46 protein-coding genes (2 of these 46 cut by a window edge) are annotated in these 57671 nt (G+C 62.7%); 21 read left to right on the top strand and 25 right to left on the bottom strand.

Going from position 1 to position 57671, the window contains the following annotated elements:
• Together AC0IYU_RS05740 and AC0IYU_RS05745 are read left to right on the top strand one after the other, a co-directional pair.
• A protein-coding gene (locus tag AC0IYU_RS05740) for a heavy metal translocating P-type ATPase (protein ID WP_253819864.1) crosses the window boundary here: on the top strand, positions 1–2089 show its 3' portion. It extends 494 nt beyond the left edge of the window; the window shows 2089 of its 2583 coding nt (coding positions 495–2583); its start codon lies off the left edge, out of view; its stop codon occupies positions 2087–2089.
• A gap of 172 nt (positions 2090–2261) precedes the next feature.
• The gene (locus AC0IYU_RS05745; protein ID WP_081268193.1) at positions 2262–4907 is read left to right on the top strand and encodes a heavy metal translocating P-type ATPase; all 2646 of its coding nucleotides are present in this window, start codon (positions 2262–2264) and stop codon (positions 4905–4907) included.
• Between the two features lie 160 nt (positions 4908–5067).
• On the opposite strand, the gene AC0IYU_RS05750 is transcribed toward AC0IYU_RS05745, so the two are convergent.
• From AC0IYU_RS05750 to AC0IYU_RS05795, 10 genes are all read right to left on the bottom strand, one after another.
• The gene (locus AC0IYU_RS05750; protein ID WP_081268192.1) at positions 5068–5307 is read right to left on the bottom strand and encodes a hypothetical protein; all 240 of its coding nucleotides are present in this window, start codon (positions 5305–5307) and stop codon (positions 5068–5070) included.
• Between the two features lie 45 nt (positions 5308–5352).
• Positions 5353–6264 (bottom strand): cation diffusion facilitator family transporter, encoded by a 912-nt coding sequence (locus tag AC0IYU_RS05755; RefSeq protein ID WP_081268191.1) that lies wholly within the window; start codon positions 6262–6264, stop codon positions 5353–5355.
• An 8-nt stretch (positions 6265–6272) separates the two neighbouring features.
• The gene (locus AC0IYU_RS05760; protein WP_155742511.1) at positions 6273–6674 is read right to left on the bottom strand and encodes a hypothetical protein; all 402 of its coding nucleotides are present in this window, start codon (positions 6672–6674) and stop codon (positions 6273–6275) included.
• A gap of 94 nt (positions 6675–6768) precedes the next feature.
• Complete coding sequence (locus AC0IYU_RS05765; RefSeq protein ID WP_081268189.1) at positions 6769–7107, bottom strand: P-II family nitrogen regulator; 339 nt, start codon at positions 7105–7107, stop codon at positions 6769–6771.
• A complete protein-coding gene (locus tag AC0IYU_RS05770; protein ID WP_081268188.1) occupies positions 7104–10229 on the bottom strand; it encodes an efflux RND transporter permease subunit in 3126 nt (1041 codons plus the stop codon). The genes AC0IYU_RS05765 and AC0IYU_RS05770 overlap by 4 nt, the downstream gene beginning before the upstream one ends.
• Before the next feature lie 17 nt (positions 10230–10246).
• A complete protein-coding gene (locus AC0IYU_RS05775; protein ID WP_081268187.1) occupies positions 10247–11464 on the bottom strand; it encodes an efflux RND transporter periplasmic adaptor subunit in 1218 nt (405 codons plus the stop codon).
• Positions 11461–12780 carry a TolC family protein gene (locus AC0IYU_RS05780; protein WP_081268186.1) on the bottom strand — a complete coding sequence of 440 codons (1320 nt, stop codon included), beginning with the start codon at positions 12778–12780 and terminating at the stop codon, positions 11461–11463. The genes AC0IYU_RS05775 and AC0IYU_RS05780 overlap by 4 nt, the downstream gene beginning before the upstream one ends.
• A gap of 89 nt (positions 12781–12869) precedes the next feature.
• Positions 12870–13223, bottom strand: a complete 354-nt coding sequence (locus AC0IYU_RS05785; RefSeq protein WP_155742510.1) for a cobalt-zinc-cadmium resistance protein — start codon at positions 13221–13223, stop codon at positions 12870–12872.
• A gap of 91 nt (positions 13224–13314) precedes the next feature.
• Positions 13315–13644, bottom strand: coding sequence for a double zinc ribbon domain-containing protein (locus AC0IYU_RS05790; RefSeq protein WP_472114084.1), 330 nt, complete (start codon positions 13642–13644; stop codon positions 13315–13317).
• Between the two features lie 33 nt (positions 13645–13677).
• Entirely contained in the window at positions 13678–15390 is a 1713-nt protein-coding gene (locus tag AC0IYU_RS05795) for a phosphoethanolamine transferase (protein ID WP_081268185.1), read from the bottom strand.
• A gap of 217 nt (positions 15391–15607) precedes the next feature.
• On the opposite strand from AC0IYU_RS05795, the gene AC0IYU_RS05800 reads away from it, so the two are divergent.
• On the top strand, positions 15608–16291 hold the full coding sequence (locus AC0IYU_RS05800; RefSeq protein WP_081268184.1) for a heavy metal response regulator transcription factor: 684 nt from the start codon (positions 15608–15610) through the stop codon (positions 16289–16291).
• Positions 16288–17616: a heavy metal sensor histidine kinase gene (locus AC0IYU_RS05805; RefSeq protein WP_081268183.1), complete on the top strand. Its 1329-nt coding sequence runs from the start codon at positions 16288–16290 to the stop codon at positions 17614–17616. The genes AC0IYU_RS05800 and AC0IYU_RS05805 overlap by 4 nt, the downstream gene beginning before the upstream one ends.
• Before the next feature lie 203 nt (positions 17617–17819).
• Here the strand turns inward: AC0IYU_RS05805 and AC0IYU_RS05810 are convergent, their stop codons facing one another.
• The 7 genes from AC0IYU_RS05810 to AC0IYU_RS05840 form a co-directional block, all read right to left on the bottom strand.
• Positions 17820–18185, bottom strand: a complete 366-nt coding sequence (locus AC0IYU_RS05810) for a DUF4148 domain-containing protein (RefSeq protein ID WP_216639218.1) — start codon at positions 18183–18185, stop codon at positions 17820–17822.
• Positions 18186–18461: 276 nt separating this feature from the next.
• Positions 18462–18887: a hypothetical protein gene (locus AC0IYU_RS05815; protein WP_155742509.1), complete on the bottom strand. Its 426-nt coding sequence runs from the start codon at positions 18885–18887 to the stop codon at positions 18462–18464.
• A gap of 117 nt (positions 18888–19004) precedes the next feature.
• Positions 19005–19424 (bottom strand): hypothetical protein, encoded by a 420-nt coding sequence (locus AC0IYU_RS05820; protein ID WP_081268181.1) that lies wholly within the window; start codon positions 19422–19424, stop codon positions 19005–19007.
• 66 nt (positions 19425–19490) lie between these two features.
• Entirely contained in the window at positions 19491–22739 is a 3249-nt protein-coding gene (locus AC0IYU_RS05825) for a CusA/CzcA family heavy metal efflux RND transporter (RefSeq protein WP_472114087.1), read from the bottom strand.
• A gap of 12 nt (positions 22740–22751) precedes the next feature.
• A complete protein-coding gene (locus tag AC0IYU_RS05830; protein WP_081268179.1) occupies positions 22752–24347 on the bottom strand; it encodes an efflux RND transporter periplasmic adaptor subunit in 1596 nt (531 codons plus the stop codon).
• Positions 24348–24356: 9 nt separating this feature from the next.
• Positions 24357–25661: a TolC family protein gene (locus AC0IYU_RS05835; RefSeq protein WP_081268178.1), complete on the bottom strand. Its 1305-nt coding sequence runs from the start codon at positions 25659–25661 to the stop codon at positions 24357–24359.
• Positions 25662–25756: 95 nt separating this feature from the next.
• Positions 25757–26122 (bottom strand): hypothetical protein, encoded by a 366-nt coding sequence (locus AC0IYU_RS05840; RefSeq protein ID WP_081268177.1) that lies wholly within the window; start codon positions 26120–26122, stop codon positions 25757–25759.
• Between the two features lie 1313 nt (positions 26123–27435).
• Here AC0IYU_RS05840 and AC0IYU_RS05845 point away from each other — a divergent pair.
• Positions 27436–27852: a disulfide bond formation protein B gene (locus tag AC0IYU_RS05845; RefSeq protein ID WP_216639217.1), complete on the top strand. Its 417-nt coding sequence runs from the start codon at positions 27436–27438 to the stop codon at positions 27850–27852.
• Positions 27849–28505 carry a DsbA family protein gene (locus AC0IYU_RS05850; RefSeq protein WP_081268174.1) on the top strand — a complete coding sequence of 219 codons (657 nt, stop codon included), beginning with the start codon at positions 27849–27851 and terminating at the stop codon, positions 28503–28505. Before AC0IYU_RS05845 ends, AC0IYU_RS05850 begins: the two co-directional genes overlap by 4 nt.
• A gap of 6 nt (positions 28506–28511) precedes the next feature.
• Here AC0IYU_RS05850 and AC0IYU_RS05855 read toward each other — a convergent pair whose 3' ends face one another.
• Complete coding sequence (locus tag AC0IYU_RS05855) at positions 28512–28961, bottom strand: helix-turn-helix domain-containing protein (RefSeq protein WP_081268173.1); 450 nt, start codon at positions 28959–28961, stop codon at positions 28512–28514.
• A gap of 296 nt (positions 28962–29257) precedes the next feature.
• On the opposite strand from AC0IYU_RS05855, the gene AC0IYU_RS05860 reads away from it, so the two are divergent.
• From AC0IYU_RS05860 to AC0IYU_RS05885, 6 genes are all read left to right on the top strand, one after another.
• The gene (locus tag AC0IYU_RS05860; RefSeq protein ID WP_081268172.1) at positions 29258–29671 is read left to right on the top strand and encodes a hypothetical protein; all 414 of its coding nucleotides are present in this window, start codon (positions 29258–29260) and stop codon (positions 29669–29671) included.
• A 77-nt stretch (positions 29672–29748) separates the two neighbouring features.
• On the top strand, positions 29749–30120 hold the full coding sequence (locus AC0IYU_RS05865) for a hypothetical protein (protein ID WP_472114090.1): 372 nt from the start codon (positions 29749–29751) through the stop codon (positions 30118–30120).
• A 76-nt stretch (positions 30121–30196) separates the two neighbouring features.
• Positions 30197–31429, top strand: a complete 1233-nt coding sequence (locus tag AC0IYU_RS05870) for a TolC family protein (RefSeq protein WP_081268171.1) — start codon at positions 30197–30199, stop codon at positions 31427–31429.
• Positions 31426–32940 carry an efflux RND transporter periplasmic adaptor subunit gene (locus AC0IYU_RS05875; RefSeq protein ID WP_081268170.1) on the top strand — a complete coding sequence of 505 codons (1515 nt, stop codon included), beginning with the start codon at positions 31426–31428 and terminating at the stop codon, positions 32938–32940. Before AC0IYU_RS05870 ends, AC0IYU_RS05875 begins: the two co-directional genes overlap by 4 nt.
• Positions 32937–36113, top strand: coding sequence for an efflux RND transporter permease subunit (locus tag AC0IYU_RS05880; protein ID WP_472114092.1), 3177 nt, complete (start codon positions 32937–32939; stop codon positions 36111–36113). The genes AC0IYU_RS05875 and AC0IYU_RS05880 overlap by 4 nt, the downstream gene beginning before the upstream one ends.
• Positions 36110–36454, top strand: coding sequence for a copper-binding protein (locus AC0IYU_RS05885; RefSeq protein WP_081268168.1), 345 nt, complete (start codon positions 36110–36112; stop codon positions 36452–36454). Before AC0IYU_RS05880 ends, AC0IYU_RS05885 begins: the two co-directional genes overlap by 4 nt.
• Before the next feature lie 68 nt (positions 36455–36522).
• On the opposite strand, the gene cadR is transcribed toward AC0IYU_RS05885, so the two are convergent.
• Positions 36523–36927 (bottom strand): Cd(II)/Pb(II)-responsive transcriptional regulator, encoded by a 405-nt coding sequence (gene cadR / locus AC0IYU_RS05890; protein ID WP_081268167.1) that lies wholly within the window; start codon positions 36925–36927, stop codon positions 36523–36525.
• 186 nt (positions 36928–37113) lie between these two features.
• On the opposite strand from cadR, the gene AC0IYU_RS05895 reads away from it, so the two are divergent.
• From AC0IYU_RS05895 to AC0IYU_RS05905, 3 genes are all read left to right on the top strand, one after another.
• Entirely contained in the window at positions 37114–40047 is a 2934-nt protein-coding gene (locus AC0IYU_RS05895; RefSeq protein ID WP_172839852.1) for a heavy metal translocating P-type ATPase, read from the top strand.
• Positions 40048–40180: 133 nt separating this feature from the next.
• Positions 40181–42130, top strand: a complete 1950-nt coding sequence (locus AC0IYU_RS05900; protein WP_081268165.1) for a cytochrome c/FTR1 family iron permease — start codon at positions 40181–40183, stop codon at positions 42128–42130.
• 211 nt (positions 42131–42341) lie between these two features.
• The gene (locus AC0IYU_RS05905) at positions 42342–43526 is read left to right on the top strand and encodes an MFS transporter (RefSeq protein ID WP_081268164.1); all 1185 of its coding nucleotides are present in this window, start codon (positions 42342–42344) and stop codon (positions 43524–43526) included.
• A 187-nt stretch (positions 43527–43713) separates the two neighbouring features.
• Here the strand turns inward: AC0IYU_RS05905 and AC0IYU_RS05910 are convergent, their stop codons facing one another.
• From AC0IYU_RS05910 to AC0IYU_RS05925, 4 genes are all read right to left on the bottom strand, one after another.
• A complete protein-coding gene (locus AC0IYU_RS05910; protein WP_155742518.1) occupies positions 43714–44727 on the bottom strand; it encodes an IS30 family transposase in 1014 nt (337 codons plus the stop codon).
• A gap of 20 nt (positions 44728–44747) precedes the next feature.
• Positions 44748–45161 carry a hypothetical protein gene (locus AC0IYU_RS05915; protein WP_081268162.1) on the bottom strand — a complete coding sequence of 138 codons (414 nt, stop codon included), beginning with the start codon at positions 45159–45161 and terminating at the stop codon, positions 44748–44750.
• Positions 45162–45567: 406 nt separating this feature from the next.
• Positions 45568–48237: an AAA family ATPase gene (locus AC0IYU_RS05920; RefSeq protein ID WP_081268161.1), complete on the bottom strand. Its 2670-nt coding sequence runs from the start codon at positions 48235–48237 to the stop codon at positions 45568–45570.
• Between the two features lie 51 nt (positions 48238–48288).
• A complete protein-coding gene (locus AC0IYU_RS05925; RefSeq protein ID WP_472114094.1) occupies positions 48289–49551 on the bottom strand; it encodes a type II restriction endonuclease in 1263 nt (420 codons plus the stop codon).
• A 210-nt stretch (positions 49552–49761) separates the two neighbouring features.
• On the opposite strand from AC0IYU_RS05925, the gene AC0IYU_RS05930 reads away from it, so the two are divergent.
• A complete protein-coding gene (locus AC0IYU_RS05930; protein WP_472114097.1) occupies positions 49762–51405 on the top strand; it encodes a Fic family protein in 1644 nt (547 codons plus the stop codon).
• 44 nt (positions 51406–51449) lie between these two features.
• Here the strand turns inward: AC0IYU_RS05930 and AC0IYU_RS05935 are convergent, their stop codons facing one another.
• The gene (locus AC0IYU_RS05935) at positions 51450–52859 is read right to left on the bottom strand and encodes a heavy metal sensor histidine kinase (RefSeq protein ID WP_081268158.1); all 1410 of its coding nucleotides are present in this window, start codon (positions 52857–52859) and stop codon (positions 51450–51452) included.
• Positions 52856–53539 (bottom strand): heavy metal response regulator transcription factor, encoded by a 684-nt coding sequence (locus AC0IYU_RS05940; RefSeq protein ID WP_081268157.1) that lies wholly within the window; start codon positions 53537–53539, stop codon positions 52856–52858. Before AC0IYU_RS05940 ends, AC0IYU_RS05935 begins: the two co-directional genes overlap by 4 nt.
• A gap of 191 nt (positions 53540–53730) precedes the next feature.
• On the opposite strand from AC0IYU_RS05940, the gene AC0IYU_RS05945 reads away from it, so the two are divergent.
• The 5 genes from AC0IYU_RS05945 to AC0IYU_RS05965 form a co-directional block, all read left to right on the top strand.
• Positions 53731–54126, top strand: a complete 396-nt coding sequence (locus AC0IYU_RS05945) for a hypothetical protein (protein WP_155742507.1) — start codon at positions 53731–53733, stop codon at positions 54124–54126.
• A 67-nt stretch (positions 54127–54193) separates the two neighbouring features.
• Positions 54194–54619 carry a hypothetical protein gene (locus AC0IYU_RS05950; protein WP_253819862.1) on the top strand — a complete coding sequence of 142 codons (426 nt, stop codon included), beginning with the start codon at positions 54194–54196 and terminating at the stop codon, positions 54617–54619.
• A 116-nt stretch (positions 54620–54735) separates the two neighbouring features.
• Entirely contained in the window at positions 54736–55107 is a 372-nt protein-coding gene (locus AC0IYU_RS05955) for a hypothetical protein (protein ID WP_155742506.1), read from the top strand.
• On the top strand, positions 55104–56528 hold the full coding sequence (locus tag AC0IYU_RS05960; RefSeq protein WP_081268154.1) for a TolC family protein: 1425 nt from the start codon (positions 55104–55106) through the stop codon (positions 56526–56528). The genes AC0IYU_RS05955 and AC0IYU_RS05960 overlap by 4 nt, the downstream gene beginning before the upstream one ends.
• A gap of 35 nt (positions 56529–56563) precedes the next feature.
• A protein-coding gene (locus AC0IYU_RS05965; protein ID WP_081268212.1) for a multicopper oxidase family protein crosses the window boundary here: on the top strand, positions 56564–57671 show its 5' portion. Its footprint extends 308 nt past the window's final position; only the first 1108 of its 1416 coding nucleotides appear in the window; the start codon lies at positions 56564–56566; the stop codon falls past the right edge of the window.

The raw sequence follows: 57671 nt of genomic DNA on the forward strand, positions 1-57671 counted from the left end.
GGCCATACCGGAAAGTGAACTCGTTGCCGCTGCCTCGCGCTCGGGCTTTGAAGTGACACTCGGTGTGAACCGCACGCCCGGGGCGAAATCGGGTGGCCTCGGCGCAATTGCCGTCCGAGCGGTTGGCGCACCGATGCCTATCACCCCGATCGCGCAGAACGTCGCGGAAGAGGCCGCCGCAGAACAGCCTGCAGCCAGTTCCGTGCTCAAGCAGAGCACGTCGGGACCTTCGGTCTGGCGACGCCATTGGAGGTTGATCGTCGGGGGTGTGCTGGCGCTGGCTGCGGAAGGGATGGCGTTCAGCCTGGGCGATCACTCGATCGGAGCCATCGTGCTCGCAGCGGCTGCGATCGCCTTGGCGGGGCTGGGTACTTACCGCAAAGGACTGATCGCGCTGCGCCGCTTCAATCTGAACATCAACGCGTTGATGTCGGTGGCGGTGACAGGCGCGGCAATCCTGGGACAGTGGCCCGAGGCTGCCATGGTGATGGTCCTCTTCGCGATCGCCGAGATGATCGAGGAACGATCTCTGGATCGCGCCAGGCGCGCGGTCGAAGGTCTCATGGCGATGACCCCGGAAACCGCGACTGTGCAGGTGAACTCGGTCTGGAGAGAGGTTCCGGCCTCTTCGGTGGCCTTGAGCGCGGTGGTCAGGGTTCGGCCCGGGGAGCGCATCGCTCTCGACGGCGTTGTGGTGTCGGGCACTTCCGCCGTCGATCAGGCGGCTATCACCGGCGAAAGCGTGCCGGTCGACAAAGAAATCGGCGACAGCGTGTTCGCGGGCACGATCAACCAGAACGGCGAGCTTCAGTACCGGGTGACAGCAGGCGCCAACGATTCGACCTTGGCTCGAATCATCCGCGCGGTCCAGGAGGCGCAAGCCACCCGAGCGCCCACGCAGCGCTTTGTCGACGCGTTCGCGAAGGTCTACACGCCCGCGGTGTTCGCCCTCGCCCTCGCCATCGCAGTGATCCCGCCGTTGGCCATGGGGGCCGAGTGGTTCACCTGGGTATACCGGGCATTGGTTCTACTGGTCATCGCTTGTCCCTGCGCACTGGTTCTCTCAACGCCAATCTCCGTGGTGTCGGGACTGACTGCAGCGGCACGACGCGGCATCCTTGTGAAGGGTGGCCTGTACATGGAACAAGGCCACCGCCTGACGGTGCTGGCCCTCGACAAGACGGGAACATTGACGCAGGGCAAGCCTGCAGTCACCGATGTCGTTGCATTGCAGGGAACCGAAGCGGAAGTCCTGTTGCTTGCCGTGGCGCTGTCGGCAAGAAGCGATCATCCCGTTTCCAAAGCGATTGCAAGGTACAGCGCTGCAGGCGAAGTATTGCCCGAAGTCATGATGTTCACGGCGCTGCAAGGCCGCGGGATCGAGGGTTTCATCGCCAATGTCCGTTACCGCCTTGGCAACCATCGACTCGTTGAAGAGTCCAACGCCAGCACGCCAGATCTCGAGACCACCCTCGACACCCTCGAACGTCAAGGCAAGACGGCTGTCGTGCTCATGCGAGAGCATATGGCCGTGGGCATTTTCGCCATCGCCGACAAGGTGCGTCCGGAAAGCGCCGAAGCTGTCCGTCAGCTGAAGCTACTTGGCATCCGACCGGTGATGCTTACCGGTGACAACCGGCATACGGCAGAGGCCATCGCCAAGCAAGTGGGCATCGAAGATGTTCGCAGCGAGCTCCTCCCCGGGGAAAAGCTCAAGGCCATCGAGGAGCTGCGGGCTCAAGGCATCGTGGTCGGCATGGTGGGCGACGGTATCAACGATGCGCCAGCGCTGGCGAAGTCCAACATCGGCTTCGCCATGGGCGCCGCCGGCACGGACACAGCGATAGAGACCGCGGACGTCGCGCTGATGGACGACGACCCGCGTAAGCTGGCCGAATTCGTACGTTTGTCCCGGGCCACAAAGGCGGTCCTCTGGCAAAACATCATCTTCGCGCTCGGCATCAAGGTCGTGTTCCTGTCCCTTGCCGTCACCGGAGACGCGACGCTCTGGATGGCCGTGTTCGCCGACATGGGTGGCAGCCTTGCCGTGGTCTTCAACGGATTGCGGCTCTTGCGCAAATCCCGGTAGCACCGGTTGAGCGCGAACTCGTACTTCCCCGACACGCATAACAACTTGAGGTGTTGTCGCACATCGATGGCTCAAAAGCGGATCGACAGTCCTTGCTGCGCGATGAGATGCTAAAGAGCTCATGCCAGCGCCGCAGCATTCGGTATTCACTTTTCACTAAAAGGCAACGTCCATGACTGACCCGAGCAAACTCCGTTTGGATCTACCCCTGATCCTTCCCGACGTGGACGACGTCGAGGATCACTGCGTACAACGGCTGACAGAAGCGCTCGAGGGACGCCCAGGCATCTCCGAGGCTCACATCGTTCGAAATGCCAATGGACAGCCCCAGCTGTGCCTGCACTACGACCAGTCCGTCGTCTCCATAACCCGCTTGCGCGAGCTGGTCGGCTCGGTCGGCGCGCAGTTGAGCGAGCGGTTCTCTCACCTGACGATCAGAGCCGATGGCCCGCTCCATGCACGCGCGGCGCGCAGCGTTGCCGCCGACCTGCGAAGTGTTCCAGGCGTCTTGGAAGCAGATGTGTCGGGCTCCGGCTCCGTCCGTATTGAATACGACCGGCAACTGGTGTCAGCAGAAACCTTGAGGGCAAAGGCCGCAGCGCTTGGGATCCGCACCGCGGGTGTCGTCGCACCGGCAAACGACGCCGCACCGGAGACCCCATCCCAGCCTTCTCGCTCCGGCGACGAACCCACCGAACATGCCAAGCACGACCACGCGGGCCACAAGCACAGCGGGCCTGACCACAGCGACCACGCGGATCATGCAGGCCATGATCACGACAAGAAAGGTGCTGGCGGTCATGCGGGTCATGACCACTCAGAGGGCGGCCTCCTGGGAGAGAAGAGCGAACTGATCTTTGCCGCCCTCGCCGGCGTACTGTTGACCGCAGGATGGCTGATCGAGCGCAGCGGCGCCGGACCCACCTGGCTGCCCACTGCCACCTACATTGCTGCATATTTCTTCGGCGGCTTTTATACAGTGAAGGAAGCCTTTGAGAACCTGAAGGCACGTCGTTTCGAGATCGATACGCTGATGCTGGTGGCGGCGCTTGGCGCCGCGGCGCTCGGCAAGTGGGCGGAAGGCGCCCTGCTGCTGTTCCTTTTCAGCCTGGGTCACTCGCTCGAGCACTATGCGATGGGACGCGCCCGAAAGGCCATCGAAGCACTTGCCAAGCTCGCACCCGAGACGGCTACTGTGCGACGTGACAGTGGTACCGAAGAGGTTGCAGTCGAACAACTGAAGATCGGTGACGTGGTCGTCGTGCGGCCCAACGAGCGGCTGCCGGCCGATGGTGTCGTTGTGGTTGGGACGTCCAGCGTGAACCAGGCGCCCGTCACTGGCGAGAGCGTACCGGTCGACAAGCGGCCAGTCGACGACATCAAAGCGGCGCTCGCAGCCTTTGATCGCGTTGCGCCGGAGCATCGCGTTTTCGCGGGCACGATCAACGGGTCGGGTGCCATCGAGGTGACCGTTGCTCGCCGTGCCGAACAATCCACGATGGCCCGCGTGGTCAAGATGGTGACCGAGGCGGAGGCGCAACGCTCGCCAACGCAGCAATTCACCGAGCACTTCGAGCGCATCTTCGTCCCTGCTGTCCTGGCCTTGGTTGTCCTGCTGCTGTTCGCAGGCGTCGTGATCGATGAACCGTTTTCCGACACCTTCTATCGGGCGATGGCCGTTCTGGTCGCAGCAAGTCCATGCGCATTGGCAATCTCCGTCCCCAGCGCCGTTCTCAGCGGCGTGGCACGCGCCGGCAGAGGCGGCGTCCTGGTCAAGGGAGGCGGCCCGCTGGAGAATCTCGGCACGCTGACTTCCATCGCTTTTGACAAGACTGGAACGCTGACCGAAGGCAAGCCCAAACTGACCGATGCACTTGCAATGCAGGGCGTCACAGATGATGAACTGTTGGTTGTGGCGCTGGCCGTTGAGGAGCACAGCGACCATCCCTTGGCGACCGCCATCGTGTCCGGCGCGCGCGAACGCCTCGGTGATCGCGCGAAGGCGGTTGCTGTCTCCGACGTCAAAAGCATCACCGGACGCGGCGTTCAGGCACAAGTCGACGGCGAGCTCGTGCATATCGGAAAGCCGATACTGTTTTCCGAACTGCCAGGCTCTTCACTGCCTCAGGACGTGAAGGAGGCAAATGACAAGCTGGTCGCATCTGGCAGAACAACCATGGTCGTGCGCAAAGGTGAGCGCTACCTCGGGGTGATTGCCGTCATGGATACCCCACGCCCCGTGGCGGCGCAGGTCATGGCCGAACTCCGAGCACTTGGCATCGAGCGGCTCATCATGATCTCCGGGGACAACCAGCAAGTCGCCGATGCGGTAGCCAAGAGTGTCGGCCTGACCGAGGCACGGGGCGATCTCATGCCGGAGCAGAAGGTGGATGCCATCAAGGCGCTTCGCAAGGAGCATGGCAAGGTTGCCATGGTCGGGGACGGTGTCAATGATGCGCCTGCGATGGCCAACTCGACAGTCGGCATAGCCATGGGTGCGGCGGGCTCCGACGTCGCGCTCGAAACCGCCGACGTCGCCCTGATGGCCGATGACCTGGCCCAGTTGCCATTCGCGGTAGGGTTGTCGCGCAGCACGAGTCGAATCATCAAGCAGAACCTCTACGTGAGCCTGGGCGTTGTCGCTGTGTTGATTCCCGCGACGATCTTCGGCCTGAACATCGGCACCGCCGTTCTGTTCCACGAAGGCTCGACCTTGCTGGTCGTTGTGAACGCTTTGCGTCTGCTGGCGTACAAAAAGGTAACACTGCCGACGCCACAGGCCGGGGCTGCCGTCCCGGCCGGCGCACCTAATACCTAGTCAACCAGCGAAGTCATTTCCTGCAGCCCGAAGACCGCACGCCCGCTTCTAAAGATAGCGCGCCGATATGTGAAGGACGTTCAAGATGGGGCGGCCAGCCCCTTACCCTTCACTGGTTCTTTCCCCGATCAGGAGTTCATCCATCGATGAACGCCAAGCGCTATCTCTTGTGGTTTTTGTGGGTCTTGCGAGCCGGCATGCTTTTCTTCTTGGCGTCACGGCCCGAAAGCCGATCGAGCAAACTTTTTGCGTAGGGGCGGCGATGCGCCGCTGGAAAGTCGCGGCGCTCTTTCCACCACCGCACGAGAAGAAAGATCACGGCTCCGATGGCGAGGATGCTGATGTACAGGCCCAGCATCATGAAAAAGTGCGAGCCATCGTCGGTTGTGGTGCGGAACACGGCCTTGCCTTTCCATTGAGTTCAGAATGGTTTGCGAGCGGGAGATCACTCAAACCGATGTGTTCCCGACGCTTGCCCGCATGGAACACGTTCGAGCTGGATCGTCGAGTGATGAATATCAAAGCGCTCCGCCAACATGCGCGCTGCCTCGGCCAAGAGTTTGTCGACGTCGCCGCTTGCGCTGACCATGTGAACGCTCAGACTTGCCTTGCCGCTGGTAATAGCCCAGACATGCAGTTCGTGAACGGAGTCGACCCCAGGCAGCGCGCGCAACGCTTTGTCGACCTCGCCGACATCGACATCGTCCGGCGCGCCCTCAAGAAGGATATTCATGCTGTCTCGCAGCAGAACCCATGTTCTTGGCAAGACCCAGAATCCGATCGCGACGGCGATGACCGAGTCGACCCAAGTCCATCCCGTCAACCAGATCACCACCGCTCCCGCGATCACTCCCACCGACCCGAGCATGTCGCTCCAGACCTCCAGGTAGGCGCCCTTCACATTGAGGCTTCGATCTTTGCCCGACGAAAGCAATCTCATGCTCACGAGGTTCACGACGAGACCCAGTGCTGCAATGATCAGCATCGGAATCGAATCGACCGTTTGCGGCTCACGCATGCGACGCCAAGCCTCATAGAGGATGTAAATGGCAACGCCAAAGAGCAGGAGCGCATTGAACGCCGCTGCCAGGATCTCGAAGCGGTAATAGCCGAAGGTCCGCTTGGTATCCACCACGCGCTTACCAATCTGAATCGCCGCGAGCGATATTGCCAGCGCCACCGTGTCGGTGAACATGTGCGCTGCGTCGGAAATCAGCGCCAGGCTTCCGGTGACAAGTCCTCCGATCACCTCCGCGACCATGAACGTCGTCGTAAGGGTGAGTGCAATCCACAGGGATCGCTCGTGACCAGGTCCTGATGCGGCTTGTACGTGCGAGTGAGAGTTTCCGGATGCCATGGTCGCCTTCAAAGTTTGGGGGTGGGCAGTTGGTCGGGTTCGCGCGAGCTCCCCGTCTTGATTAAGTCGGCCATCGGCCTCGATCGAACTTCCAAGGGGGTGCCGCAACGCATCACATTGGTGAAGACGACGTCGCCCGCGGTGACGCGAAGCCCGTCGGCCACGACCACCACGTGCGAGTGTTTGGACCCGCCAGAGCGGTAGGACAGGCGCGCGAAACGCGACGCCGCAAGTTGTTGCGAGCTCGCCGTCTGCCGGCAATCGGTCCGACCGCTTCCCCGCAGTTCACGTGCAGGAGCCACCTCCGTCACCACTGCGGTGCGCCAGCCCTCCTGGAACGCGCTGGCGTCTTCCAGAAGGGTCGAGCAGCCGCTCAAGCCTGCGGAACATCCCGCGCCAACTGCGGCCATCGCGATGAGTCGTCCGGCCTGTAAGGCGCGTGCGCGCCCATTGCCCCTTGCGGGGCAAAGGGCGCGCGGATCCGAGTCGCTCGCTACGGCACCATCAAACGATGGCTTGCGCATACCCGACATCCGTCACGTAGATCCATCCAGCACCGGCCTGGCCAGTACGGGCCGACGCTGCAATGATCTTCACGAACTCGTCGGCATCTTCATCGTTGCAATGAAGCTCGAGCTTGTACTCGTTCACCACTTCATCGCCCAGTTCGATGGAATAGCGACGCTCGGCCTCATGAAGCGGCGTCAACGAGCCCTTCACGACGTAAAGGGTCAGGTTGTGTTGGCGGCCGCGTGCGTCGTCACCCCAAGCGCTAGCCCCCTTCAATGCCGCAATGACGGCCGCGACTCTGTTGCTGTGGACGTAAGCTTTGATCTCTTTCACGGTGTGTCTCCTTCCAAGGTTTCTTGGGTCTTCGCCTTGCGCCTCTCGGCTCGCTGCTCCGCCCACTCGTACATCAGAGGCAGGATCAACAACGTCAGCGCGGTCGAGGTGAAGAGTCCGCCCACCACCACCGTCGCCAGCGGTCGTTGCGTCTCGGCACCGACGCCGGTCGAGAGCAGCATCGGGATGAGCCCAAGGATCGCGACGGACGCGGTCATCAACACAGGGCGCAGCCGCAGTGCAGCACCCTGTTGAACAGCCTCTCGGATCGGCAAGCCTTGCCGCCTCAGGTCGTTCAGGAACGTCACCATCACGATGCCGTTCAGCATGGCAACACCGAAGACAGCAATGAAGCCAATGGCCGACGGGACCGACAGGTATTGCCCGCTGACAAACAAGCCCACGATGCCGCCGATGATTGCAAACGGAACATTGGCGATGATGAGCGTCGCATGCCGCACAGAGTTGAAGGCGGTGTACAGGAGGATGAAGATCAGACCGATGGTCAACGGAACGATCACCCCAAGCCTTGCCATCGCGCGCTGCTGGTTTTCGAAGGAGCCACCCCATTCGATCCAGTAGCCGGTTGGCAACTCGACTTGCGCCTTCAGCTGCGTGTCCGCTTCCTTCACGAAGCTGTCGACATCGCGGCCTTTGACGTCCATCTGGAGCACTGAATAGCGCTGCAGCGATTCACGCCGGATAAAGGAGTACCCCTCGTCGAGCTCGATCGAGGCGACCTGCGAGAAGGGCACCAGCGCCCCCGCTGCCGTGCGGATCGGAATGCTGGCGATGGCCGCGGGGCTCACCCTGAACTCGTCGGAGAGGCGAACCGCGATTTCAAAGCGCTTGGTGCCATCGATCAATGTGGAGACCGCACTGCCACCGATACCGGACTGCACGACCTCGAGGATCTCATCCGCGTTGATGCCATAACGCGCCGCGGCGTCCCGGTTGACCTTGATGATGAGCTGCGGCTTGCCCTTGTTTGCTTCGGCCGACAGGTCCGCAACACCCGGGATCTTCCCGAGCACGCCTTGAATCTTGCCGGTGAGTCTGTCGAGCGTGGCCAGATCCTCGCCATACAACTTGAGCGCAAGGGTGGCCCGCACTCCCGAGATCAGCTCTTCAACGCGGGATTGGATCGGCTGCGTTGCGCCGAACACGACGGTCGGCACCACTTTTTCGAGAGCTTCCTGCATGTCGGAGGCCAGCTTCCCGTAGGAGATCTTCTCCGGCCATTCGCCAGGCGGCTTGGTGTCCAGGTTCAGCTCCATGTAGTTCACGTCGGTGGTCTCGCCGCCTTCGGCGCGGCCGATGGTCGCAAGCACGGAGCGAATCTGCGGGAATTGCTTATGCAGTGCCGCGCTCACCTCGTTGGACACCCGTATGGACTCGTCCAACGATGTGGAGGGAATACCTGTTACCCGGAACTGGATCGTTCCTTCCTGGAGTTGGGGCATGAACTCCTTGCCCAGGAATGGGAACAGCGCCAGCGAGGCGAGCAGCAAAACGATCGCTGAACCGACGACCAAGCGCTTGCGCTCAAGTGCCCAGTCCAACAGCGGAAGGTAGATCCGCTTGGCGCGACGAACGAGGAAGGTGTCCTTCTCCTCTTTGGGCTTCAGGATCATCGCGGCGAGCACAGGGACCAGCGTCAGCGAAAGCAAGAGCGACCCCGCCATGGCGAACGTGATGGTGTACGCCATCGGCTTGAAGAGCTTTCCCTCAAGACCGGTGAGTGAAAACAAGGGCAGGAAAACCACGATGATGATCAGGATGGCGAAGGCGATCGGGTTGACCACCTCGCGGGCCGCTTCCAGGATGAGGTGAGTCTTCTGAATCGGCTTGCCGGATTCCTTCGCATGCGCCAGAAGTCGGAATGCGTTCTCGACCATCACGACCGCGCCGTCCACCATCATCCCGGTGCCGATCGCCAAACCGGCGAGCGACATCAGGTTGGCCGAGACACCGAACTGCTGCATCAGGATGAATGCGATCAACATCGCCATTGGCAGCGTGATCACTACCACGATCGCCGAGCGAAACTCGCCCAGGAACAGGAAGAGGATCACGGCAACGAGGATCGCGCCTTCGACCAACGAGCTCTCCGCAGTGTTCAGGGCTTTCTTGACAAGCTCCGTGCGATCGTAGACGGGCTGCAGCGTCACGCCCTTCGGTAGCGCCGCTTGCGCCACCGCCAACTTGGCTTTGACAGCATCCACCACGTTCTTCGCGTTTTCATTGACGCGGGCCAATGCGATGCCCAAGACAGCTTCCTTGCCGTCTCGTGTCACTGCTCCGAATCTGGGTGCGGGAGCCTCCTTGACCTGTGCGACATTTCGCACATACACAGGCGCGCCATTGCGCTCGGCGATGACGATCTGCTCGATGTCCTTTGTCGTTCCCACCAACCCGAGACCACGCACAAGGAACTGCTCCGCGCCAAGGTTGATCGATTGGCCGCCGACCTGTTTGTTGTTGGCTGTGAGCCGCTCCATCACCTCCTTGAAGCTCACGCTGTACTGAATGAGCTTTCGCGGATCGATCTGAACCTGGAATTGCTTTTGCTCTCCGCCCCAAGAGACGATGTCGTCCACGCCGGGGGCCGTACGCAGGATCAGTCGCACGGTCCAGTCATGGAGCGTACGAAGGTCCATGGTGCTCATCTTCTTGTCTTCAGACTCGACCGTGTACCAGAACACCTGGCCGAGGCCCGAGCTGTTCGGCCCCAGTACCGGTTCGCCATACCCTTGTGGCAAGCGCCCCTTTGCTTCCTGCAGCTTCTCGCCTACCAGGCGGCGAGCGAAATAGATGTCGACATCGTCCTTGAAGTAGACGCCTACGTAGGACAGGCCGAAGAGCGAGACCGAGCGCACTTCTTCGACGCCCGGCAAGCCGGCCATGGCGCCTTCGATCGGTGTCGTGAGCAGCTTCTCAACGTCCTCCGCGGCCAAGCCTGGAGACTCCGTATAAATATTGACTTGAACCGGGGTGACGTCGGGGAAGGCATCGACAGGGACGTTGCGAAACGCCTGGACACCGAGTCCGACCAAGACGGCAAAGATGACCAGGACAAGGACCTTGTATCGAAGCGACGCGTCTACGAGTGCGTTGAGCATGTTTTACTTTCGATTCCTCAATGTGCGTCGCCGATTTGCGACTTCAGCACGCGTGCCTTGAGGGCGTAGGCTCCCGCACTCACCACCTGCTCGCCGGCCTTCACGCCTGACTTCACAACCGTCCGAGTACCGAGCCTGTCGCCGGGATCGATGGCGCGTTGCTCGTAAGCACCGTTCTCAAAGACGAAAACGTTGGGCTGGCCCTGCATGAGCACGATGGCCTGGTCCGGCACCGTCAGCACGTCCGTCTTCGGCGCCGACTGCGGCGAGGGGCTTTCAATGGTGGCGGTCGCGAACATCTCAGGCTTGAGGCGACCCTCGCCGTTCTTCACCTCGATGCGCGCCGGAATCGAACGCGTCTCCTTGTCGAGGATGCTTGCGACATAGGTCACTCGTCCTTCGAAGCGCTCATCCGGATAGGCACCGACGGTGACGGTTGCCTTGGCCCCTACGCGGACTTTCGCCAACTGGGCCTCGGCCAGGTTGGCCTCGATCCACAGCGTTGAGAGGTCCGCGACGACGAACAAGGCATCGCTGGGCCCGGCCAAGCCGCCCACAACGGCCTTTTTCTCGATGATCGTGCCGGCCAACGGCGAAGTCAGCGGGAACACGGAGGCCACGCCTGCGCTCTGGCCCGATGGGACACCGAGCAGCCGAAGGTGGTCCTCTGCGGCGCGAAGCGTGGCACTTGCCTTTTCATGCTCCGCCTTGGCCCGCAGGTAATCCTTCTGCGGAATGATCTCCTCTGCCTGCAAAGCAGTTGCGCGCTTGTAGTCCGCGTCAGCCACTCGCTGAGCAGACCGTGCCTGGCTCAACGCCGACGAAGCCTCGCCAACGGCCAAACTGTCCAGGGTCGCGAGCGACTGGCCGGTGCGAACATTGTCACCAAGGCTTGCTGCCACGGTGGCAACGCGGCCTTCGACGCGAGGCGCAATCCTGGCAATGCGATCCTGGTTCGCGCGAATCGTCGCTGTCACCGTGACGGTATCGGCCAGAGCCTGCGCCTTGAGTTCCTCCAGGACGATGCCGGCGCGATCCGCTTCCTCCTTCGAGAGCTTGAGGCCTTCTTTCTCGGCAGCCTTCTCTTCGGCAGCGGGCTTCTCGGCCGAACCGTTGCTGCCTCCGCAACCGGAAAGTGCGATCACTGCAAAGGCCGCGCAGATCGCTGCGGCAAGCTTGGTCAGAGCGGAACGTTCGGTACTGCGCTGATCGACCGGGGTGGAACTGAATTTCATGGCGTGACTCCTTCAGGAGGCCAGCCGGCGGCCAGCTCCAGTGCAAGACGGGTGGATTGATAGTCGATGAGCGCGTCGATCAGATCGCGGCGTGCGTCGAGGGCTTGCCTGTTCACCACGATCAACTCGAGAAGACCGATCTGGCCGGCGCGCTGGGACTTGACCGAGAGCTGCTGGTTATCCAGCAGCGCCGGAAGCACACGCTCCTGGAGCCTGGTGACACGGTCCCTCAGGCTCTCCATCTTCGCCCAAAGCGCCTGCACCTGCGCTTGCGCGTCTCGGACGCCAGCGCTGCGCGAGATCTCGGCTTGGGTGAGCGCGCTGCTTGCCTGTCCGATGCCAGCAGCATTGCGTTTGAACAATGGCAATGGCACTGAGACCGAAACGGTTGTGAGACGTTCGCGTGCACCGGATGCACCTTCACGTCCCACGCCGACGCCGACAGTGAGATCTGGATAGCGGCTGGCGCTCTCCAACTTCAGCTTGGCCCGTGCCGACTCTTCCCGTGCACGCAGCGCCTGGAGGCGCGGCTGGCTATCGACCTGAGACAGCAGGGACTCGAGGCTGTAAGCCGCGGTTGCCGTGGGGCGGAGCTCGCCGCTCGCCTGTGGCAGGCTTTCCGCGCGGAGTTGAAGCTTCGCTGCCAGTTCAGCGCGAGCGTCGAGCAGTTGTTCCTTCGCGACGGCCAGTTGGTTGCGGGCACGCTCGGCTTCGACCGTGGCCACGTTGGAATCCAGCTTGGTGTCTTCACCGGCGATGCGTCGCTTTTGCACAGCTGCCGCAGTGCTCTCGAAGAGACCCAGCGCCTGCTCTTCAAGCTCAGTGCGTTGCTGCAAGGCGAGGATGCGGTAGTACAGCTGCGCCACCTCGACGCGAATCTGTCTGCGGGTCTCGGCGATCTCTTCCTGCAGGGCCATCAGCGCCGCGTCGGCAGCTTCGCGGCGAAAGCCTCGCTGGCCTGCGATCTCGAACGTCTGTTGAACGCTGCTTGACCACTCGCGACGCCGTTCAGACGACGCACCCTCCTGGGGGACGGTCCGGCGTATGCCATCGAAAGAGACGACTGGATTGTTGTAGAGAAAGGCGTTGGCGTCGGTGCGCGAACCTTCCGCCGACGCGAGTTCGGCTCGCTTGGCTCTCAAGGCCGGATTGGATTCTTCTGCCAGCCGCCACACTTCCATCAGGCTCAATCCCTGAAGGATCGGCCGCGGTTGCGCTGGTTGCGCAGTTTGGGCGGTGGATGTCGCGACTTGCGCGAGGCTGGGCCATGCGGCCAAAGCCAATGCACTGGCAATGACCAGCGTCTTGATTCGCATCGAATTCTCCTAGCGTTGAAAAACAACCAAAGGCGAGATTCGGCGAGCTGTCGTTGTGGGAAAAGAAAAAGAGAAAACGAGCTCGCCGATTAGAGGGCGAGCGTTCGTGCAGGGCGTTCAAGCCCTATGGGGATCGGCGAACGATAGGTCGGCAGGCTGAGCGCTGGTGGCCATCCTCCGACTGGGGCCAGGAAATGAAAAGACGGAACCGGAGCGATGTAGACAACGCTGGCATGACAACTGATGCAGTCGTCGCTGTCGGCGATCGTCTTCAGCTTCAGGTCTTTGCTCTTTTCACCCGAAGATGCGTTGGCTTGGTGCTCGTGGTGCCCAAAATGCGCGGCACCAGTCCCAGCCTCATGCCTGCAGTAACCCGTGGCCGCACCCCACGCGAACTGCAGCGGCAGGATCGCGAGAAGCATGGCTAAGAGAAACGTACGCATGGTGGCAAGTGTATCGACGGTGCGAGAATTTTTCGATGGGCTTGTGTGTGAAAGTCAGGCCAGGGATCTGGTGATCTCGCGATACCGCAGCTTACGCCGCCGCTTGGCCGCACTTTGCGCAGAAGCGCGCTCCGGGCACCAAGGCGGTGGAGCAGCCAGAGCAGACCCGAGCTGCTGCAGGAGCAGCGCCGCACTGTGCGCAAAAATTCGCGCCAGGAAGGAACGGGGCCCCGCATGACCGGCAAGGCTGCCCGCCGCGCGCGTCGACTCCTCCGTACGGGTAACCACTCTCCCGCCCACCGTGATGCCCCGAACGGCTCGCCTGACCATGCCCACGTCGGCCGTGGCCACCGTTTGCCAGGTTTCGAAATATGTCGCTGAAGAAGCTCATGATGATTCCTTGGAGAGCAGGAGCGCCCATTACTATGGAATAAAGTGATTGGAAACCATGAAGTCACTTCAAGGTCAAGCGCTGTGGTGCATTTCCGCATGCACGCGATGCCCGCGCGATCGCCAACACGTCCAGATCAGATCGGTACGCTGCGGTGGCAACGCCGAAAAACCCAAGCAATGTTGAAAACAGGTTGTCGTGGGAATATTTCTGCCCGGCAACCGAAGCAAGGCACGATATCGGCAATTTCAGGCGCTCCTGTGTCTGAGCCGGTAGCCAGGCGAGCATGGGAACGTGCGTTTGCTCGCTGGGCGCAAGCATTGACGGCAGCCCGTGCAGATAGATATTTCGCTCGCCGAGGCTTTCACCATGGTCCGAGATGTAGAGGACCGCGATGTCCATCGCGGGCGCGCGAGCGCGCGCTGCCTCCACGATCCGAGCGATATTCTGGCTGGTGTACTCGATCGTGTTGTCATAGGTGTTGACGAGCGCTTGCCGGTCGCAAGACTGGATCCGATTCGTATCGCACGTCGGCTGGAATTTGCCAGGTCCTGGATACCGCCGGTAGTAGGCCGGCCCGTGACTGCCCATCTGGTGCAGAACAATGGCTGTGTCCTGCTTCACCTCTTTCAGGCGCTCCTCCAACGACCGGACAAGGATTTCGTCTTGGCACGCGTCCTCACCGCAAAGGCCGTCGATGCCTGACGTCGGCATCTGCTGGGTCGGCACTCGCGCGCAGACCCCCTTGCAACCGGAGTTGTTGTCAAGCCATTGCACCGAAACACCTGTCCGCAGCAGGACGTCGAGTGCGTTCTCACGCTCACGCGCCTTCCGCACGGAGAAGTCCTCGGCACCCAGTTCGGAGAACATGCAAGGCAACGATGTTGCGGTGTCGGTGCCACAGGAGACGACATTCTGAAAGTACAGGATGTCGCGGTTGGCGAGGGCCGCATTCGTCTCGCGCGCATAGCCGCCCAAGGAGAAGTTTGCCGCTCGTGCGGTCTCACCGACAATCAGGACAAGCACCAGCGGGCGCGCGGAGAGGGACGGGATACGACGCGCATCCGGCGCGATTTGAAGAATCGCGCCGGAAGTCAGGTCTTCGCCTTTGAGGTAGCCGTAGACCGCATTGATGTAGTTGGTCGGTACGAGTTGGAAACGGAGTTCACGGTGGTTGCGGAACGTGGATGCCAGGGTTCCATACGAAGTGGCAAGCAAGGCGCCGGCGACGCCGGCGGCCACCACCCCCAGCAGCGCCGTGTGGATCGTCGATCGCTTCCATTCGGCCCTGCGAATGCCGACAAACCACAGCAATGCCGCGGGCAAGATGCCCCGCCAGAACACATCAACGAACGCCGGGAGCGAGAGCAACTCGCGGACCTCGCGTGTGTCTGTTTCGACCATGTTCCGGACCAGGCCCTTGTCGAAGAGCACTCCCCATGCATCAAGGTAGTGCGAGACGCTGGCCGACACGATCAACAGGACGCACAACAAGATGGCGCCAACCCTGCCGGCGACGAACGGTCGCAACAGTGCAGCGAACAGTAGCGCGAGAAAGATCCCGAGTCCGACAGTCGAAGCCAAGGTGGCGGCGCTCCAGCCGTCCTGTGCAGAAGCGAAAGTCTTCCAGAAACTGAAGTTCTCTACGGCAACAATCCAGCTTGCGGTACCCAAGCATGCCCAGGTGGCGGAGAGAGCCTTGTTCGTTCCCCGCAAGGGGGCAGCTTGGCCGCCTTCGGCGTCGGAAGGCAGCCGAAGGGGTTTGTGATCTGGCATGGTCTCGAGTCATTCAGGCCGACCAAAGGTGGCGCCTGCCACCTCACCGGTCGAGTGGGAGGACTCTAGAAATCACGCCGAACAAACTCCGAACTGGAACATTACAAACATGTAATGTCGTCGCTTCATGTGGGTGGGAAGCGAGAGGCCGGCGGAGGCAAATCGCAGATGACCGAAATGTAATCACCCCTCCTCATCGCGAAGTTACGATCAAGAAATGCACCTGCTAGTAATCGAAGACGAAGTGAAGTTGGGGGACTACCTGCGCAAGGGCCTCGTGGAAAGCGGCTTCAACGTCGACCTCGCGCGCGATGGTTCCGAAGGGCTGGGCATGGCGTTGACAGGCAACTACGATGCGATCGTCCTGGATGTGATGCTGCCAGGCATCGATGGCTTCAAGATCCTCGAAGCAATCCGCAAGTCTTCCTCCATTCCCGTGTTGATGCTGACCGCACGGGACGATGTGGCTGATCGCGTCAAGGGTTTGGAAAGTGGTGCAGATGACTATCTCGCAAAGCCTTTCGCCTTCTCCGAATTGCAAGCGCGCATCCGAGCACTTCTGCGTCGCGGAACACTGCAGGAAACGACGCGCTACGCGCTGGCGGACCTTCAATTGGATCTCACCACGCGCAAGGCAACGCGGGGTTCGAAGCGCCTGGAGCTGACGGCCAAGGAATTTGCCCTGCTCTCGCTCCTGCTTCGCCGCCAGGGTCAGATCCTTCCTCGAGCCATCTTGGCTGACCAAGTCTGGGGAATGAACTTCGACAGCGATACGAACGTGGTCGAGGTGGCTGTGAGACGGCTTCGGATGAAGATCGACGATCCTTTCGAAGTGAAGCTGCTCCATACGGTTCGAGGCATGGGGTACGTACTCGAACTGCGAGAAGCGGACCCAACGTGAAGGTCAACTCCATCCAGACATCGCTGTCTCGCTGGTTCGCGATACAGACGTTGATTGGCTTGAGCTTTGTGTGCGTGGCTGTGTATGCCGCAACACGATGGAGCTTTCAGCTCAAGCAATCAGAAGAGTTCGTGAGGTATATCGAACTTGTGCAGCATGTGGTCGAAGAGACCAGCAATCCTCCCGATCTCAACGCACTGCGCCACAAGCTGGGTGACTACTTTCTTTCGCACCCGGATGCAGCTGCAGCGGTGTGGGTTGGCGAGGAGCAGGTCTACCTGTCGCCGGGTCCGGCCGCCAAAGGAAATTGGGTCACGCAGGACCGCATGCTCAAGGGACTCGCAATCGATGGCGAGCCGATCAAGTTGCGACTGACACTCGATGTCTCCAAGGATGACTTGTTGCTGCGCCGGCTCGCATGGACTCTGTTTCTGGCCACCACCTTGGGGTCGTTGCTGGTCGCGTTTACTGGATCCTTGGTGGTTCGCCGCGGGCTGAAACAGCTCAAGCTCCTCGCGGCCAAAACCGCAGAAGCAGGACCGGAGAACGCCGGCATTCGCATTGATGCCTCGAAGTACGCAAGCGAACTGCAGCCATGGGTAGGCCAATTCAATGCCTTGCTCGAGCGCGTTGAAGGTGCGTACGAGCAGCTGGAGTCATTCAACGCTGATGTCGCGCATGAACTCAGGACACCGTTGGCGAACATGATTGCCCAGGCGGAAGTCGAACTGAGCCAGGCGCGATCTGTCGCTGCGCTCCAGGAAGCGCTGAGCTCGCAGCTGGAAGAAGCACACCGCCTCTCGGGCATCGTGACGGACATGCTCTTCCTGTCCAAGGCGGATCGCGGTGCGCGTGCGCGACGGACCGGGCCTGTGAGCATTGCCGAGCAGGTTGCGGCGGTTGCTGAGTTCCATGAAGCTGAGCTGGAGGCAGCTGATCTCTCTTTGAAGATCGATGGTGACGCCAATCTCCTTGTCGATGTTGGCCTGCTTCGGCGCGCCGTCTCAAACCTGGTCAGTAACGCGATCCGATACGCTGCGCCGCGGAGCCTTATCCGCGTGGCGATCGAGCAAGAGGCGAACGCAGTCAGGCTCTTCGTGGACAATCGGGGCGAGCCGATCAACCCATCCGCGCTGCCGCATCTGTTTGAGCGGTTCTATCGGGCGGATCGCTCGCGCTCCGGCTCTTCCAGCCACCACGGGTTGGGTCTGACGATCGTGTCGGCCATCGCGCGCATGCACGGTGGCTCAACATTCGCTTCGTCTGACGGGGGAGTGACACGCATCGGGCTCGTTCTGGCCCACCCCGCATCGAGCGGAGACTGAGTCGAGGCGAATGAGGCGGCAACTGCTCGCCGGCAAATCCGTCTCGACCTCACGGCCCAACGTAGCAGTCGGATGACCGTGATACGTGCGGCCCAGCAACTCACGCTTCTACTGCGCGGTTATTCCCCATCGCGACCACGAGGCCCGTGGTGGGTCTTTGCCGCGAAAGCAAGGTGGCGCTCGGGAAAAGAGCGCCTGTTGTTTCACTTCGGGTTGTTGAGGACTGGCGGCCAAGGTGCACCGCGGCTCACTGAGTTCCACGCGGGATGCTTCATCGCTGTGTCGAGTTCAGCGACGACCTGCGCGCGGCTCTTCGGTTCGCCCGTCTTGGCAACAGGCCACGGCGCGCCCCGACTCGCAGAATTCCAGGCAGGTTGCTTCATTGCCGAGTTCAGGTCCGAGTCGATGTCTGCTCGGCTCCGCTTGGAGGCATGCTCTGGATGATAGGTCGCCCCGGCTTCATTGGGTGTGGGGTGATAGGCGCCTGCGGCGGATGCGCTTACGGCTGAAAAAGCTGCAGCGACGACGGCGGCTGCGGTCGCTGCGGAACGAAGAGTGCGAATCGACATTAGGGTCTCCTTGTTGTATTCCGCCCCGAAGAGTCCGGGGCGCTCAACGACTCTAGAAAGCGTTTCGAACACTTGGCCTGCAACCGGATTACAAATTCGTCATCGAAATGTCATAAACAAAAAGAACACCACCTGGGTGGTCCAGCGTGGTGTTCTGATTTATCCACCTCGCGAATACCGAGGATAGGTGTCGACGATTGCGCCTGAGGGTTATGTCTTGTCGGCTCGTGTTCGGTTGCCGGCAAGCATGCTGCAATGGGCAAATGCCCCTCTGGATCAGCGCGTGACGGCATTTCCGTCAACTGGCGTCAGCGAAGCACTGGCTGCGTCGCTCGAGCCGCGAAGCTGTGCATATGCGCGGCTTGCCTTGGCGTAGGCCGGATGGTTGCCGCTTGCATATGCGTCGCTGTAGCTGAGAGCGCCCAGGCCGGACCGGATCCAGTTCATCGTGTCGGCTTGCACCGCCGCGCGGGTCTTTTGCTGGACTTGTACGACGGCCTGCGGATTGCCCTCCGGGTAGCCGAGCGTAGGTGCGGCCGCCATCCAGGCGCGTGTCTCTGCGGCCACTGCAGGGCTAGAGACGTTGGAAGTTTGCGCAACAGGGCGCGGGTCCCCTTCTGCATAGTTGCCGGCGAAAGCTGGAACCGCCGCGGCAGCGAGAAGCATGAAGGCGAGGGGCAGTCGAAGCGAGGAGATTTGCATGAGGAAGTCCTTGGATTGGTAGGTTCATACGCAGCCGTTCTCGACTGCGTGAATGAACTTTAAAAAACCAGTCCGCCAGACTTCTAACCGCAAGATTACAGTTCGGTTATCAGCTTTTCACTTGAGGCTGAACCGGACGGGCTGCGGTGCTTGGCCCTTCAAGGAAACGTTGGCGACCACTTTGGTGCCTGCGCCCACGGCGAAAGTACCATTTGCCTGGAGAGAGTCCGCGGCCTGCACCAGCGTGACGTCCTCCTTCCTGCCCGCCGACAGCAAGGTCACCTTGGCGGTAGCGCCGGCGAGATCCACTGGTTTGCCATGGTCCGACACGTACAGGGAAATCAGGTCGGGCCGGGCGACAAGTTCGTAGCTCACGTCCTTCGCGACTGTCACGATGCCGCCATGCGCGGGCTTGGCTTCATCCTTATGGGCTGCTGCCCCTTTGCCTTCGTGTTCGTGCCCTTTGTGGTCGTCAGCAGCGAATGCGCCGCTCGAAATGCCCAGCGTCACGGCTGCGATGATTGTTGCGAGTTTCATGATGGCTCTCAGGTATGAATAGCGCCCCCGTTGGACGGCCGTGCGGGGGCAATCACGGTACTGACCCTAGGCGGCTGGCTGTGGGGGGATCTCTTGCTCCAAAGCGGCTTGCTTCTGAGCCTCGTTGAACACAGCCTCCTCCTCGTCTCGACCATGTGCCAGTCGGTAGAGCACTGGAAGCACCAACAACGTCAGTGCCGTGGAGGAAAGAATCCCGCCGATCACCACAGTCGCGAGCGGCTGCTGCACCTCGGCCCCTGTGCCTGTCGCGATCGCCATCGGCACGAAGCCCAAAGACGCGACGAGCGCGGTCATGAGCACTGGGCGAAGGCGGGTGAGCGCACCCTCGTGAATGGCGTGGTCCAACGACGCGCCCCCTTCGCGAAGGTTCCGGATGAAGGAAATCATCACCAGGCCGTTGAGAACGGCGACCCCCGACAGCGCGATGAACCCGACGGCCGCAGTGATCGACAGCGGGATGTCACGCAGCCACAGCGCCAGAATGCCGCCGGTGAGCGCAAACGGAATGCCGGTGAACACGATCAACCCGTCCTTCATGTTGCCGAACATGGCGAACAGCAGCGTGAAGACCAGCAGCAGCGCGACAGGCACCACGATCTGCAGACGCTTGGTTGCAGACTGAAGGTTCTCGAACTGGCCGCCCCACGTGGTCCAGTAACCGGTTGGTATCTTCACCTGCGAATCGAGTGCTCCCGTCGCTTCGCTGACGAAGGACCCGAGATCGCGGCCGCGTACGTTGGCGCTGACGACGATGCGGCGTTTCCCATCCTCCCGGCTCACCTGGTTCGGGCCCGGCGCCAGTTCCAGTGTGGCGACCTCGCCCAACGGAATGAAGTTCACGCGGGCAGCGTTTGCTCCAGCGCCGGCAACGGACGTTGCCCCGACGACGTCGGCCGCGGTCGCGCTGGCGGGCAGCGCGATGGGAAGGCGCTTGATCGCCTCGAGGTCGCCTCTCACGTTGTCCGGCAGCCTGACAACAATGTCGAAGCGCCTATCCCCCTCGAAGAGGGTGCCTGCATTGCGACCGCCGATCGCAGTGGCGATGGTGTCCTGGACATCTGCGATGTTTAGCCCATAGCGCGTGGCCTTGTCTCGATCGATGTTGACCGTCAGCATCGGCAGACCTGTTGTCTGCTCCACGTTGACTTCGGCTGAGCCAGGGATCGATTTCAGAACACCTTCGATCTCTCGCGCCGTTTTGTTCAGTGCATCCATGTCGTCACCGAAGACTTTCACAGCAACGTCGGCCCGCACGCCCGAGACCAGTTCATTGAAACGCAACTGGATGGGCTGCGAGAACTCGTAGTTGTTGCCCGGGATCTTGGCGACTTCCTTCTGCACCCCCTGAAGAACCTCTTGACGCGTGCGCCTGGGCTCCGGCCATTGATCCACCGGCTTCAGCATCACATACGCATCCGAGATGTTCGGCGGCATGGGGTCGGAGGCGATCTCCGCAGTGCCCGTTCGCGCAAAGATGCGATCGATCTCCGGAAATTTCTCCTTGAGCGTGCGTTCCAGCTGCTGCTGCATTTGCACCGACTGACTCAGGCTCGTTCCGGGGATGCGCAACGCCTGCACGGCAAAGTCGCCCTCGTTCAAGTTCGGGATGAACTCGCTGCCCAGTCGGGTTGCCAGCAAGCCGGCGAGGACCACTGCAATGCCGGCCACTGTGAGAACCACCGCCTTGGCCTCAAGCACGCGCACCAGCATCGGCTCATACGCTTTCTTGGCCCAGCCCATCAGGCGGTTTTCCTTCTCCGAAACTTTCTTGCCGATGAACAATGCAACGGCCGCGGGAATGAATGTGACTGACAGAATCATCGCGCCGAGCAAGGCGATCACAACGGTGAGGGCCATCGGATGGAACATCTTCCCTTCCACGCCGGTGAGCGCGAAGATGGGCAGATAGACGATCATGATGATCAGTTGCCCGAAGAGCAGCGCGCGGCGAGCCTCCTGAGAAGCGGCGAAGACTTCGTGGAAGCGCTCCTTGCGGGTCAGTGGTCTCCCGTGCCTGTGCTGAGCATGAGCCAACCTGCGCACGCAGTTCTCCACGATCACGACCGCACCGTCGATGATGATGCCGAAGTCGAGCGCGCCCAGACTCATCAAGTTGGCGCTGACCTTCTGATTGACCATTCCAGTGAAGGTGAACAGCATCGACAGCGGAATCACCATCGCCGTGATCACCGCGGCACGCATGTTCCCCAGGAACAGGAAGAGCACCACGATCACGAGCACCGCGCCTTCGAGCAGGTTCTTTTTGACCGTGGCGATCGCCTTGTCGACAAGTACGGTCCGGTCGTAGACGGTGATAGCTTCGACGCCTTCAGGAAGCGTGCGGTTGATGTCCGCCATCTTTTTCGCGACAGCCTGCGAGACGATGCGGCTGTTTTCGCCGATCAGCATGAAAACAGTGCCCAGCACGACCTCACGACCGTTGTCGGTTGCAGCACCTGTGCGCAGTTCCTTCCCGATGCCGACCTCCGCGACGTCGCGCACGCGGACCGGCGTGCTTCCGTTGCTCGAAAGAATGATGTTGCGCAGATCCTCCACGCCTCGCGCCTGGCCAGGCGCACGGATGAGGTACTGCTCGCCACGACGTTCGATGTAGCCTGCGCCAACGTTTGTGTTGTTGCGCTCCAGAGCCTTGACCACGTCCGCCATCGACAGCCCATACGCGGAAAGCTTCTCTGGAAGAGGGGCGATCTGGTACTGCTTCTCGTAGCCGCCGATGGAATTGATTTCCGTGACCCCGGCCACGTTGCGCAGCTGCGGTTTGATGGTCCAGTCCTGAATTTCTCTCAGGTCCGTCGAGGTGTACGGGGTGCCATCGGGCTTCTTTGCTCCGTCCTTCGCCTCCACCGTCCAAAGGTAGATTTCGCCAAGACCTGTGGAGATGGGACCGACCTGCGGATGGACGCCTTCAGGCATCTCACCGCTTGCAGATTGGAGGCGTTCGTTGACGAGCTGGCGCGCAAAGTAGACGTCGGTTCCGTCCTTGAAGATCACGGTAACTTGCGAGAGACCATAGCGCGACAACGAGCGTGTCTGAAGCAGCCCAGGCAGGCCCGCCATGACGGTCTCGATCGGGAAGGTCACGCGCTGTTCCGTCTCCAGCGGTGAATACCCAGGAGCACTGGTATTGATCTGAACCTGGACGTTGGTAATGTCCGGGACAGCGTCAATCGGCAGCTTTTGATAGCTGTATACGCCAAGGCCTGCCATGGCCACCACAGCCAGCAGAACCAGCCACCGTTGTTCGATGGCGAACCGAATGATGCGTTCAAACATGCGCGTTCCGCCTCAATGCGTATGGGTCGCAGAGCCCTTGCCCTGCTCGGATTTCACAACGAAGCTGCCCGCGGCGGCGTACGTCGCGCCCGCCTTCAGACCGCTGACGATTTCCACACGCTTGCCATCCGTCCGGCCGATCTGCACAGGCTGCGGCACGAATCCGCCAGGGACCTTGAGAAAGACGACAGGTTTGTCCTCGACGGTCTGCAGAGCAGAGGAAGCAACGGTCACGGGCGAGATGACTTCATTGGCGAGTACTTCAACACTGACGAAGAGACCCGGTCGCCAGGCACCTTGCGGGTTGGGTAACACTACGCGAGCGCGTGCAGTACGGGTCTGTTCGCCGATCAGAGAGCCGACGTAAGCGACGGTGCCGTTGGTCGCTGCATCGAAGGCGCCTGATCGCACGACGACACGCTCACCCACGCGCACCTGCTGGAGGTCGCGCGCTGGAACGTTCATCTCGGCCCACACATTGGACAAGTCGGAGATGGTGAACACGCTCGCGTCTTCCTTGACCGATTCACCCAGGGCGATGTGCTTCTCCACGACCATGCCGTCGAAGGGTGCGCGCAGCTCGAAGCGCCCCAGAGAACTGCTGCTGGTTGAGGCGCCGACAGTCAGCAGCTTTTGCGTCGCATTGGCCACGCTGATCTCTGCCTCACGAAGCGCTTGCTGGGCCTGGAGGACATCCTGCTCTGGCGAAATCTTCTGCTCCCAGAGCGATTTTTCGCGATCGTAGGTGGTCTTGGCGAGCTCGCGCCGCCGCTGGGCAGCTTGAAGTTCAGAACGGGTCTCGGAGATTGCGGCGCTTGAAACGACCGCCAGTACCTGTCCCTTCTTGACACGCTCCCCGAGATTCGCGCTGACGCTGTCCACGACGCCGGCGACCCGCGGGACGATGTGCGCAGTGCGGTCTTCGTTGAAGCGGATCTCGCCCGGGAACTGGAGCCCACTGCGAATCGATTCCGGCGTGCTGGTATCGAGCGTGATGCTCGATGCCTTGATCTGGGCGTCAGTCATGTTGACCTTGCCCTCTTGCTGATTGAACGTGAACAGGTACGGTTCTTTCGGCGTCTGCACGGCGATCGTGGCCTCGAAGATATGAGGCTCCGCCACCGTCTGCTGACTCGTCAGAACGCCTGCGACCGGCGCCAGCTTGACTTCTTGTTGGTCGCCGTTCGGGCGATTCAACGTGACCGTTACCTCGGCGTCGGTCGGCGCGAACGACTTTTCCTTGTCATAGAGCCATGCCTTGAACCTTGGCTCGCCGTTCTCCTCGGCCAGCTTCAGCTCGATGCTGAAGTCGCCTTCCGTGAAACGCTGTCCGCCATTGGGGCCCTTGGGTACGGATTCCTCTTCGTGTCCGCCCTCTTCGGATTTGCCGTGCCCGTGGCCGTCGTCCTCGGCGCTCTTGCCGTGACCGTGCCCATCCTCGCCTTTGGCCGGTTCCTCGGCATGGCCCCCGCCCTCGACCGCTTTCTTGGATGAGCCGCCACGCAATATGAGCGCACCTGCGGTCGCACCGACGATGAGGAGAAAAATGATGATGAAAAGCTGCTTGCGCCCGGGCTTGCCGAGCGTCGACTGCCAAGAGTTGGCCATGATCGGTCCTTAAGGATTGGAGACGGGAGAGCCGCTTGCAGCGGAGGGGCCGCCAAGCAGGCGGTCCAGATCAGTGATGGAGCGATGCAGCTCGGACAGAGACCTCAGGTACTGCGAACGTGCCTGTAGCAACGTACGCTGCGCATCGAGGGCATCCAGATAGCTGAACTTGCCCAGTTCGAAACCTTTGGTGGCCGCGTCAAACGCAGTCTGTGCGCCCGGCAGGATGTCCGACTGGAGTGCCTCGACCTCGGCCAGGGTGGTGACGTATCGCTGGCGCGCGCTGCCTACGTCGGCGCGCAGCCTGAGTTCGAGCGCACGAGCGTCCTCTTCCGCCTTGTCCTGACGTCGAAGCGCCTCGGTGATGTTTCCCCGATTGGTGTCGAAGATGGGCAATGGCACGGAGATACCCACGACCGCCTGGCTGCGCCCGACTTCCCGTGAACGCATCGTTCCTGCATTCAGGGTGATGTCCGGAATGCGCTTGGCCTTCTCGAGCTCCGAGAGAGCGCCGTATCGCTTTACTTCCAGACGTGCCTGCCGCATGGAGGGCGCGTTCGTGATCCGATCCTCGATAGTCTCCTGGGCCTGCGGCTTGGGAATCTGCAGCGCATTGCCGTCGACCGCGTCGAACACCACGGTCGGTCCCGTCAACGCACGAAGCTGATAGAGGTTTGTCTGCAGCTCACCACGTGCCTGGACCAGCTCCAGACGGACATTGGCTTCCGCGACCTTCGCTTTCGTCTCTTCGACCGGAGATACCTTGCCCGCAATGACGCGCTTGCCTGCCGTCAAGCTACCTGTTCGCGCAAGTTCGAGCGATGCTTGCGCCAGTCGCACACGGTCCTGCGAGATCAGGGTGGCAAAGAATGCCGCCGTCACATTCGCCCGGATGTCTGCGTACTTTGTCTCGACCTGCACGCGCGCGACATCGATGGCACGCTCTGCCGCCTCGATACGTGCGCCCCGTTTGCCGCCAAGTTCGAATGGCTGGCTCAGCAGTACTGTGGTCGTGCGTGTGTCGCGCCGGACATCTTCAACCTCGACGCTCAGCGTGGGATTCTGAAAAACCCCGGCCTGGACGCGTGCCCCCTCCATCGCTTCGACCTCGCGTCGCGAGGAAGCGATTTCGGGATTTCCATCCAGGGCAATCTGGATCGCGGCCGCCAAGGTAAGGGGCGGAGAAGTTGGGACAACAGGCAAAGGAGCCTGATTCGGCACAGGGGGCGTACCCGAGCTGCTGCCTTGAGCGAGCGCACTGCTGCCCGCGAATGCCGAAAGCGCGAGCGCGAACGGCACGATAAACCTGCACATCGAATTCTCCAGTCAAAGGAACGAGACAAGGGAATCCGGCGCGATCGTCAGAACATCGTTTGTGAGCGAAAAAGTAAAGACAGATGCGCGCCGGGTCAACCGGCGCGCATCCATTTCGGGCGATCGATGTCTTCGTCGACCCTGAAGTTGTAGGGCTTGGAGGTTGCTCCTACAAAAGCGCATCCCTGGGGACCCACGAAAGACGTGTCCAAGGCTGCACCGAACTGAGCTACACCAGTCTGGCAATAGCTGCAGTCGTCGTGTTCAAAGAATATGGGCTTGTCCGCCAGATCAGCTTCTTGCTGCACGAGGTCCAAGGGGTCAGCCTGATGCTGATGGTCGTGGTGCCCGATATGAAACGAAGTCGGCGTGGTTTCGTGCTCGCAATACGTCGCGACCGCCGCCCAGGTGAACTGGGTGGGCAGCAACAGCATCAAGACGACGAGCAAGCAGCGAACCATCGAGGAATTTTATATATGCGGTGTGAAGACGCACATGACTCAAGGTCACTCTCGACCTGAAACATGAGGAGCGAAGGAATGGGAAAGGCAAGCCGGATTCGCGACCGCGATCCTATGACCCATTTTTGCCAAGAACGTGAACTTCAAGATTACATTGCTGTAATCTGACGCCACCCCCGACGGCGGGGCTGTGGCGAAGGTGTCGCGAGCGGACTCCGCTGCACGCCAGGCCGAGAAGCAGCGAGCCAGCGCTGCTGGGAATGCCGCAAAGCAAAGCAGCGCCGAGTGTATCGATATCCACCGGCAGCGACGATGGCCGCGCAGAAGTAGGCGTTCTCCACCTCAGTGGAGTGAAATGCACCCCGGCTCCGCTGAACACCGTACCGCGTTAACGCCTTGAGCACTTGCCCGTGCCAAGCCTGGGTAGCGAAGTCGCAGGCAAGGCAAATGGACGTGCGCCCGTTCCCGGAGGCTCTGTGCCGTGCGCGACGCGCTGCGAACTCGCTCTTCGCAGTCGTCCGATAAGGCCGAAGCCGGCAACCTCCTCCTGCACAACGCTTCGGGTACTTGCCGGACCAGCCTCGACAGGCGAACTTCCTTGAACCCGCTCATCGGGAGCGCGCATGCCGCGCGTCGGCACCGCGGTGAGGCGTCTTCGACTCGGCCCCTACCCACTCCCCCGATTACAAATCTGTAATTCGATGGTTCGCTGATTGTCGATGTGCGTTTCTACGATGGTAGAGCGTCGGACGGTGGACACCCCATCGAAAAACAAGGATATCGACATGACAAGCTCAATCTGGGGTGTATGGGGCGATGTGCTGAGATCCAAGGTGTGCCCTTGGAAGAAGATAGATGTGGCAGTGAACATCGTCATGGGAGGCCGCTGTGATGCGGGCGAGGCGTCGGTCCGCGAAGCGCTGGCCCCGTACATCGGCGAGCTGACTTCCCTGTGCGATCCCTCCCTGATTTGCGAAAAGCTCGGACGTGCCCCTAGCTGCGTGGGGGGCATTCAGGATGAGTTGGCAGCTCATCCTTCACCATCGCCCCGATGTTGATCTTCACACAGTTGAGCGGTGCGGCATCCGATATCCTGGGACGCATCGGCCGCGATAGCACCGGCATGACTGCAGCGCTTGACCTTGCAGCGACTTCAGCGCTTGTAATGGCGCCATGCGAGATAAGTTGACTCCCGAGGATGGAGACCGCCGCAGCCTTGCAGCCCGTCGGGCGGCCGCGGCGTTTACCCGGGCGCGGCTGCCGCTCCCCAAACCCTCGTTGGGCAGAAGTGCTCCCGTCAATGAATGGTCTTCATGAACACCAGATGGCCCCTGATCTTGTTTGCGTGGCTGGTTGCGCTCGTGGCCACGCTTGGGGCACTCTTCATCGGCGAAGTAATGTTGATGGCGCCTTGTCAGCTCTGCTGGTATCAGCGGATCTTCATGTTCCCCTTGGCCATCGTGCTGGGCATGGCTGCGTTCACGGAAGACAGACGGGGCGCAGTCTATGGCCTGGCGCTGTCGCTGGCCGGCGGCGCGATCGCGCTGTATCACACACTTTTGCTGGCGGGCTGGGTGCCAAAGACCTGGGTTCCCTGCGGCCCAGGCCCGTCCTGTACCGATCAAAAGCTTCTCATTCTGGGCAGCGTTCAGATCCCTTGGCTTTCGCTGGCTGCGTTCGTGGCCGTCATCGCGCTGCTCATCTCCTGTCTCAGAAAGACTCGCCCATGAACTCCAGGAAACTGACTGTCGGCGCCCTGCTGGTGGTCGTGCTCGCAGCATTCCTTTTCGGCATCTACAAGTACCAGCGTAGCGTGCAGAACTCACAGATGAAAAAGGTTGCGCAAGATCAAAGCCGTCTGCTGCGCTTTCACTCACCCACGTTGGGGCCTGCCAATGCGCCGGTGACGATCGTCGAGTTCTTTGATCCGGCCTGCGAAACCTGCCGAGCCTTCTTCCCCGTCGTGAAGAACATCATGGCGCAATATCCGAACGAGGTACGGCTCGTCATCCGCTACGCGCCGTTCCATCAGGGCTCCGATCAAGTGGTCAAGCTGCTGGAGGCTTCACGTAAGCAGGGAAAGTATTGGCTGGTGCTCGAATCAGTCCTCGCAGCGCAACAACAATGGGCCGATCACGGAAATCCTAACCTTCAGCTGGCGTTCCAAGCGGCCGCGCACGCGGGCCTGGACATCGACAAGTTGATGTTGGACATCCAATCGCCCGACCTCAATGAAGTGCTCAAGCAGGACGTCGCTGACCTCACAGCATTGCGAGTGGACAAGACCCCCACCTTCTTCGTGAACGGCCGCAATCTACCCAGTTTCGGCGAGCAGCAACTTCGCTCGCTGGTCGCCGAAGAGGTCGCAAAAGCGAAAAAGTAAGGAGTCTTACTGCTTCGCTCGCGAGGCCAGTCGCTCCGCGGCTTCGCGAGCACCCAGCTCGCGCGCGGTCGCAAGGCTCTCAAGTTGCGCGGCCCGCGGACGTGCCTTGCCTTGCTCCCAGTGATAGATCGTCTGACCGGACACCCCAACCAACTGTCCGTAGCTTGCCGCTGACAGGCCGAGCTTTGCGCGGTGTGCCACCAACCTTGTTGCGCTGAATCGGCGTTTCGTCCCTGCTGGCGCCTCATCGCCCGAGCTCGGCGCGGTGGCGGAGCGCGTCGCTCCCTTTGCAACACGACGCAGCTCCTTCTCCAGCGCATTTACTTGGCGACGTAACTCAGCAATCGACGCGCGATGCGCGACGGATGCTTTCTTGAGCGTTTCGATCTCGGCACGCACTTCTTTGCGAGCAACGCGAGAGATCTCGGCTTTAAGGATTGAGGCGATGTTTGGCATGGGTGCATTGTGCCGTCCCATCGCAGCGTCGAAACTGCACCACTAGGCCTAAGGCTCAAGAGTGACGAGCGACAGTGGTTGGCATCGAGGCGATTCCCCGAGCGGCTTTTTTTCTCCCTGGCCTCTACCAGCGCCGAGCCACTGTCGAGAGGCAGTGTGCGTGACCCAAGTGAAGTCAACGTGAAGTGAGTGCGGAAGTTCTATGAGGCAATACTTTCCGTCCTATTTCACGCAACCTTCCCTAGGAATCCTAGCCTCTTGGGTCGGTAAAGACCACGTCCGACGAAGTGCGTTACGTGATCTTCGAATCGAGGCGCACATCGATCGAGCCGCTAAGAAGGCTGAAGAAGCAGCTCTATTGCCTCAACGACGAGGTGTCGCAAGTGCTCGCCCAGCTCTGGAAGTTTGAGGCTTTGACGGCTGTGGTGGTGCTCATGGCCAAAGCGAAAGCAATCCCTCCGTCGATGGGGCTTAAGCAAGCGGCGCAACGCTGCTATCTGCGTATGCAGAAAAATTTGCTGAAAACCCCTGAGATTGCCCCCGCGATTGAGGAAGTGTTTGTACGGATCGACGAGTTTTTCTCGAGTGGGTCCGCATTCACGACCAGTACAACTGGCATTGCCTATGCAATCCAAACTTCAGCGCGAGCGGAAGCTCGCAATAGCTTGCGACTTCCCGAAGTTGAGCGCTTCAAGCCCAGCTCGTCGTAGAGCGAACGATCATTCCCTTCGACTTTCTGAGCTGAGCCGACAGCGCTACACTCCGCGCACATATGGTCCGCCGCCACTTGCTCCATCGCTGCATCGCCGCGCTTTTCGTGGTCATGTCGCTGCTGTTCTCGCAGCTGGCATTGGCAAGCTACGTCTGCCCAGGCGCGCCGGATACGGGCTCCATGTCAGAAATGATGGCTTCGGGCGAACCCTGCGAAGGCATGGACACCGCCCAACCCGTGCTCTGCTTCCAGCATGCGGCCGACATGTCGCTGTCGGTCGAACACGTGAAGCTGGCCACCCCTTCCCTGCCCGCCATCGTGCAGATCGTGGTCATGCCCCTGGTGCTGGTGTCCGAAGGCCACGCGCTTCCGCAGCAGGCCGTGCCGGAGCGGCAACATCCGCCGCCCGACCCTGTTTTTCTCGCCACGCGCAGACTTCGCGTCTGAAATCTCCGTCGACTGACCGGTGCTGGTGCGGCTCGTCCGCTTGCCAGCGATTGCCTCGTTCGTCTGCGGAGTTTTCATGTTCATCCCTTTTTCACGCACGGCCCTGTTGGCCGCCGCGTTGCTGCCGTACCTTGCGACGGCGGCCCCCCTGTCCCTCGACGGAGCGCTGCAGCTTGCAGTCCGGCGCTCCGAAACCACCCGCGCCGCCCGTGCCGGCGCATTGAGTGCCACGGAGGCAGCGCAAGCCGCAGCCCAGCTTCCCGACCCCACGCTGCGCATCGGCGTCGACAACCTCCCCGCAACGGGGCCGGCCCGCTTTCACACGACCCGCGACTCGATGACGATGAAGCGCATCGGCATCAGCCAGGAATGGCTGTCCGCCGACAAGCGCGCCGCGCGGCAGGCCGCCGCCGATGCCTCGGTCGGCCGGGAGACGGTGCAGGTGCAAGCCGCTGCCGCCGACACCCGCCGCCAGACCGCGCTCGCGTACGTGGACGCCTTCTACGCCGGCGAGAGCCTGAAGCTCGCGAGGCTCATGGAGCACCATGCGCATGAAGAGCTGGAGGCATCGCGTGCACGCCTGTCTTCGGCTGCAGGGAACAGCCAGGACGTGCTGGCACTGGCTGGCGCAAAAGGCGTCTCTGAAGACGAGACGGCAGACATCCTGCAGCAGCAAGGTGCCGCAGGCGTCGCCTTCCAGCGATGGGTCGGCGCACCGCCCGACGAATTGCTGCCCCCGAGTGCCATCGCCGTACCGCCCGAAGAAGCCTATGTGGCCGCGCACCCCACCGTCGCGGCAATGCAGCGCGACGTCGACGTGGCAAGGCAGACGGCAGCCGTCACCGCCTCCAACCGCAAGCCCAACTGGACCTGGGAGGTCGCCTACGGCCAGCGCACCGGCTATTCCGACATGGTGTCGGTGGGCGTGAGCATTCCTCTGCCCGTTGCTCCCGGCGAAAGGCAGGACCGGGACGCCGCTGCCAAGCTGGCACTGGTCGAAAAGGCCGAAGCCGACCTGGCTGAAGCGACCCGGGCCGCAACCGCCGAATACCGGTCGCTGCGCAGCGATGCGCAACGCCTGGAGCAACGCATCGACCGCTATCGCGCCGGTGTCGTCGTTCCTGCCAGTCAAAGAACAGCCGCAGCGACCGCGGCCTACCAGTCCAACCAGGGCAGCCTCGTCGCCCTGTTCGAGGCACGGCACGCCGAAGTCGAAGTACAGCGCAAGCTGCTGACGCTGCAGCGTGACCTTGCCAGGACCCAAGTCCAACTGGCCTTCCGGCCTCTCACTGCCGAGGTGGCGCAATGAACCGCACACGCATGATCGGCGCTTCGCTGCTGGTCGCCTTGTTGCTCGCAGCGAGCGCCTTCTACCTGGGCCGCAAGACAGCCCAGCCCGCGGATACGTCGATGGCCTCGCCAGCCAACGCATCCACTGCCGACGGCCGCAAGGTTCTCTACTGGCACGACCCCATGGTTCCGGGCCCGCGCTTCGACAAGCCCGGCAAGTCGCCCTTCATGGATATGCAACTGGTGCCCATGTACGCAGACAGCGCAACGGGCACGGCCAATGAGGGTGGCGTGCAGGTGAGCCCCACGGTCCAGCAGAACCTCGGCATCCGGTATGCCAGCGTGCGACGCGCGGAAACTTCCGCGTCCTTCGACGCGGTCGGCACTGTGCAGTTCGACGAACGGCTCAATGTCGTCGTGCAGACGCGTGTCGCAGGCTACATCGAGCGCCTGTCGGTTCGTGCGCCCATGGAGCGCGTGCGCAAGGGCCAGGCGCTGGCGACGGTGTTCGCGCCGGAGTGGCTCGGGCCGCAGAACGAACTGCTGGCCCTCACGCGATCGGGCGTCGCCCCCGATCTCGTCGCAGCCGCGCGCGAGCGCATGCGGGCCATGTCCATCCCCGCCGAGCTCATCCGCCGCAGCGAGGAGACCGGCACGGCGCAGGCGCGCTACGTGCTCACCGCACCGTCCGACGGCGTGGTGGCCGAGTTGGGCGTACGCGAAGGCGTTGCGATCACGCCCGGCATGACGCTGTTTCGCATCGCAGGGCTGGAGAAGGTCTGGGCGGTGGCCGAGATTCCGGAAGTGCAGGCAGTGCGTCTCGCGCGCGGCCAGAAGGTCAAGGCGATCCTTCAGGCCGATGCGGCCCAGTCTTTCGATGGAACGCTCGACGAGATACTTCCCGAGATCAGCACCTCGACCCGCACCCTGAAGGCTCGCTTCGAAGTCGACAACAGGAACGGCAAGCTCACGCCCGGCATGCTGCTGCGTCTACAGGTGGCCGGCCCCGCCAGCACCCGGATGGTCGTGCCGTCCGAGGCCGTCATCCGCACCGGCAGGCGCGCCGTCGTCATCGTGCGCAAGGCCGACGGCGCCTTCGAGCCGCGTGACGTGTCGCTGGGCGCGGACCTGGGCGACGACACCGAAGTCGTCTCGGGCCTGAGCGAGGGCGACCAGGTGGTGGCCAGCGGCCAGTTCCTGATCGACTCGGAGGCCCGGCTGCGCTCGGTGCTGGGCAACATGGCGTCGCCTGCGGCCGCACCGACTGCGGGCGCTTCGGCGCCAGCCGTGGTGATTCACAAGGCCGAAGGCAAGGTCGAGAGCGTGGCACCCGACGGCATCACCATCTCGCACGGCCCCGTCGCAACGCTCAAGTGGCCGTCCATGACGATGGGCTTTGCGAAGTCATCGCCGAACGCCTTCCCCGAGATCAAGCCCGGCGACCAGGTGCGCTTCGAATTCAAGGAAGGTGGCGCCACGGGCTACGAGCTGGTCTCCGTGCAGCGCGTGCAACCGGGCGCCAAGCCATGATCGCCGCGCTGATCCGCTGGTCGGTCGGCAACCGCTTCCTGGTGCTGATCGCGACCTTGTTCCTGGTGGCGGCGGGCTGGTGGTCCGTCGCCCGGACACCACTCGATGCGCTGCCCGATCTCTCGGACACGCAGGTCATCATCCGCACGCCCTTTCCCGGAAAGTCGCCCCAGGTGGTCGAAGACCTCGTCACCTATCCGCTGACGACCACGATGCTCAGCGTGCCCGGCGCCAAGACCGTGCGCGGCTACTCCTTCTTCGGCGACTCGTTCGTCTACGTACTGTTCGACGACAAGACCGATCCGTACTGGGCGCGTTCCCGTGTCGTGGAATACCTCAACCAGGTGCAGAGCCGGCTTCCCGCCGGCGCCAACGCCTCGCTGGGCCCCGATGCCACCGGGGTCGGCTGGGTCTACGAATACGCCTTGGTCGACCGCACGGGCACGCGCGACATCGGGCAGCTGCGCGCGTTGAACGACTGGTTCCTCAAGTTCGAGCTCAAGACCGTGCCCGACGTGGCCGAGGTCGCGAGCATCGGCGGCATGGTGCGCCAATACCAGGTGGTGCTCGACCCGGACCGCCTGCGTGCGCTCGGCATCACGCAGTCGACGGTGGTGGAGGCGCTGCAAAAGGCCAACCAGGCGTCCGGCGGTTCGGTCGTGGAATTCGCCGAGGCGGAGTACATGGTGCGTTCGCGCGGTTACCTGCGCTCGCTCGACGACTTCCGCACGATCCCGCTTTCTGCGACGGGCGCAACGCCGGTGCTGCTGCGCGACGTGGCGACGGTACAGATCGGCCCCGAGATGCGCCGCGGCATCGCCGAGCTGGACGGGGAGGGCGAAGTGGCCGGCGGCGTCATCGTCATGCGCTCGGGCAAGAACGCCCGCTCGACCATCGAGGCCGTCAAGGCGAAGCTCGAAACGCTCAAGACCAGCCTGCCGCCGGGCGTCGAGATCGTGCCGACCTACGACCGCTCGCTGCTGATCGACCGTGCCGTCGAGAACCTGCGCGGCAAGCTCGTCGAGGAGTTCATCGTGGTGGCGCTGGTGTGCGCGGTCTTCCTGTTTCACCTGCGCTCGGCGCTGGTGGCGGTGGTGGCCTTGCCGATCGGCGTGCTGGCGGCGTTCATCGTCATGCACTGGCAGGGCGTCAACGCCAACATCATGTCGCTGGGCGGCATCGCGATTGCCATTGGCGCGATGGTGGACGGGGCGATCGTGATGGTCGAGAACGTGCACAAGCACATCGAGGCTTTCGAGGTACAGCATGACCGGCAGCCTACGGTGCCGGAGCGATGGCAGCTGGTCTCCGAGGCTTCCGTGGAGGTCGGGCCTGCGCTGTTCTTCTCGCTGCTGGTGATCACGCTTTCCTTCGTGCCGGTGTTCTCGCTCGAAGCGCAGGAGGGGCGATTGTTCTCGCCGCTGGCCTTCACCAAGACTTACGCCATGGCGGCCGCGGCGGGGCTGTCGGTGACGCTGATCCCGGTGCTCATGGGCTACCTGGTGCGGGGGCGAATCCCGCACGAAGCCGCCAACCCCGTGAACCGCTTCCTGATGGCGGTGTACCGGCCCGCGCTGGAGCTGGTGTTGCGATTTCCCAAGGGAACGCTCGCCGTGGCTGCCGTGCTTCTGGCGCTGACTGCGGTGCCGTTGATGCGACTGGGCGGCGAGTTCATGCCGCCGCTGGACGAAGGCGATCTGCTCTACATGCCGTCCGCGCTGCCGGGGCTGTCGGTGTCGAAGGCGTCCGAGCTGCTGCAGCAGACCGACCGCCTGATCAAGACCCTGCCCGAAGTCGCGCGCGTGTTCGGCAAGGCAGGGCGCACGGACACCGCGACCGACCCGGCCCCGCTCGAGATGTTCGAGACCACGATCCAGTTCAAGCCCAAGGCGCAATGGCGCGCCGGCATGACACCGGACAAGCTCGTCGAAGAACTGGACCGCGCCGTCAAGGTACCGGGCCTGACCAACGTGTGGGTGCCGCCCATCCGCAACCGCATCGACATGCTGGCCACGGGCATCAAGAGCCCGGTTGGCATCAAGGTGGCGGGCGCGGATCTGGCCACGATCGATTCGTTGACCACGCAGATCGAGGCGGCAGTCAAGGGTGTTCCCGGTGTGTCGTCGGCGCTGGCGGAGCGGCTGACGGGCGGGCGCTACATCGACGTCGATGTGGACCGGCTCGCTGCCGCGCGCCACGGGCTCTCGGTGGCGGACGTGCAGGCCGTGGTGTCCACGGCCATCGGCGGCGAGAACGTCGGCGAAGTCATCCAGGGTCGCGAACGCTATCCCATCAACGTCCGCTACCCGCGCGAGATTCGCGATTCGCTGGAGCGGCTGCGGCAACTGCCCTTCGTGACCGACAAGGGCGCGCAACTGCTGCTGGGCGATGTCACCAGGATCGCCATCGAAGACGGCCCGCCGATGCTGCGCAGCGAGAACGCACGCTTGTCGGGCTGGGTCTACGTCGACGTGCGCGGCCGCGACCTGCGCTCCGCCGTCAACGACATGCAGGCCGCGGTCGACAGGGCCGTGAAGATGCCTGCGGGCTATGCCGTGTCGTGGTCCGGCCAGTTCGAGTACCTGGAGCGCGCGACCCAGCGCCTGAAGCTGGTGGTGCCGGTCACGCTCGCGGTCATCTTCGTGCTGCTCTACCTGCTGTTCGGGTCGTTCGCCGATGCGGCCCTCGTGATGGCGGCCGTGCCGTTCTCGCTCGTCGGCGGCTTCTGGCTGATCTGGGCGCTGGGCCATTCGATTTCGGTGGCCACCGCGGTAGGCTTCATCGCGCTGGCCGGCGTGGCGGCCGAGTTCGGCGTGGTGATGCTGGTCTACCTGAAGAATGCGCTGGCACGCCGCCTCGAGGCGGGGGAGCCGATGAACGACGAAACCCTGCTGGCCGCGATCCGCGAAGGCGCCGTGCTGCGCGTGCGGCCCAAGGCCATGACCGTTGCGGTCGTGATGGCGGGCCTGCTGCCCATCCTGTGGGGCAGCGGCACCGGCTCGGAGGTGATGACGCGCATTGCCGCACCGATGGTGGGCGGCATGGTGACCGCGCCGCTTCTGAGCATGCTCGTTGTTCCTGCCGCCTGGTATCTGCTGCGTCGGGGCGGCCGTGCCGCGCGTGCCCGTTTGTCTGCTGTTTCCAATCAAACCACTGAAGGAGTGATCCCATGAAAGTCTTGCATCCGCTCGCATTCGCACTGCTCGCCGCATCGGCCGCGGCTCAGGCCCAGATGCCGAAGGACGATATGTCGTCCATGAAGATGCCAGCGCCCGGCCAGCAGGCACCCGGCATGCTGACCGACGCTGTCGTCCAGAAGGTCGATCAGACCGGCGGTGTGATCGTGCTGAAGCACGGTGACATTCCCAACCTCGCCATGCCGGCCATGACCATGGGCTTCGACGTGGCCGACAAGAAGATGCTCACCCAGGTCAAGACGGGCGACAAGGTCAGGTTTCATGTAGAGGTCGTCAAGGGCAAGCCGACCGTGACACACCTCGAAGCGGCGCGCTGAGCTCGAAGATCCGACTTGGACGTCGAGTTGCCTTGGTAGCTGATTGCGTCGACCGGCGCGATCAGCCACTACTGTTTTTGAGAGGCCGCCGTCAGGCCGTCGAGTATTCCGCACCGCTCGGCGACCTGGCCCGAGCAGCATTGAGCCCTGAGCGTCATCAGCTGTCCCTCCAGAGATTTCAGCTCCTCAATACGCTTGGCGAGCTGAAGAATGTGCTTGTCCAACAGTTCGTTGACCTCGTCGCAAGGCTCGTTTTGATGGTCCTTGAACTTCAGCAGCACCCGGATGTCGTCAAGACTCATGTCGAGTGAGCGGCAATGCCGAACAAAGGCCAGGCGCTGAACATGAGTTTCGTCGTAACGCCGGTAGTTGCCCGCCGTCCGCGCCGGCGGCGACAGCAACGCCTCCTGCTCGTAGAAGCGGATTGTGGGAATCTGCATTCCCGTCGCACTGGCCAGTTCACCGATTTTCATGTTGCATTTCCGGATGCCCACTGCGGGCTTGCTCTTGACTCTCAACCTACTTTAGGGTTCTTAATCATGCCTTGGCTGGGCCTGTCGATCAAGCGCTTGCGGTAGCCGCCTGTGAACACGTTGGCAGCAAGGGGAAACCGTGTGGCGCACCCCCTTGCAGCCCAGGAATTTGAGGACAACCGATCAATGAATGCAATGACGCAAACTTCGTGCGGCTCGAGCTGCAGGTGCTCCGCGGGCGATGTTGGGACGGCAACAGCGGAGCCAGTTGTTACTGGCTTTGCCATCGCCAACATGGACTGTCCCAGCGAGGAGGCCCAGATTCGCAAGCGCCTGGCACAGGTCGATGGCATCCGGGGGATGGTTTTCGACTTGGCCGGTCGCCGCCTCGAGGTCACACACGAACCAGCCGGTCAGAACGCCATCCTGCGCGCACTGCACGCCATCGGCATGCAGGCGGTCGTGGCACCCGCATCGCAGCAGGTCGTCTACTTCATCGAGGAGATGGACTGCCCCAGCGAAGAGCGTCAGTTGCGCTCGGTGCTGGAGCCTCTGGAGGGCGTGCAGGCCGTGGACTTCGATCTGAAGGCTCACACGCTAACGGTGTCGCATTCGCTCGCCGATACGGCCTCCATTGCCCGAACCATCGAGGGCCTGGGAATGCGGCCCTTCGAGAAGGCTGAAGGCAGCGCGGCGCCAGTTGCTGGCGAGCCAGTCCCCGTGGTGGCTTCGCATGCCCCCCTTGCAGCGCCTGCAGCAGGAAGCGCCACGCGCTTCTTCATTTCCAACATGGACTGTCCGACGGAAAAAGCCACGATTCGCAAGCGCCTCGGCGCGGTCGACGGCATCGAGCGGCTGGATTTCGACCTGATGCAGCGTCGGCTCGATGTCCAACATCACCTGCCGGACACCGCCCCGATCCTCAAAGCGCTGAGCGACGTAGGCATGAAAGCGACCGTCGAGCGCGCTGGCGGCCAGGACCCTCAAGGTCAGGCCGTGTACCTCATCGAGAAGATGGACTGCCCGACCGAGGAAGGCTTGCTGCGCAAGGCGCTTGAGGGCATGCCGGGCGTGAAAGCGCTGGATTTCAACCTGATGGGCCGCACGCTGACCGTGAGTCACGAGCTTGCAGACCTCGCCCCGGTGACGGCGGCGATCGAGCGGCTCGGCATGGCACCGGTGCTGCGAAGCGCCAGCGAGCCAGCACCTTCTGTCGCGCGCGAATTCGGCACCGGCATCTCGCGTGGGCAATGGATTCGCATGGTTCTCTCCGGCGTGCTGGCACTCGGGGCGGAGGCCATGGTCTTCGCTGGGACGCCCGAGGCCTCCTGGCCCATCATTCTTGCCAGTCTTGCCGCGATTGGTCTGGGCGGCATCGAGACCCTCAAGAAGGGCTGGATCGCGCTGAAGACGCGGTCGTTGAACATGAACCTGCTGATGACGGTCGCCGTCATCGGCGCGGCGTTGATCGGTCAGTGGCCGGAGGCGGCGGTGGTCATCTGGCTTTTCGGCATCGCGGAGATGATCGAGGCGCTGAGTCTGGACCGGGCCCGCAATGCGATCCGCAAGCTGATGGATCTCGCGCCTGAGAGCGCTTTGATACGCCAGCCCGACGGGCAGTGGATCGAGGTCAAGGCGGATACGGTGCCTGTCGGAAGCGTGCTGCGCGTGAGGCCGGGGGAGCGGATCGCGCTCGATGGCGAGGTCGTCGCCGGTCAATCTTCGGTGAACCAGGCGCCGATCACTGGCGAGAGCATGCCGGTGGAGAAAGTAGTCGGCGCCACGGTCTTCGCCGGCACCATCAACGAACGCGGCACGCTGGAGTTTCGTGTCACTTCGCGCAAGGGGGAGACCACGCTCGACCGCATTGCGCGATCGGTCCAGGAAGCGCAGGGCCAGCGTGCGCCCACGCAACGCTTCGTCGACAAATTCGCAAGCATCTACACGCCCGCAGTGTTCGCGGTTGCGCTCGCCGTCGCGGTCGTTCCTCCGCTCGCCTTCGGCCAACCGTGGTTCGAATGGGTCTACAAGGCGCTGGTGATGCTGGTCATCGCCTGTCCGTGCGCGCTGGTGATCTCCACGCCGGTCACCGTGGTGAGCGGTCTGGCTGCGGCAGCGCGCCGCGGCATCTTGGTCAAGGGGGGCCTTTACCTCGAGCAGGGCCGACACCTGAAGTCCGTGGCGCTGGACAAAACCGGCACGCTGACCCATGGCCGTCCCGCCCTCACGGACATCATCCCGCAAGGTGCAATGACGAAAAACGAGGCGCTGCGCCTCGCCGCAAGCATCGATGTACTGTCGGAGCACCCTGTAGCCACTGCCATCGTCACCGGACACGGCAATGCGCCACTCGCCACTGTCGAGCGCTTCGAGGCCATTCCCGGACGCGGCGTCAAGGGCGATGTGGACGGCCGCACCTACTACGTGGGCAACCATCGACTCATCGAGGAGCTTGGCATCTGCTCGCCCGAACTGGAAGCGCAGCTCGATGCGCTGGAGTTCCAGGCAAAAACAGCGGTGGTACTGGCCACCGATAAAGAGGTCTTGGCGGTGCTGGGCGTCGCAGACACCGTGCGCGAAACCAGCCGCCAGGCCATCGAGGACCTGAAATCGCTGGGCATTGAGCCCGTGATGCTGACAGGCGACAACAAGAAAACCGCGCAAGCCGTCGCAACCCAGGTCGGAATCACCAGTGCGAAAGGCGAGTTGCTTCCGCAGGACAAACTGCAAGCCATCGAGGAATTGCTCGCACGCGGCCCCGTTGGCATGGTGGGCGATGGCGTCAACGATGCGCCGGCACTGGCAAGGTCGAGCATCGGCTTTGCGATGGGCGCGGCCGGCACCGACACGGCGATCGAGACCGCCGATGTGGCGCTGATGCAGGACGATCTGCGCAAGCTGCCGGAGTTCATCCGGCTGTCGCAGCGCGTCGCCGGCATCTTGACGGCCAACATCGTGTTCGCCCTCGGGATCAAGGCCATCTTCATGGTCCTTGCGTTCACCGGCCATGCCAGCTTGTGGCTGGCGATCCTGGCCGACATGGGCGCCAGCCTTGCGGTCGTCTTCAACGGTCTGCGCCTGCTGCGTGCGCCCGCTGCGACGAGGGTCAACAACAGCTGAGCGGGGTATTTCCCGGGCCGTGCGGCCCGCCCCCCCCCGCGCTCGCGCGGCTGCTCTGAAGTCACTTCCATCCATTTGCCCGAGCAGCAATGCAAGTCGTCAATAAAATGAGAATCAATAGCGCTACTACAACATGAAAATGCTCTCACTCTGGGCCAGGCGATTCCTGGCAATGGCGGCGCTTCTCGCGCTCTGGTCGTCTTCTCTGGCCTGGGCAGCGGACCCCGCAGCGAGCGATCAGGCCAAGCAGACCTGGCAGTTGCTGGACTACCTTGCGGTCGATTACGGCGGCGCCGTGCGTGACGGCAAGGTCCAGAGCGCCAGCGAATACGAAGAGATGAAGGAGTTCGCTGCGACGGCTGGGCAGCAGCTCGCCGCACTGCCGAGCACGCCGGCACTCCCAGACCTGCAACGCCAGGCCACAGCGCTGAGCGAGCTCATCGCGGCGAAGTCAGATGCAAAGGCGGTGGCCGACAGCGCCCATTCATTGGCTGCGGCATTGGTCAAGGCCTACCCGTTCCCGCTCTCGCCATCCAAGCCACCGGATCTCGTGCGCGCCAAGGTGCTGTTCGAAGCCAACTGCGCCGCATGCCACGGGGCAACCGGCCGGGGCGATGGCCCACTGGGCGCCAAACTGAACCCGCCGCCGATCGCGTTCACCGATCGCGACCGGGCCCGTTCGCGCAGTGTGCTCGCGCTCTATCAGGTCGTCTCTCAAGGCGTCGCCGGCACGCCGATGCCCAGTTTCGCGACGCTCCCCGACGAGGATCGGTGGGCATTGGCATTTTTCGCCGGAACGCTGTCGCACGACGATGCGATGCGCACGCGCGGTGAACAGGCATGGGGGCGCGATGCTGCCGCCAAGGCCGTCTTTCCGGATCTGGCGGCCGCGGCCACATTGACCGAGGCGGCCTTGTCGGAGCGGATGTCTCCAGACGCGGCGCGCGATCTCACCGCCTACGTTCGAAGCCACCCGGAAGCCACCGTTGCCGCGAGCGGTCCAGGCGGATTGGGCCTGGCTCGCTCGCGTCTTCAGGAGAGTCTTGCCGCGGCCCGCACGGGAGACCAGGCCAACGCGACGCGCTTGGGTCTGTCGGCCTATCTGGATGGTTTTGAGCCGCTCGAGCCGGCATTGCGTGCGCGCAACCAGGCGCTGCTCACCGAAGTGGAAAACTCCATGCTGGCCTATCGCGGTGCACTTGCCAGCGGCAAGCTGGAACAAGCGGATGCCGCTGCGCAGAAGCTGGACTACCTCTTTGCACAGGTCGATAACGAACTGGGGGCGGACAAGGCCGATCCGTTGACCACGTTCATCGCCTCGCTCACTATCCTGCTTCGAGAAGGTGTGGAAGCGCTGCTGATTGTCGTCGGCATGGTGGCCTTCCTGAAGAAAGCCGAACGGCGCGATGTCCTGGCCTACGTGCATGGCGGTTGGATCGTGGCGCTCGCTTGCGGCGGCCTGACCTGGGCCGTGGCAACCTATTTCGTGAGCATCAGCGGCGCCAGCCGGGAGGTGACCGAAGGGGTGTCGTCGCTCTTCGCGGCCATCGTGTTGCTGAGCGTGGGGCTCTGGATGCACCAGAAGAGCACCGCCGGCAAATGGCAGGCCTACCTGAAGGAAAAGCTCTCCGCAGCGATGACACGTCGCTCGGCGTGGGCGTTGTTCGCCTTGTCGTTCATTGCTGTCTACCGCGAGGTCTTCGAGACGGTGCTGTTCTACTCGGCGTTGGCTGGTGACGGAAACAACGGCGCATTGCTCGGTGGCCTGTTGGGAGGAATGGTCATCCTTGCGGCCATCGCATGGCTCATGCTGCGCACCAGCGCTCGCATGCCCATCGGCAAGTTCTTCAGCCTCAGCTCGATCCTGGTGGCCGTGCTCGCAGTGGTGCTCGCAGGCAAGGGCGTTGCCGGTCTCCAGGAGGCGGGATGGCTCAGTGCCAGTCCAATCCACTGGCCCCGCATCGAGGTACTCGGGATGTATCCGTCCGCGGAGACCACCATCGCGCAGGCCGTGGTCCTGATCATTGCGCTGGCGGGCTTTGCGCTGAACTCGGTAAGGGCACGGCAGCCTCGGTCAACCTGAAGCAGGTGGCCGCAAGCCATCAACGCGAAGGATGTTGCGTGCCGCTGCAGTTTGCGAGCACAGCGAAGTAGTTGATCTGCGCGCTTTTTTCAGCGCGTCAGAAAACCCTGTCGGATGCGCTGGTCAGCTGATTGCAACGGGATGGATGCGGCGTTGACCCGATGCACAGCCAGAATGCGCTGTATCTCTGCGCACACCCAGGAAGATCCACATGGCAACTCGCAACGATCTCCCGATCCTGCGCCAGATCCCGAACGGTGTCTGGGTCCTTGGCTTCGTCAGCATGCTGATGGACATCTCTTCGGAAATGATCCACAGCCTGCTGCCGCTGTTCATGGTCTCCACCCTGGGCGCCAGCGCTTTGGCGGTCGGACTGATCGAAGGGCTCGCCGAAGCCACGGCGCTGATCGTCAAGGTCTTTTCGGGAACGCTGAGCGACTACCTTGGCAAGCGCAAGGGCCTGGCTGTGTTCGGCTACGCGCTGGGTGCGCTGACCAAGCCGCTGTTCGCGCTCGCCCCGACCCTGGGCATCGTGCTGACGGCGCGGCTGCTGGACCGGGTCGGCAAGGGGATACGCGGGGCGCCCCGCGATGCCCTGGTCGCCGACATCACGCCGGCACATCTGCGCGGTGCGGCCTTCGGCTTGCGCCAGTCGATCGATACCCTCGGAGCCTTCCTCGGGCCGTTGTTGGCCGTCGGCTTGATGCTGCTCTGGGCGAACGATTTCAGGGCTGTGTTCTGGGTAGCGGTGATCCCCGGATTGATGGCCGTCGCGTTGCTCGCGTTCGGCCTGCGGGAGCCGGTGCATCAGCAAGGCGAGAAGCGCATCAACCCGATCCGCCGCGAGAACCTGAAGCACCTCGGCGCCTCGTACTGGTGGGTGGTGATCATCGGCGCGGTGTTCACGCTGGCCCGGTTCAGCGAGGCCTTCCTGGTGCTGCGGGCCCAGCAAGGCGGCATTCCGATGGCGCTGGTGCCGCTCGTGATGGTGGCGATGAACCTGGTCTATGCGCTGTCTGCCTATCCGTTCGGCAAGCTCTCCGACCGCATGAGTCACACCCGGCTGCTGGCCTTCGGGCTGTTCGTGCTGATCGCGGCCGATCTGATCCTGGCCTCCAGCAATCACTGGGGCGTGGTGCTGGCCGGCGTCGCGCTCTGGGGCGTTCACATGGGCATGACACAAGGCCTGCTGACCGCCATGGTGGCAGACACCGCGCCCGCCGACCTGCGCGGCACCGCCTACGGGTTCTTCAATCTGGTCAGCGGCCTTGCCATGCTGGCCGCCAGCGTGGTCGCCGGCCTGCTGTGGGACCGGCTCGGCGCATCCGTCACGTTCCATGCCGGCGCGGCCTTCTGCGTGATGGCGCTCGTCGGGCTGGGGTGGCATCGCCGATAGGCAAGTGAGTACAGCGAGCAGACTCTGATGGAAACCCCGCTCAAATCTGAAGAGTCCATCTGTTCAACCAGTCCCATTCGATCGTTCCGAATGCAGGCTTGGGCAACGCTCCCAGTTCTAGTGAACAGGTCATTTTTCCGAAACTGTTTTGGATGGGCGGTTTCAAGAGCGAAGTGCAACAGTTGAGTTATTGAACTGAGGAAGGGGCCTTCTGAGCCATGGCCAGCATGTGAGAAAAGACGGCCAGCGGGGTGTTGAAGTCGTGCGTGGCGCGAGGCCTGTTGTTCAGGCTGTCTGCGATGACGTCAAGTTCTTCTTGGCTGTAGACGCTCAGGTCGATGCCCTTGGGCAGGTACTGACGCAGCAGGCCGTTGGTGTTCTCACAGGTGCCGCGCTGCCATGGGCTGTGCGGGTCGCAGAAGTACACGCGCACGCCGGTGTTCAGGGCCAGTTGCTGGTGACGGCTCATCTCCTTGCCCTGGTCGTAGGTGAAGCTGTGACGCATCGGTGCGGCAATCGAATTGAGCTTGACGGTGAAGCCTGCGAGCGCCGAGGCGGCGGTGGCATCTTCCATGCGAGCAAGCAGCACCAAGCGGCTGGAGCGCTCCACCAACACGCCCACGGAGGACTGGTTACCTGCGCCTTTAATGAAGTCGCCTTCCCAGTGTCCGGGCATCACGCGGTCCTCGATCTCGGGCGGGCGCACGTGGATGCTGACCATCTCGGGGATCTGGCCGCGCCGGTCATTGCCCCGCGTGCGCGGCAGGCGCGTGCCATGGCCCTGGCGCAGGCAGGCGATGAGCTGGCGGCGCAGCTCGCCTCTGGGCAGGGCGTAGATCGCGGTGTAGATGGTTTCGTGGGACACGTGGCGCGCAGGCTCGTCGGGGAAGGTGCGCTTCAGGGTAGCGGCAATCTGCTGTGGCGACCACTTCCAGTCGAGCATCGTCAGGACAACACGCCAGGCGACGCCGCGGACATCGAGCTTGGCGGCGGGGCGCGCGGCGCGCTGGCGCAGTAGGCAGGCGTTCTGGGCGAGATGCGAGCCGTAGGCCAGTGCCCCCAAGGTGTTGCGCCCGAGCTCACGGCTAACGGTCGAAGCCGATCGTTGCAGCGTGCGGGCCATGGCCCGCACGCTGCAACCTTGCTGGCGCATGCTGGCGATGGTCATTCGGTCCTCAGGCTGCAGTTGCTGGTAGCTGATTCGGTCTTGCATGGAACACCTTACTTGAAGGGGTGTTGCACTTCAGACTTGAGGCCGCCCACCTTATCGACCAACTGCCTGAACTGATCGTACTTCGCTCCGCCGCGCAGAAATGGTTGCAGGTTGGCGAATGACTCCCGAGTTCGACGATCGCACTGATCGACGAACTTCATCAGATCGGTGTCATCTTGAATCTGCTTGATGATGGCGAAAGCCTCAGACATGTGCGCGATTTGCAAGCGCACCCAATACAACCCACCGTTCGGGCGTACGTTGCGGTCGCCACGCTCGACTGCCTCCTTGTAGTCGGAGAGACTCTGGTTTGCGTATGACATGTCATTCGCAGCCATCATCAGTTTGATGACTATCACCGCACTGGGGCCGCGGAGCTTCAGCGTCTCGAAGTTGATTTGTCGAGTAGTCGTGCGCACCATGGCAGATCCTGTCCGGTTCTTCTTGCTCGAACGAGCATAGCGTGTAACCCACCACCTCCCCATCGTTCTAGGCCATGCCGAATAGGAACGGCGCCCGCCTGCACGATACGCGCCGGCACCATGAGGAATCCTTGGCGCTACCCGTACTGGCGTACGCGATCTGGGGAGACCTATTGCAGCGCTACTCCGCCAGCACCATCGCACCTTTCGCTCAGCTGGCGCCCGCGGTCGGCTGGGCTGCCTAATCGTTCGCTCCGCTTAACCGCGGCTAGCATCGGAGCGAAACACTGATCACTCGATGCCAAGGCAGATTCGATGGACATCCGCGCCCTCGATCTGTAGGTTCAGTTCGGCACGTTGGGTTTACAGTTATGTCGTCTGCAGAGTGTGCTGGATCACAGGGCTTTCAGGCACCGGCGGCGGGTGCCGCGGGCACAAGTTGGGGTGCCACGGCTCTTCCGAGCACGAGAGCATCGAGACGCTCAAGCGTGCCGACCACCAATTCGACAATTCCGGGCTCGAAGTCCTCGCGATCTTCCTCTTCGTGGGTGCCTTTGTTCAGATAGGTCCAAACGTGAGCGTTGGCGGCAAGGAGCGTCTGGAGGCATGCGATCACCTCCGCCTTGTCCTGATGTGCGAATCCGACCGCCCTGGCTTTGCTGAGAAGCTGGTCGCACAAATTCCGTAACTCTGGCTCTGCACCCGGTCGGCGCATCGAAATCGACAGGTTGCCATGGTCGTGGCTAATCAACCATTTCCAGACTCTACCGCTGAGCATCTCCAGCGCTTGGCGCGAAGCAGCAAGAGCGCCCCGATCGTTCATCCCGTTGATCGCCGATCGAGCTTCCACCAGATAGCTTCGAATCTGCGGATCGGCATGGATCACCGGGCGGTAGTCGCCTCGATGAGGACGGATTCCATACACCTGCAGGTCGTTGCGCTGAGCCGGCAGCATGTGATTCTGAATGTCCTTGATGAATTCTTGACTGTGGCAGGTCACGATGAGCTGTGTGTCGGCGAACCGTTGCGCATCGAAGATGGTTTCCCGAATGCCTTGGCGGTGCTCGGTGTCGATCGCGTTGATCGCATCGTCGAAGACGATCAGCGGTGCGCCAATGGCAATCGCTTTGGCCAGCACCACGGCCAAGCCGAGGCACCGAATGTGTCCTTCGCTGAGCACCTGCAACGCGTCGTGCCGTCGCTCGGGACTGGCTTGGAAGGCGACCTGAATGCGCATGGCGTTGGAGGTCGGTAGGAAAAGCGCGGCGAGTTTGTCCTCGTCCCGGTCCTGCCGGTTGAAATCGTTGTAGAGCGCCATCGCCGATTCGTTCAGCCCGGCCATCAGTTGCGCCGGCAGGCCGTCGCGGTACTGCCTGAGCAACGGAAGAAAGGCGTCGTACGCCACGCCAATGCGCATATCAAGTTCGATCTCGATTCTTTCCGCCTCCGCCTGCTCGATGAGTGCGGCGTTCTGCTCGTCGAACTCCGCCACGCGTGCACGTGCCGCGTCGACCAGGAGTGCCAACTGTTGCCGCTTGGAAACCTGGGCCACGGCACGTTCCTTCAGACCTTGCAGCTTGTCTCGCTCGCGGATTCGCTGCGCGCGCTCCTCCGTTGCGGTCCTCGTCTCGGCGTCGCGCAACGCCGCGCGGTCCGCCGCGGCGCAGAGCCTTTCGAACTGGGTTGGGCCGCCATCGACGGGCTCCTGCAGCGTCGTCCACCAAGGGCTGGTGATCTGGATTTGAAGGGGCGCTCGGGCGGGTGCGGCGCCACCCATTTCCGCATGCTCGAATCTCAGCAGCCTGTCGACTACGTCGCGCAGCGCTGTAGAGGCTGCATCGCGCGTTGTACGCGCGGCATCCCGCGCGTTTTGCAGTTCCGCGAGCTCGCGAAGTTGTGCGAGACCGTCGATCGCTTTGGCGAACGGATCGCGAGTCACCTGCGCGAGCGGTGTGTCGCACGCGGGGCATGCCGCGCTGTCGACTTTGCGCAATTTCGAGACCGCGGTGTAGAGCTCCTGGAAAGAAATCTGATCGCCCTTGCCGCGCAACTCTTCCTCGCGGGCATCGAGTGCAATCTGTTTTTCCGTCGCTTCAGCCAACTGATCGGTGACGTCCGCGTGCGTCACGTTCACCATCGCCGGTTGGACCCTGTCGATCAGCGCCGAAAGCTCCTGCAGTCTTCCAGGGGCCTGTTCCGTGCCGATATAGGCCTGCATGGCTTCGAAGCCCAGATCCGGTTGCAACTCGGCGGCCAAGGCAGCGTCTTCCAGATCCAGCGCTGTGATCGCCTGCTTCTCTCGCTCCAGGGTCTGCTGGTCCTGGGCCAGGCCTGCCCGTGCAGTCATCAGTTGTCTCTGCTTGACGGACAGCAGCTTCAACTTCGCATCCATGGAATCGTTGAAATTCCCCACGAAGTCGTTGAACTGGTCCATGCCGAAAAGCGTGGCAATCAGCGCAGAGCGCTCGGCTGGCGCCCTGGACGCCAATCGAGAGAACGAATCGATTCGGTTCTTCTCCACGAACAGAAATCGATGCGCGTCCTGGTTAGGCCGCAGGTTGACGACTTCGCCGTGTGTATCCCTCGCGCTGAGCGCAGGTGCGACGAAACGACGCTCGTGGACATTCGCCAGATATGCGTCGGCGCCAAGGCGTGTCGCCTCCGCTTCATCGACACTGCCGAGCAGCGCATATTCCAATGCTTCGCAGAAGCTGCTCTTGCCGCTTCCATTCGGGCCATACATCAGAGTGATACGCCTACTGAGATCGAATTCCTCGGCTTGACGAAAGCCCCTGAAGGGCCCGACTCGCAAACGATTCAGTCGCGTCCATGCCCAATCCTGTGCTACCGCGTTGGCAGCGATGTCTGGCATGTCGATCGGAGAATCTGCAAGATCGCGACGACAGAGTTCTGCAAGAAGACCCGCTCTCTGCGACTGACGATTCGAGGTGCGTGCAACGCCGTCGAAATTGGCGAGCACCAAGTGCGCCAGGCGCTTCACGTCATCGGCGATACCCCGGGGTTGCCCATGCAGCCACTGGACGAATTGCTCGAAGTCTCGCTTTGCAGAAGACATGCCCTTTACCCCTTCTTGAAAGTAGGCAACCCGCGCCAGCAGGAATCTGGATCACAGCAAGTGAGAGATCTCATTCAACGGCTTCAAGCCCGAGCCAAACCGACCGATCGCTTCGCGATGCGCTCCGAGTTCGCTGTATGGCAGATAACGGATACCGAGCTCGGCGACGCGCGAGAAGGCGGGGCGACGTAGCTGAAGCCGCACATCCTCGCGTCGCGCATCGGGCGCCACCAGGAACATCGACACGCCCACGCCCAGCGCAGTGCCCAGCGCGAGGTCCAGCATCCGCACGATGCCTGAGTAGATGGAGGTCGAGTGCTCCACCTCGAAGGCCGCAGCGATCTTCGAGCCGTCGGCCTCCACCCAGATCACATCGATCAAGCGGACCGAATCCAGGCCGGGTTGTGCGCCCGCAGGCAACTGCGTCAGGCAACCGTCACCGAGCCGCCCACCCGCATAGCTGCGTCCCTGGTCGTTCGAAGCGATCCAGACGCCGAAGCCGAGCGACTTGCCCAGATCGCGCAGCCATCCCTGAATTTGCGTGTGGGTTGCGTCGCTCTCGCGCTCCGCGGCCCAACGCTTGTGAGCGGCCGCTGAATCTTCGCGAACCTTCTCGAGGTCGGCCTCCCAACCCTGAACGGCCGCGACGTCGTCGCTGCGCGGCGGCGCCGTGTAGCGACCCGAGCCGATGTCGAAGAGCAATCCTGCCAGTGCGCCCATGTCGTTGGACAGCAGCCGGCGGTGCTGCGCGTTCAGCCGAAGGCAGCCCTCGCGCATGGAAAGGTAGTGGTCCCACTTGCCGAGCTTGACGTTGCTGCCTGTGACGGCGTTATAGCCTTTCACGATCGCCGTGTTGAACGGCATCACGATCGTGGGATGGACGAAGTACAGCAGGTTCGCCACAGCCGGCCCGAGGCCCTTGATCCGATGCGCATCGATGCGATGGATGGCCTCGACCACCTCCTCAGCGTTGTCGCAACAGTCGCAGGCATGCAGCAGTCGGGCAAAGGCACGCTGATTGGCGGCGTTCTCGTAAATGTCGGGAATGCGCAACTTCGGCTTCCAGAGAAACGCGTGGTCGGCGCCCTTGAAGATCTGGCGTTGCTCCGCCACCGACCCGACGACAGTCTCGAGCGAGGAGCCGCGAAACGCGCTGCCGAAGGTCCCCGCATCGATGTCCTTGACCACCTGGGCCAGGCCTCGGCGGATGGAACGGAAATTCTTCAGCCGCTCGTCCCACAGAAACCACGAGTTGTAGGTGCTCAATGGATCGGTCTTCCAGTGACCGATGAGAACTTCAAGACCGATGGACATGGACAGGATGAGATGGGGGCGCATGGCGCGACGCTGCGATTGAAGCACGGGGCGCCGAAATCAGGTGCTACGCCTTCTCATAAATCTCTGGCATTCGAAAGGCAACTTAATCTAGCAATCAATATACAATTAAATCTAGCGCCCAAAGGGCATAAGAATCTAGCAATCGAGCGCCATCGGCGCCTCCCACCGACTGTGCGAGTATGAAACATGGCCACCCATCCGACCTCGACTTCGCGTAAAGCTACCCCTGCGCAGCGGCGGTTGGCCACTGCCCTGGAAGCGCTGCATGTGCTTCAGGCGCAGGGCCATGGCGTGTTCAACACGAGCCAGTTTTCCCGCACCGACCGCGAGGCGCTGCTCGCCGCAAGGTATCTCCAGCCGGTGATCCAGGGCTGGTACATGTCCGCCAGCCCTTCGGCCAAGGCCGGCGACACGACGCCCTGGATTGCTGGAATGAAGGACTTCATTGCCGCCTATTGCAACGCCAGGTTCGGCGCCGACTGGTGCGTATCGGCGGAGTACTCGCTGAAACTGCACGCCGGCACAACCTTGCTGCCCCAACAGGTTGTCATTCACTCGCCACTGGGCAAGAACGGCGTGTTGGACTTGCCGAACGGGTTCTCTCTGATGGACTATCAGGCGAGAGACTTTCCTGGGCCCGACCGACGCGACAGCGTCGGAAACATCCGCACGATGACGCTGGCCCAAGCTCTCTTGAAGGCGCCGGAGAACTTCTTCAGGGCTTCCGCCCAGGACGCGCAGGTCGCGCTGCTGTCCATCAGCGATGCATCGGAACTCAGCCGGCTGCTCGCCGAGGGCAACCACAGCACGATCGCCGGGCGGCTTGCCGGCGCGTTCCGGGCGGTGGGCCGAGGTGCGATCGCGGACGACATCCTGGGATTCATGCGCGCTTTGGGCAACCAGGTCACTGAATTCAATCCGTTCGAGATCCCGCCGAGGATTGTCCCGGGCGACCGCATCGAGTCTCCCTATGTCTCCAGACTGCGACTCATGTGGGCTTCGATGCGCGACGACGTGATGGGTGACTTCCCGCAGCAGGAGCCCGGGTCGCCGGGCGACGTCGACGCATTCATGCAGGCGGTCGAAGATGTCTATGTCACCGATGCCTACCATTCGCTGTCCATCGAAGGCTACAGAGTCACGCCGGAACTGATCCGTCGCGTGGCGGGCGGGGATTGGAACGAGGACATCCACGAGCAGGACCGGCAGTCCAGAGATGCGATGGCGGCGCACGGCTACTGGCTGGCGCACAACGAGGTCAAGGTGTCCATCCGGAAGATCTTCAGCGGCGCAAACGCCGGTGATGTCCTCAAGGGCGATCATGGCGCCTGGTTTCGCGCGATGTTCGCGCCCAGCGTTACCGCTGGGCTTCTGGCGGCGACGGACCTGGCGGGCTACCGCGGGCATCAGGTCTACATTCGCAACGCGCAACATGTGCCACCGCCGCGCGAAGCCGTGCGCGAGATGATGCCCGTGCTCTTCGAACTGCTGCGCGACGAACGCTCGGCCGCGGTGCGCGCGGTGCTGGGTCACTTCATGTTCGTCTTCATTCACCCGTACATGGACGGCAATGGCCGGCTTGGGCGCTTCATCATGAACACGATGCTGGCCTCGGGCGGCTTTCCCTGGACAGTACTGCGCCTCGAGGATCGCGATCGGTACATGGCGGCGCTGAATGCGGCAAGCGGCCAGGGTGACATCAAGCCGTTTGCGTCGTTCGTCGCCCAGAGTCTGGATGCGGCAAGGGACGCGCAGGCCGACCCGCTGCACGACGATGGCGCATTGGACGCTGACATCGAAGAAGACGATCCGCAACGCCCGCGCGGTTGAGGGCTGCGGATGGCGCGTCAAAGCGGCGCGCGGCCCAGGTCGAATCAGCTTTCGGGCAACCCCAGAGAGAAGCTGATTTCGGTGACGCCCGATCGGGAGGTGGCGCGGGTCTGCCCGCCGTGCATGCGCGCGATCGCGGCGACGATCGCCAGGCCCAGCCCATGGTGCTCTGACGAGTCGGTGCGGGAGCGCTCCGCCCGGAAGAAGCGTTTGAAAAGATTGGGCAGCACGTCGGCGGGGACAGGCTCGCCCCGGTTGGCGACCTTGACCCAAACACCGTCGGGCTGCGTGTCGATCACGACCGCGATGGTCGAGCCTGGCGCCGCATACCGGCTCGCGTTGCTCAGCAGGTTCGACAGCGCCCGGCGCACCAGACCAGCGTCGACGCCAACGTGCGCATCGCCGCTCACATGCACCTTCAGCCCCACGTCTTCGAGCTTGGCTTCGTGGAAATCCAGCACCGTGCGAACCTGGTCGGCCAGGCTGACCGGCGCCGAGCGGCGGGCGACAGCGCCGCGGTCCGCATGGGACAGGAAAAGCATGTCGATCACGATCGCAGAGACACGCCGTGCTTCTTCCAGCGCCGACAACAAGGCGTCGTGCAATTCCTCGACCGATCTCGGCCGCGCCAGCTCGACCTCCACCATCCCGATCAGGTTGGCCAGCGGCGTGCGCAGTTCGTGCGCGACATCGGCGTTGAACGATTCCAACTGCTGATAGGCCTGCTCGGCGCGATCCAGCACCGCGTTGAACTGCGCGACCCACGGGGCGATCTCGGATGCATAGGGCGAGGGATCGATGCGCCGGCTCGGGTGTTCCGGACCCGTGGCCGCGGTCTGCTGAATCAGCTTCTTCAAGGGTTTCAGGCCCCGGCGCACCAGCAGCGCACCGGTCAGGGCGATCATTGCGGACCCCAGCACGACCGCGCCAACCAGCGTCCAGGCAAGCCGACTCAGGAGCCGCGAGTCCTCCTGGATGTCGATGCCGAGTTGCAGTTGCATGGCGGCGTCGCCCGGCTGCGCCTGGTGCTCCTCTTTCGGCTTCCAAAGCCAGCGCGCGGATGCCCGGGTGGGCGTGGTCGAGTAGATGGTCTCGTCGCCGCGGCGCAGCACCAAGCTGATTTCGGCGTGCGTGAGGAAGAAATCATCCAGTTTGTGGCGCAACCCGTCTGGCCCTGGGTCGCCACGCGACTCCTGGATCAGGTGCCGGATCAGCTCGGACTGGCGCTCGAACTCGCTGGCCTGCTTGACCTGAAAGCTCCAAGCCGTGACCGCGTAGATCGCCACGCATACAAGGCTGAGGCCGATCAATGCCTGCGCCGCGAACCAGCGAGACAGCGCAGCCTGGATGGAGCCTGTGCCTTCGGTGTTGGAGGCAGCATCGGTTGCCGCCGGCTTGATGACCGCGAGGTCGGCTGCGGCGCTGGATCCTCCGATGGTTTCGACGGCGTTCACGATCCGCTGCCCTGCCGGCTCTCCAGCACATACCCCATGCCGCGCACCGTGTGCAGCAGCTTCTCTTCAAAAGGATCGTCGATCTTGCTGCGCAATCGCCGGATCGCCACTTCCACGAGGTTGGTGTCGCTGTCGAAATTCATGTCCCACACCTGCTCGGCCAATTGGGTGCGCGACAGCACATTGCCCTGGCGGCGCATGAGCAGGGTCAGCAGCGCGAACTCCTTGGCGGTCAGCTCCAGGCGGTGCCCGTCGCGCGTCGCCTTGCGCGCCACCACATCGAGGCTCAGGTCCCTGAGCGCGTAGTTGGACACCTCATGGAGCTTGCCGCGCCGCAGGAGGGCCTGGATCCTCGCGAGCAATTCGGAGAACGCAAAAGGCTTGGCAAGGTAGTCGTCCGCGCCGCTTTGCAGTCCGCGCACCCGGTCGGCCACCTCGTCGCGGGCCGTGAGCATCAGCACGGGCATCGACTTGGCCTTGCGTACGGCCTCCAGGACGGCAAAACCATCGATGCCCGGCAGCATCACGTCCAACACCAGCAGGTCGTAGTCCCCATCGAGCGCGAGACTGCGCCCCTCGATGCCCGTGCGCGCGAGGTCTACCACGAAGCCGCTCTCGGTCAGGCCCTTGACCAAGTAGTCGCCCAATTTGTGTTCGTCTTCGATGACCAGGATTCGCATCGTCGAATGCTACGGCGCGGGGTCGCAGGCGTGGTTTACTTCTTTGTAATCCACATGGTGGGTGATTGGCGGACTGGCTTCCTAGAGTCATTGCATGCCAGCCAGTTGACTGGCATCGCCGGCTCGGTGGTCGATGCCGACGCGTTCAGTGCAGCTCGCGAAGTCGAGCAATTCGTTGAAGGAGACCTATCATGAAGAACCGTCAAATCCTCTCGCTCGCACTTGCCGTTGGTGCAGGCGCTGCATTCGTTGCGCCCTTTGCTGCCTACGCGGAAGGCCCGGCCCACTTTGCGCCCAACGAAGCCGGTGTGGTCTATCACCCGAGTGAAGCGGGACAGGCCAAATCCCAGGCCCAGGTATCAGCTGAACTCGCGGACGCGCAGAAAACCCCTGCCGGGGCCAGCATGCTGCGCTGGGGGTCGATGAGTACGCCGAAGGTCGGAGCCACCAAGTCGCGCGCCGAAGTGGTGGCCGAACTGGAAGCCGCGCAGAAGCAACCCAACTGGGATGCCGCAGCAAGGCTCGGTGCGCCCCTGCCAGCGCCCAGAGGTGATGCGAGCAAGGCTCGCGCACAAGCGCAGCCCTGAGGGTTGCGCACAAAACTGGATGTCCATACAGGCCTCTTGACACACTGCTCGACTTAGAATTCGCCGCATGCACCGCGTTCGCCTGTTCGTCCTTTGGATCATGATGTTCGCCGTGCCCTTCCAGGGGTACGCGGCGGCAGCCATGGTCTTTTGCGGACCTGGTCACGCCGGTGCGGCCGCCGAAGTGTCGCTCGCACAGCCCGGCGCGCACGACCATGCCCGGCACCCTCATGCGGACGGGCACGGCGATCACGAGCACAAGGCGGCACAGGCTGCCAAGCCTCCCACAAAGGACAGCACCGCCAAGACAGCGAGTGCCGAGCCTGATGCGATGCACAAGTGCGGCACCTGCGGCGCGTGCCATGCCACAGCGCTGACCAGCACGATGGACGTGGCCGTTTTCCACGACCTTCCCAAAGCCGACCTGGCGGAGCCTGCCGTCACGGTGGCCACGCTCGCTCCGCGCGTTCTCGACAAACCTCCTCGCGCTTAACGCGTTCGTGCGCCTGTGACTCTCGTCACGGGCCGCCGCGAACGCTCATGCATCGCCTGCGTCATGCCTTTTCGGGCAGCTCTGACGTACTCCGTTCATGAACTTGCGAGGACTCCATGTTCCATTCATCGCCGACCCGTTGGTTGGCAGCTTTTCCCGCCTTGGCTGCGTTCGCCGCTTTGGCAACGCTGAGTGCCGCTGTCGCGGTGGCCCAGCCCGCGCCCGCGAGATCCGCTGAGGCTGCGGCGCCCACCGTCCTGACCTATAGGTCCGCGCTCGAGGGCTATCAGCCCTTTGCCGACGAAAAGCCCATCCCCTGGAAAGAAGCCAACGAGACGGTCTACCGCCGCGGTGGCTGGCAGGCCTACGCCAAGGAGGCGTCAGGCTCCAGTGCAGCCGAGGCCGATTCGCCCAAGGGCGCAGCCGCTGCGCCTGCCGCGCCGCCAGGCCATTCGATGCCCATGCCTGAGAAGAAGGAGAAGCCATGAAGCGCGCCCTTCGTTTAACAGCCATTGCCGTCGCGACGGCTGTCCTCGCCGGATGCGCGTCTGTCAGCATCGACGACGCCCTGAGCGACACAAATACCAATGCCCAGCAGTTCACCGGTGGGAAGCTCGAACTCAGCCGGACCCAGGAGCAGCGTGATCGCCGCGCCGCGCTGTCGCAGGAACTGCTCGCCAAACCGCTGTCGCAGAGTGACGCGGTGCAGCTTGCGCTGGCCAACAGCCCATCCGTCCAGGCCCTGATCGCCCAGAGCTGGGGCGACATCGCCGCGACCAACCAGAGCAGCAGGCTGCCCAACCCGATCCTCTCGTTCGCACGAACCCGCCTGAACAGCGAGCTCGAGCTCGAGCGCCTGCTGTCGTTCGGACTGGTGGACCTCATCCTGTTGCCGCAACGTCTGTCGATCTCCAGGAGCCAGGCCGCCCAGGCCAAAGTCCAACTGACCGGTGCCGTGGTCGACCAGGTCACGCAGGTCAAACAGGCTTGGGTCCGTGCGGTCGCTGCACAGCAGTCGCTGAAGTATGCCGAGCAGGTCAACAAGTCGGCTCAGGCCAGCGCCGAACTCGCGCGCCGGATGCAGCTGATTGGGAATTTCTCCAAGCTGCAGCGTGCACGCCAGCAGGTTTTCTACGCCGACGCGACGACTCAGCTCGCCTCGGCACAGCACGCCACCACCGCTGCGCGCGAAGAGTTGATTCGTGTCCTGGGGTTGAACGATGAGCAGGCCACCAAGTTGACTCTGCCCGAACGTTTGCCTGACCTGCCCAAGGCCCCTCGAGAGGCGAAGGAAGTCGCGGCGACCGCGACTGAGCAGCGCCTGGATGTCCAACTCGCACGTGCCCAGCTGGATGTGGCGGGCAAATCGCAAGGCATCAACCTGCTGTCGACCTTCATAGACGTCGAGGTGGGCGGTCGACGTGACACGGTGTTCGACAACGCGGAAAACACCAAGAGCACCCGTCGAGGCTTCGAGCTCGACATCCGCCTGCCGCTGTTCGACTGGGGGTCGGCGCAGCGCGACATGTTGAACGCGCAGTCGCTGGCCGCAGCCAACCGCTACGACGCCACCGTGCGCGGTGCCTCTTCGCAGCTGCGGGAGGGCTACTCGGCCTACCGTACGGCCTACGACATCGCACGGCACTACCGCGACGAAATCGTCCCATTGCGCCAGGCGATGGCCGACGAGAACGTCCTTCGCTACAACGGCATGTTGATCGGCGTTTTCGAGCTGTTGGCCGAGGCGCGCGACCAGATCGCCAGCGTGACCAACGCGATCAATGCCCAGCAGCAGTTCTGGCTCGCCGATGCCGCGCTGGCGGCTTCGGTGATGGGCAAGCCCACGTCCATGGGTGCCTCAATGGCCAGTTCGGGTGGCGAAGGCGCCTCTGCTGGCGCGGCCCACTGAGCGCACTTCTGCGCTCTCCAACCGAATTGAACGACATGACAAACAGACGCAATTTCCTGAGCGGCGCCGGTGCCATCACTGGCGCCATCGCCGCGGCCAGCGTGAGCAAGGTAGCAATGGCCGCCTTGCCCGAGCCTGTGCTCCAGACCACGCCCAACACCATGCCGCCGCTGATGCCTTCGAGCGGGCGCCCCTACAACCCTGTGGTCACACTCAATGGCTGGACCTTGCCCTGGCGCATGAACAACGGCGTCAAGGAGTTCCACCTGGTGGCCGAGCCCGTGGTGCGCGAGATGGCACCGGGCTTCAAGGCCAACCTGTGGGGGTACAACGGGCAGTCGCCCGGCCCCACCATCGAGGTCGTGGAAGGCGATCGCGTGCGCATCTTCGTGACCAACAAGCTGCCAGAGCACACGAGCGTGCACTGGCACGGCCAGCGCCTGCCCAACGGCATGGACGGCGTCGCCGGGCTGAACCAGCCACCGATCCGCCCAGGCAAGACCTTCGTCTACGAGTTCGTCGCGCGCCGACCGGGCACTTTCATGTACCACCCGCATGCGGACGAGATGACGCAGATGGCGATGGGAATGATGGGCTTCTGGGTCACGCACCCCAAGGCCGAGCATCCGCTGATCGAGAAGGTCGACCGCGACTTCGTGTTCCTGCTCAACGCCTACGACGTCGAACCCGGCAGCGCCACGCCCAAGATCATGACGATGCTGGACTTCAACCTGTGGTCGTGGAACAGCCGAATCTTTCCCGGTATCGATTCGCTGAATGTGCGCATGAACGACAAAGTGCGCATCCGGGTCGGCAATCTGACGATGACGAACCACCCGATGCACCTTCACGGCCACGAGTTCGAAGTCACGGGAACCGACGGCGGCCCGACCCCAAAGAGCGCGCGCTGGCCTGAGGTGACGACTGACGTGGCAGTCGGACAGATGCGCCAGTTCGAGTTTCTTGCCAACGAAGAGGGCGACTGGGCCTTTCACTGCCACAAAAGCCATCACACGATGAACGCGATGGGGCACGAGGTGCCAACCATGATCGGCTTGGACCACAAGGACGTGGCCAAGCAGATCTCCAATCTCGTGCCGGACTACATGGTCATGGGCGAGCGCGGCATGGCCGACATGGCCG

This window comes from Variovorax sp. AC103 (assembly GCF_979254005.1).

What these genes read in the sequence shown, in the direction of transcription:
- AC0IYU_RS05825 (WP_472114087.1), bottom strand. Translation starts at nt 22,739, where the DNA reads ATGTTTGAACGCATCATTCGGTTCGCCATCGAACAACGGTGGCTGGTT.
- AC0IYU_RS05895 (WP_172839852.1), top strand. Translation starts at nt 37,114, where the DNA reads ATGAATGCAATGACGCAAACTTCGTGCGGCTCGAGCTGCAGGTGCTCC.
- AC0IYU_RS05815 (WP_155742509.1), bottom strand. Translation starts at nt 18,887, where the DNA reads ATGCAAATCTCCTCGCTTCGACTGCCCCTCGCCTTCATGCTTCTCGCT.
- AC0IYU_RS05875 (WP_081268170.1), top strand. Translation starts at nt 31,426, where the DNA reads ATGAACCGCACACGCATGATCGGCGCTTCGCTGCTGGTCGCCTTGTTG.
- AC0IYU_RS05795 (WP_081268185.1), bottom strand. Translation starts at nt 15,390, where the DNA reads ATGCCAGATCACAAACCCCTTCGGCTGCCTTCCGACGCCGAAGGCGGC.
- cadR (WP_081268167.1), bottom strand. Translation starts at nt 36,927, where the DNA reads ATGAAAATCGGTGAACTGGCCAGTGCGACGGGAATGCAGATTCCCACA.
- AC0IYU_RS05770 (WP_081268188.1), bottom strand. Translation starts at nt 10,229, where the DNA reads ATGCTCAACGCACTCGTAGACGCGTCGCTTCGATACAAGGTCCTTGTC.
- AC0IYU_RS05855 (WP_081268173.1), bottom strand. Translation starts at nt 28,961, where the DNA reads ATGCCAAACATCGCCTCAATCCTTAAAGCCGAGATCTCTCGCGTTGCT.
- AC0IYU_RS05775 (WP_081268187.1), bottom strand. Translation starts at nt 11,464, where the DNA reads ATGAAATTCAGTTCCACCCCGGTCGATCAGCGCAGTACCGAACGTTCC.
- AC0IYU_RS05905 (WP_081268164.1), top strand. Translation starts at nt 42,342, where the DNA reads ATGGCAACTCGCAACGATCTCCCGATCCTGCGCCAGATCCCGAACGGT.
- AC0IYU_RS05755 (WP_081268191.1), bottom strand. Translation starts at nt 6,264, where the DNA reads ATGGCATCCGGAAACTCTCACTCGCACGTACAAGCCGCATCAGGACCT.
- AC0IYU_RS05955 (WP_155742506.1), top strand. Translation starts at nt 54,736, where the DNA reads ATGTTCCATTCATCGCCGACCCGTTGGTTGGCAGCTTTTCCCGCCTTG.
- AC0IYU_RS05945 (WP_155742507.1), top strand. Translation starts at nt 53,731, where the DNA reads ATGAAGAACCGTCAAATCCTCTCGCTCGCACTTGCCGTTGGTGCAGGC.
- AC0IYU_RS05810 (WP_216639218.1), bottom strand. Translation starts at nt 18,185, where the DNA reads ATGTCGATTCGCACTCTTCGTTCCGCAGCGACCGCAGCCGCCGTCGTC.
- AC0IYU_RS05780 (WP_081268186.1), bottom strand. Translation starts at nt 12,780, where the DNA reads ATGCGAATCAAGACGCTGGTCATTGCCAGTGCATTGGCTTTGGCCGCA.
- AC0IYU_RS05800 (WP_081268184.1), top strand. Translation starts at nt 15,608, where the DNA reads ATGCACCTGCTAGTAATCGAAGACGAAGTGAAGTTGGGGGACTACCTG.
- AC0IYU_RS05900 (WP_081268165.1), top strand. Translation starts at nt 40,181, where the DNA reads ATGAAAATGCTCTCACTCTGGGCCAGGCGATTCCTGGCAATGGCGGCG.
- AC0IYU_RS05940 (WP_081268157.1), bottom strand. Translation starts at nt 53,539, where the DNA reads ATGCGAATCCTGGTCATCGAAGACGAACACAAATTGGGCGACTACTTG.
- AC0IYU_RS05880 (WP_472114092.1), top strand. Translation starts at nt 32,937, where the DNA reads ATGATCGCCGCGCTGATCCGCTGGTCGGTCGGCAACCGCTTCCTGGTG.
- AC0IYU_RS05850 (WP_081268174.1), top strand. Translation starts at nt 27,849, where the DNA reads ATGAACTCCAGGAAACTGACTGTCGGCGCCCTGCTGGTGGTCGTGCTC.
- AC0IYU_RS05845 (WP_216639217.1), top strand. Translation starts at nt 27,436, where the DNA reads ATGAACACCAGATGGCCCCTGATCTTGTTTGCGTGGCTGGTTGCGCTC.
- AC0IYU_RS05950 (WP_253819862.1), top strand. Translation starts at nt 54,194, where the DNA reads ATGCACCGCGTTCGCCTGTTCGTCCTTTGGATCATGATGTTCGCCGTG.
- AC0IYU_RS05915 (WP_081268162.1), bottom strand. Translation starts at nt 45,161, where the DNA reads ATGGTGCGCACGACTACTCGACAAATCAACTTCGAGACGCTGAAGCTC.
- AC0IYU_RS05835 (WP_081268178.1), bottom strand. Translation starts at nt 25,661, where the DNA reads ATGTGCAGGTTTATCGTGCCGTTCGCGCTCGCGCTTTCGGCATTCGCG.
- AC0IYU_RS05885 (WP_081268168.1), top strand. Translation starts at nt 36,110, where the DNA reads ATGAAAGTCTTGCATCCGCTCGCATTCGCACTGCTCGCCGCATCGGCC.
- AC0IYU_RS05960 (WP_081268154.1), top strand. Translation starts at nt 55,104, where the DNA reads ATGAAGCGCGCCCTTCGTTTAACAGCCATTGCCGTCGCGACGGCTGTC.
- AC0IYU_RS05745 (WP_081268193.1), top strand. Translation starts at nt 2,262, where the DNA reads ATGACTGACCCGAGCAAACTCCGTTTGGATCTACCCCTGATCCTTCCC.
- AC0IYU_RS05820 (WP_081268181.1), bottom strand. Translation starts at nt 19,424, where the DNA reads ATGAAACTCGCAACAATCATCGCAGCCGTGACGCTGGGCATTTCGAGC.
- AC0IYU_RS05930 (WP_472114097.1), top strand. Translation starts at nt 49,762, where the DNA reads ATGGCCACCCATCCGACCTCGACTTCGCGTAAAGCTACCCCTGCGCAG.
- AC0IYU_RS05925 (WP_472114094.1), bottom strand. Translation starts at nt 49,551, where the DNA reads ATGTCCATCGGTCTTGAAGTTCTCATCGGTCACTGGAAGACCGATCCA.
- AC0IYU_RS05920 (WP_081268161.1), bottom strand. Translation starts at nt 48,237, where the DNA reads ATGTCTTCTGCAAAGCGAGACTTCGAGCAATTCGTCCAGTGGCTGCAT.
- AC0IYU_RS05870 (WP_081268171.1), top strand. Translation starts at nt 30,197, where the DNA reads ATGTTCATCCCTTTTTCACGCACGGCCCTGTTGGCCGCCGCGTTGCTG.
- AC0IYU_RS05840 (WP_081268177.1), bottom strand. Translation starts at nt 26,122, where the DNA reads ATGGTTCGCTGCTTGCTCGTCGTCTTGATGCTGTTGCTGCCCACCCAG.
- AC0IYU_RS05830 (WP_081268179.1), bottom strand. Translation starts at nt 24,347, where the DNA reads ATGGCCAACTCTTGGCAGTCGACGCTCGGCAAGCCCGGGCGCAAGCAG.
- AC0IYU_RS05785 (WP_155742510.1), bottom strand. Translation starts at nt 13,223, where the DNA reads ATGCGTACGTTTCTCTTAGCCATGCTTCTCGCGATCCTGCCGCTGCAG.
- AC0IYU_RS05760 (WP_155742511.1), bottom strand. Translation starts at nt 6,674, where the DNA reads ATGGCCGCAGTTGGCGCGGGATGTTCCGCAGGCTTGAGCGGCTGCTCG.
- AC0IYU_RS05790 (WP_472114084.1), bottom strand. Translation starts at nt 13,644, where the DNA reads ATGGGCGCTCCTGCTCTCCAAGGAATCATCATGAGCTTCTTCAGCGAC.